We start from the raw sequence: 56,144 nt of genomic DNA on the forward strand, positions 1-56,144 counted from the left end.
GACCGGCGGCGCGGGCTGGATGGCGCTCCCGTTGAGCAGCGTGTCGAGCACGATGGCGTGGATGTACACGCCGGGCAGCGGCCCGAGCGTACCCGAGAGCGGCGTGGCGAAGCGGTCGTAGAGCCCCGAGGCCGTGACGCCGACGATGGCCACGCGCCCGCGCAACTGCTCGGGCGGCACGCGGCCATCGAGCACGTCGGCGAACGAGACCTTGTGGAACGCCTGGGAATTTGCGCCGAACGGAATCAGGAAACGCGCCTCGCTGCCCGGCGCCGCCGCATGCAGCACATCATCGCGCTGCGCGGTGGCGGGCATGCCGTGCGCGAGCTTCACCGCGCCGCTGCGCACCGCCCGCCAGACCGGCACCATCAGTTGCGGCCAGCGCTGCTGCGCGTCGCCTTCGAACAGCGCGACGCTGCGCACGATGCCGTCGCTATCGACTTCGAGGTTGATATGGCCCATGCCGGCGACCGCCTGCGCGAGCGGCGCGACCGGACGCACGGCCTCGCGGCGACCGGTGTCGTCGGCGGGGGTGAGCAGGATGGGGAGGAACGCCGGGCGCGCGCGCAGCGCCTGCGCAAAGTGCGCGTCGTCGGGGGACGATTCGGTGAACAGCACGTCGTAGACGACGGCCGCCGCACCCGCTTTCGCGAGTTGATCGACGAGCCGCGCATGCAGCTCGCGCGGCCACGGCCAGCGCCCGAGCGCCGCGACGCTCGCATTATCGATCTCCACGAGCACGATGTCGGGCGACACCGGCAACGCACGCGCGGAGAGCAGGCGGTCATAGACGAGATGGTCGGCGCCGCTCGTGAGCCGCCAGAGCACGCAGAGCACGACCACGACCACGCCCGCGCAGCCCACGCCGGCCCATTCGAACAGGAAGCGTCGCCCGACGGAGCGGCCAAGGCGCGCGGGCGGCCTCACGCTCTTGCGGGGCTCCACCTCGTCCGGCCGAGTCACCAGTCGAGCCTGAATGACTGGACCGGGCTGGCCTTCTGGTAGTAGCGGCCGTTGTCGAACTGCTCGGCGATCACCGTCCAGTAGTAGACGCCCTTCGGCAGATCGCGCACGACCGCATCGCCCGTCGTGATGTCGGTACGGTCGATGAGCGGCGCGCGCAGATCGGACGTCGTGCCGAGCACGAAGCGAAAGCGCGTGTTTTGCGCGTTGCGGTCGATGAACCAGCGGAACGCGAAGTCGCGCGAGCCTTCAATGGGACCGGCGCTCGTGCCGAGCGCAACGCGCCGGCGCTCGAACGCATACGACGCTGGCATGCCTTCGAGACCGCTGGCGTCGATGGCGGAGAGGCGTACGAAGTAGGTGCCGTCTTCGAGATTGGCAAACGACACGCGCGGGTCGGCGCTGCGCTTGTCGCGAATCATGTCGAGCAGGCCCGCGTCGCGGCCGATCTGCACGCGCCAGGCGCTCGCACCCGCCGAGGGCGCGATTTCGAAGACGACGGCTTCGTCGTCCTGCACTTTGGACGGCTGCAGCAGCTCGGGCGCGTCGAGCAGCGTGACGGGCGCGCCCGCCGGCCGGCCCGTCAGCGTGAGGTTGCCGTGGTGCGCGGCGACGAGTTGCTCGGAGGCGCTGAGCGGGGTGCCCGGTGACGGCGGCCGCGCGAGCGCGCTGCGGCCGTTGCGGGCCACCGAGGCGGCGTCCACGCCCACTGCGCCGTCCAGCACCTCGACCGCCGTCGCACCCTTGTCGCCGTCGTAGCTCACGCGAAACTGCGTGCCGCGCACGCCGGCCACCACGGAAGGCGAGCGGATCTGGAAGCGATCGTCCTTCTTCGTGGCATGCGTGACCTCGTTGCTCACCTCGCCGTGATGGAGATCGACGATGCGGTCGGTCGCGCCCGTGAGCGCCGTTTGACGCAGCGTGGCGAGGTCGAGCGAGGTATCGGGCGGCAGGGCGATATGCGAGCCATCGGCCAGTTCGAGGGTGGCGAAACCGTTGTGGCCGGTCTGCACCCGGTCGCCTTCGACAAGGCTCGCGCCGACGGAGAGCGGCAAAAGCGGACCGGTGCGGAACGCATGCTGCACGGGACCGTTCGCGGCGATCACCTTCGCGCTCAGGCCATCCTGGCGCAGCAGCGCGACCGGCACGCGCAGCGTCGTACCCGGCCGAAGGTGGCGCGGCTCGCTCACATGATTGAGGCTCGCGAGCTTCTTCCAGTCGGCGCGATTGCGCAGGTAACGCGTGGCGATGTCGTAGAGCGAGTCGCCGGGGCGCGCGACGTAGGGGGTCATCTCGGGCGGCTGGGCCGGAGCGTTCTCGCGCGCCTCGGCGCCGCGGGGAAGTGCAACGAACGCAAGCGCGAAAGCAAGGAACGGCGCCGCGGTGGCGCGCACCGCACGCGCGCCCCTCACGCGCTGTCCCCCTCGATACGCTCGAGCCGGTAGCCGTAGCCGTAAATCGGCGTGAGGCGATAGCCGTTTTCGGGACGCAGGCCGAGCTTCGAGCGCAGCATGGAAACGTGCGTGTCCATCGTGCGCGAAGGAATGTCGTCGGACTGCTTCCAGATCACGTCGAGAATGTGCGCGCGAGACAGAGGACGGCTCAGGTGCTGAAACAGCAGCAGCGCGAGTTCGAACTCCTTCTGCGTGAGCGCGACGTTGCGGCCGCTCACCGAAGCCTGGCGCGACTTCAGGTCGAACTCGTACTCGCCGAAGGTTTCCTTGAACGCGGGCGTGTGCAGTTGATAGGCGCGGCGCAACAGCGAATTGACGCGGGCGATCAGCACCGGCGCCGAGACGGGCTTGACGACATAGTCGTCGGCGCCGGCGTTGAGCATTTGCGCGATGTCGGCCTCGCGGCTGCGGCTCGTCATGAAGAGCACCGGCAGGCGCGTGGAGAGGCTCTGCCGCACCCAGTGCAGCACCTCGTCGCCCGCCATGTCGGGTACGTTCCAGTCGAGCACGAGCATATCGAACGTCTGCCGCCGAAGCTGTCTGACGAGTTCGCTACCCTTGGCGAACGCGTGGCAGACGTGGCCCGCAGCGCTCAAGGCCTGGCAGACGAACTCTGTCTGCGCTGCATCGTCATCCAGTACTGCAACTCTCATAGCACCCCGCAACCAGGTTTGTTCTTCATCGTCCTGCGATGGACTGCTTCCCTGCCGCACCGCGCTGCCACCAGGACCATTGCCTGGCGGGCGCTGGCGCGCGCTTCGGCGCCGGATCGTGGGCCACCCGCCCGGGCCCCGGCTCCGGGCCTGGCGGCACGCGGGACCCGCCGCGCACCAAAGCCCGCTACTCTCGCCGCGTCTCGAAAAAAATGCGAGCGCGAGGCCACGCTCGACTTCGGTGAACAGATCGCTCTCATGTTAATCACTCATGGTAGTCGAATTTGCCGTCGTTCGAACCGGGCCTGGCCGCCTCGCCCGCAGCCGACGGCGATTGCGCGAGCAGCGCGGTCAGGTGGGAGCGCACGTGCTCCCATGCCGCGTGTGCATGGTCCGGCTGCAAGGCCGCGCGCGACTGCGCCATCACGAACACGCGCAGTACCGTGGACGAACACTGTGTCAGACGCTCGGCCGCGCCGAAACGCGAAAGGTGCAGCGCTTCGCTGAGCCACGGGAGTTCGGCCGCGCAGGAGTCCGCGTAGGCTTCCATCGCGGCGCGCGCATGCTGGTCGCGCGCGAGGTCGAGCTCGATGCGGTCGAACTCGCGACCACCGTCGGGGCCGTCCGCGCGCGAGCCCGGTGGAAAACGCTTACGGCCGGATCGGAAAAACATGTAGCCCCCGTGAAGACAAGCAGGCAGAGCAACAGAAGTGAAGCGGCCAGGCGTTTTTTCGCGGACGCAACAACGTCGAGCCGCTCGCAATGCGCGAAGCGGCAAAAAGAATGCGTTCTCAAATGCGGAAAAAAATGTGGCGACGGCCGCGTGCTACGCACTGCGTGGTCTCCGGATTCCGCCCCCGGAGTCGGACCGCCAGCGCAGTCATCGTCGTACGCGGCGCGAGCCCCGCTGCCAGCGTCACCGCCCGACGCTGTCAGCGGGCCGCAGCCGCCTCCCTGCACGACGAGGCACGTGCCGCCATCGCCACGTCCACCTCAAAGCACTGGTTTTCCCAGCGTTATCCGGCGAACTCGGGTTCGCTCTGACTTCCTCTTGCTGACTGCGTCGCCAGGTCCCGAGCGAGCCAGCCCCCGTAGCAGAAATCCGTTGCCAGCGGCGCATGCGCGAAGCTCGCGTGGCGCTGGCGGCGTGCGGCCGTGATTGCACTTGCCGCGACGACGTATTCTCACCTGGGTGCCGTGAATTTACTGTCAGGGATTGTTAAATCTGTCAGAGCCGATGAAAAGCGGTGAACAGCCGGGCAGATGGCATGGCTTGGGGGATGGCTCCAGCGAGCCCGCGTAACGCAGCGCATGCCCGTCACGCGCCCGGATTGATTCGCAATCCTAACTCTCAGCCGGAAGACGGCAGCGGCGGGATTCCCGCCATGGAGATATCCCGCCGCCGCAGCGAAGCAAGTCAGTATGCGTTAGTGCTCGGATTGCCGGTCATTGCCCCGTTCGCCACCCTGGGGAGCATGCCCGCCCTGACCACCACCCTGAGGCGGCGCAGCCGGCCGCCCCTGCGGCTGTTGAGGTGCGGGCGGGCGCATGCCGGCCTGCGGCTGTTGAGGTGCGGGCCCAGGCGCGCGCATGCCGCCCTGCGGCTGGGGCTCCGGCGGACGCGCATAGCCCTGCGCGGGCGCGCCGGCGGGCGGCCGGCCGCCGAACTGCTGCTGCTCGGGCGGATGCCCCGCCTCGTGGGGACGCATGGTGCCCGGTTGCTCCCCGTTGCCGGGCGGCCGTTGCGTCCCGGGCGGCGGTGCGCCACGCATCGGCTCATCGGGTCGCGAGGGACGCTCGCCACCGCCAGGCGCAATGGCGGACGGCCGGCCCGGCGCACCATGCCACGCCGGCGCTGCCGGCGGGCGGCCGCGTTCGGGCGGCGGCACGTGCTCCCAGCGATGCTGTTCGCCATACCACGGCCGGTCGCGATAGAAGCTGCCCCAGTAAGCGCCCAGCGAGAACGCCACGATCGGCAGGCCGATCTGCGCGCCATAGTCGGTGAGCGGCACGTAGCTGCCCTGATACGGATAACTGAGATACCCGCCGTAGACCCAGCCGCGCAGACCGGGCACGGTGACGTCACACCACGAATAGTCGCCCACGCAGCCCATCACGGTGACGGGCTGGCCGGGTCCCAGTTCGGCTACGACGGGATAGTCGCCTGAAGGCCCTGCGTACAGATCCACCGGTTCGCTCGTGTAGGCCGCGGATTGCGCGCTGGCGGCGGACGACGCGAGCACGAGACCGGTTGCGAGGCACGCGCCGGCGAGCGCAGGTACGACCGCGCGCAGGCGCGTGTTGAAGCGCTTGGACATCGTTTCTCCCTGTTCCAGCCAGTTTGTTTGCCGCTGCGCAATTGCCGTGCCCGGCCCGTCGTGACGACGATTCGAGGTTATTCGTTTTCTTCGAAGTAATGCCCGAACTTGACCTGCTTGGTGCGGATATAACGCTCGTTTTCCTCGCGCATCGGGATCGCGAGCGCCACGCGTTCGATCACCGGGAGGCCGTGCTGCCTGAGCGTGTCGAACTTCTTCGGATTGTTGCTCATGAGCTTCACCGACGACACTTTCAGCAGGCGCAGGATCGCTGCCGCCGAATCGTATTCGCGCGCGTCGTCGGGCAGGCCGAGATCGAGGTTCGCCTCGACGGTGTCGCGGCCCTGCTGCTGGAGCTGGTACGCGCGGATCTTGTTCGACAGGCCGATGCCCCGGCCTTCGTGGCCACGCAGATAGAGCAGCACGCCACGGCCTTCGGCCGCGATGTAGCGCAGCGCGAGGTCGAGCTGCTCGCCGCAGTCGCAACGGTAGGAACCGAACACGTCGCCGGTCAGGCACTCGGAGTGGAGCCGCGTCAGCGTAGGCTCGCCGCTGCCCACGTCGCCCATGACGAGCGCGAGATGCTCGGCACCGCCGTCCTTCACCCGGTAGACATAGGACTCGAACGTGCCGTAGCGGGTCGGCAGCGTGGCGGTCGCGTCGAGCACGACGCATTCGTTGGCGTTGTCGCCGTCCGCACAGGACGACTCAGGAAGCGTAGGCATGATTCTCGAGCAAAAACTGGCAAAACCGGCAAGGGGCCGGGTTGAGGTTCGGAACCGGAGTTTACCGCCATTTGCTCCACCCCGCCGCCCAGCCCAGTAGGGGAGGCTCGGCCCGCGCCGCATGCCCTCGGCATAAATGGTGCGACCCCCGCGCATACCCCGAGGACGCACGGCACGCCAGCCGCCTATACTGAAATGGCTTTCCAATGGCTTGACGGGCGATACACCCGGCTTGCCGCACCGCGCAATGACTGGACAACCAGAAGGACGAAGAGGGTCGCCCTATGACAAGCGTTGCACAGGTACTCAAATCGAAACCGGAACAGGTGGTGTACACGATCGAAGCCTCCGATTCCGTCTACAACGCAATCCGCCTGATGGCCGATAAGCAGATCGGCGCGCTGCTCGTGACCGACGGTCCATCGATCGCCGGCATCGTCACGGAGCGTGACTACGCGCGCAAGATCGTGCTGATGGACCGATCTTCGAAAACGACCGCCGTGCGCGACATCATGAGCACGCACGTGCGCTTCGTCCAGCCGGAGCAGACCACCTACGACTGCATGGCGCTCATGACCGAGCGGCGCATGCGCCATCTGCCCGTCATGGACGGCGGCAAGCTCGTGGGGATGGTGTCGATCGGCGACCTGGTGAAGGAAATCATCGCCGAGCAGAAGTTCACGATCGAGCAGCTCGAGCACTACATCACCGGCGGGACTGGCGCCTGACGTAACGCGCCCGCCCCACCAGCCCACCAGACGTGAAAAAGCGCCCAATCCCGACGGGGTTGGGCGAAGCCACCTTTCGGCGGCGGAGGTTCCACGCATGAAAAATCGCGCGATGGTTTGCGCGGGCGGCGTGCGACAAAGGCGGAACGGTGTCCGCCTTCGCCAGTATGGGTTTAGAGCTTTGCTGGGTGGGGCGCTGTCGGGTCAACTTACGCATGCGTCCGTGCCTGCTCGCAGCGCCCTGGCACCGGTTTGCGCTGGAACGGCCAGCCTTGGCCGATCGATGTCGCCCGGTCGCCCGCTTAGTTGCCGAAGTACACCGACTGCGACGGGCGCACCGTGGCCGGCTGGCCCGACTGCGTCGAACCGGAGGTCGACGGGCCATAGCCGCTCGTTTCGGCTGCCGGCGCTTGTTGCGCCAACCCTTCCTGCTGGCTCACGCGGGCTTCGGCGGCCTGGATGTCGCTCGGGTACGTCGCGTCATTGGCGGTAGCCGGGTTGTAGCCGGCCTTCTCGAGCTGGATCAATTCGGACTTCACTTCGGCGCGTGTGACCGGACCGTTGCCTTGCACCTGGGCAAACGAAAGGGCCGGAGCAGCCACGAGGGCGGCGACGAATGCGGCTTGAATCAGGGTACGGGATTTCATGTTCATTACCTCCATCACTTGTTTTATGCCGACGGCGGTGTCTGCTTGCATCGCCGAACCAGTGATTTCAGTGTATTGAGACAGTGGCCCAGGGGAAACCCTAATTTTGGGAAAATACACTTTCAATCGCGGCAACAATGCCGCGCGCATTCGATATCGGCCGAACGCCTTGCGGCGCGGCGCTTTCCGCGGATTTCGCCGGAGCGCTCGAGCCAGTCACAGCGGCGCGACGCTGCCGTCCAGCAGCTTGCGTGGGCCGCTCACGAACCGGCTGCCCCGTTCGTAGAAACGCAGCGGCCGGTCCATCTCGCGCGAGAGCCCGATGCGTGTCGTCACGCCCACGGGCCGCTCGGGTTCGTCCACGCGGCCGATCCAGAGTCCGTGCCCGCGGCACAGGTCCACGCCGTCGAAGGCCGCCGCAATGCCGAACGCCTGCGAGAGCCGCCCCGGCCCGCGCGCGAGATCCCGCAGCGGGACGCCGGGGCGCAGCGCCTCCATAGCGCCAACGCCTTCGAGCGGCTCCAGCGCGCGAAACAGGATGCCCGCGCCCACGTCCACGGCTTCGCTCGACATGTTGAACATCCAGGCGCTGCCGTAGGTCAGCCGCACGTGGGCATGACCGCGCTCGAGGAACATCGCGGCGTTATAGGGCCGGCGTCCGATGTAGGCGTAGCTCGCGGAGTCGCCCACGGGATACGCTTCGACTTCGACGAGCCGCCCCACCATGCGCCCGCGCGCCAGGTCGCGCACGAGATATTTGCCGACCATGAAACGCGCCAGCTCGGCGGTGTCGAGTGGCAGGTCGTGGCGGTGCAGTGGCAGGATCGTCATCGAAGCGTTCTCGGGGTGGTCGGCGTGGGCATCGCGGTTTCGCGGACCGGCAGAGTGTAGCGCTGGCCGCGCTCATCCACCGCCCATCCACGGCTTAGCCACGCGCAGCCGGCCATTGCGCTACCATCGTCCGCATATCCGCGCGAACGGTTCGCGCTACCCAAGGAGCCGTACGATGAACGAACAAAGCGCGATTCAATTCCTCACGACCGTGCGCAAGCCCCTGCTCACGCTGCACAAGGCGATTCTCGACCACGAGCGCAAGGACTACGAACGCGAGTTCGGACCGGTCACGCCGGCGGCCTTCCTGCAGGTGCTCATCAACGGCTCGGGCTTTCGCTGGCTCATGCCGCTCTCGACGGTGATCGCCAACGTCGACGAAACGCTCGACGCCAAGGATGCGAGCCCCGACGATCGCATCGGTGCGGCGCAAGGCGTGGCCGCACTCTTCTCCGGCGAGGAATCGGCGGAGTTCTACGAGCGCTATCAGGCGTTGCTGCAGGCGAGCCCCGAGATCCTGCACTTGCACGGGACCGTGGCGCCGCTCCTCAACGCCCTGAAGAACTAAGCGTTTCTGGCGCGCGGCGCCTTGCGAGGCGCCGCGGCCACCGTGGCCTCGGCTGCTGCGCCGCCGCGCTTGCCCTTCGCGGCGGAAAGGCGTCGCCACAACGTCGTCTTGCTGATGCCGAGCATCTCGCACGCGCGGTCGCGATCGCCGTTGCAGGCGTCGAGCGCGGCGCGGATTTCATCGGCTTCGGTATTGAGGCTGCGCTCACGCAAGGTGAGCGCACCCTCGCCTGCTGTCGCCGCGGCGCCACTCGCAGCACGGCGCGACTCGAACACCTCCGGCGCGATGGAGCGCAGCACGTCGGGCGCCAGCACGTCCTCTTCCGAATCGGCCAGTTCCACCACCATCCGCTCGACCACGTTCTGCAACTCGCGCACGTTGCCGGGCCATGCGTGCCGCGCGAGCGCGCCGCTCACCCGTGCGAGCGTGCGCGACGCGTCTTCGGGCGTGCGGATGCGCACGGCCACGCGCGGCTCGCGGCGCGAGGCCTGGAACAGCAGTTCCGACGCCAGCAGCGCGATGTCGGCGCCGCGCTCGCGCAACGGCGGAATGGCGAGATTGAGAATGTTCAGGCGATAGAAGAGATCCGCGCGAAACTCGCCCGCTTCGATCTGCTCGGTGAGCGCGCGGTGCGTGGCGGCGACCACGCGCACGTCCACGCGCGTGGGCTCGGTGGCGCCGAGGCGCACCACCTCGCGCTCCTGCAGCACGCGCAGCAGGCGGCTTTGCAACGGCAATGGCATCTCGCCGATTTCATCGAGAAAGAGCGTGCCGCGGTGTGCGGCCTCGATGAGCCCCACCTTGCCGCCGCGCCGCGCACCCGTGAACGCGCCCTCCTCGTAGCCGAACAGCTCGCTCTCCAGTAGCGCCTCGGGAAACGCGCCGCAATTCATCGCGACGAACGGAAAGTCGCGCCGCGGGCTCTCGCGATGAATGCCCTGAGCGATCATCTCCTTGCCGGTGCCGCTTTCGCCGCGGATCAGCACCGTGGCGTCCGACTTCGCATAGCGCCGCGCGAGCTGGCGCACGCGCTCGATGCCGGGCGTCGCGCCGCTCAGGTCGTCCAGCCGGTAGCGCGCGACGAACTGCTGCGTGCGCTGACGCGAGCGCAGCGTGCGGTCGAGCCGCTCCACCGCACGCGACTCCTGAAAAGTGAGCACGGCGCCTGTCGTCACGCCGTTGTCGACGAGCGGCCCGCGATGCACGACATAGCTCACACCGCGCACGGTCTCGAGCGATTCGCCATCGGCTTCGGGCAGCGCGAACGCGATGTCGGGCGCGAGCGCCGCGAGCGACTGGCCCGCGGCCGCCGCCGGATCGATGCCGAGCACGGCCGCGAGGCGCTGGTTGATCGCCTCCACGCGGCCGCGCGCGTCGAGCGCGACCACGCCGTCGCGCAGGTGTTGCAGCACGCTGTCGAGGCGCTGCCGGCGCTGCGTTTCGCGCCAGGTGGCTTGCACGAGATCCAGCGCGTTGTCGAACGCCGCGCGCACCGAGGGCCGCGAGTAGACGAAAAACGGCACGAGCCCGAGCCGGGCCGCGAGATCGTTGACGAGGCCCGGCCCCACGACCGCGCCCACGCCGCGGTCGCGCAGGTCGAGCACGCAGGCCTCGGCGTCCTGAACCGTGCGGTACTGGCCGAACACCACGTCGATGCCATAGGCGCTGGCAAAGCGCCGTACTTCCACAGGCGTCTCACCGTAGGTGACGAGCGCGACGAGATCGGCCTCGCGCCGCGCGCGGGCTAGCGCCTGCATCACGTCGAAGCCGGTGGGCTGCACGAGCACTACGGGCAGGTCGATACGCGCTTTCAGATAGGTGCCGTTCGAGCCCGCCGCCACCACCACATCGGGCCGCTGGTTCGGCCCCGCGGCGGCGAGTTCGGCCACCGCTTCCTCGAAGCCGCGCGGCACCACGCGCAGGTCCGCGAGCTCGTCGTATTCGCGGGCGATGTCGCGAAACAGGTCGCGCAGGCGGCTGATACCCATGGCCCAGACACGCGGGCGGATGGCGGAGGAAGCGGGAGCGGGAAAGCGGTTCATGATGTCCAACGATACGGTCGTGACGCCGGGGACGGTGCAGCCGATAGCCGACCGTCAGCCAGATTTCGCATTATCGCGCGCCGATTTCATTTTTGAAATTGTGATTTCACCATGGAAATCGGGGCCCGCCACCGGCACACGCGATTCCGGCGCAAAATCAACGCGTTAGCCTCTTGGCGCGGAGCTGGCACGCTAACTGCAGTATGAGGCGGCGATTCAATTGGAGACATCCCGCATGAACAACAAAACCCCCGCCAGCGCCGGCGCGAAATTCCGCGCAGCCGTGGCCGCCGAACAACCGCTGCAAGTCGTCGGCGCCATCACCGCGTATGCGGCCAAGCTCGCGCAGGCGACCGGCTTCAAGGCCGTTTATCTTTCGGGCGGCGGCGTGGCCGCCAACTCGCTCGGCGTGCCGGACCTCGGCATCAGCACAATGGACGACGTGCTGATCGACGCCCGCCGCATCACCGACGCCGTCGACATTCCGCTGATGGTCGACATCGACACCGGCTGGGGTGGCGCATTCAATATCGCGCGCACGATCAAGTCGTTCATCAAGGCAGGCGTGGCCGCCGTGCACCTGGAAGACCAGGTGGGTCAGAAGCGCTGCGGCCATCGCCCGAACAAGGAAGTCGTGGGAACCGACGAGATGGTGGACCGCGTGAAGGCCGCCGTGGACGCGCGCACCGACGACGGCTTCGTCATCATGGCCCGCACCGACGCGGCCGCCGTGGAAGGCATCGACGCCGCGATCGAGCGCGCCATGGCTTACGTGGAAGCGGGCGCGGACATGATCTTCCCCGAAGCGATGAAGACGCTCGACGACTACCGCCGTTTCCGCGCCGCCGTGAAGGTGCCGATTCTCGCCAACCTCACGGAGTTCGGCTCGACGCCGTTCTTCACGACCGAAGAACTGAAGAGCGCGAACGTGGATATCGCGCTCTACTGCTGCGGCGCGTATCGTGCGATGAACGCCGCCGCGCTGAACTTCTACGAGACCGTCAAGCGCGACGGCACGCAAAAGGCCGCCGTCTCGACGATGCAGTCGCGCGAAGACCTCTACCGCTACCTCGGCTATCACGCATACGAAGACAAGCTCGACGCGCTCTTTGCCGCGAAGAAGTAAATCCGCCCACCATATAGTTCACAGATACCTGGAGAGAGGAAGACACCATGAGCGAAGCAGAAAACACCACGCAAGCCGCTGGCGGTTTCAAGCCGAAGAAGTCCGTTGCGCTGTCTGGCGTCGCGGCGGGCAACACGGCGCTGTGCACCGTGGGCCGCACCGGCAACGACCTGCACTACCGCGGCTATGACATTCTCGACCTCGCCACCGCGTGCGAATTCGAAGAAGTCGCGTACCTGCTCGTGCACGGCAAGCTGCCGAACACGTCCGAACTGGCCGGCTACAAGGCGAAGCTCAAGGCGCTGCGCGGCCTGCCCGCCAACGTAAAGACGGCCCTCGAAGCCGTGCCCGCCTCGGCGCATCCGATGGACGTGATGCGCACCGGCGTCTCAATTCTGGGCACCGTGCTGCCCGAGAAAGACGACCACAACCTGCCGGGCGCGCGCGATATCGCCGACCGCCTGATGGCTTCGCTCGGCTCGATGCTGCTGTACTGGTATCACTTTTCGCACAACGGCAAGCGCATCGAAGTCGAAACCGACGACGACTCGATCGGCGGCCACTTCCTGCACCTGCTGCACGGCCGCGCGCCGTCGAAGTCGTGGGTCGACGCGATGCACGTGTCGCTCAACCTGTACGCCGAGCACGAGTTCAACGCCTCGACGTTCACGGGCCGCGTGATCGCGGGCACGGGCTCGGACATCTACTCGGCCATCACGGGCGCGATCGGCGCGCTGCGCGGTCCGAAGCACGGCGGCGCGAATGAAGTCGCGTTCGAGATCCAGTCGCGCTACGAAAACGCCGACGACGCAGAAGCCGATATCCGCGCACGCGTGGAGAAAAAGGAAGTCGTGATCGGCTTCGGCCACCCGGTGTACACGATCTCGGACCCGCGCAACAAGGTCATCAAGGAAATCGCGAAGAAGCTCTCGAAGGAGCAGTCGAACATGAAGCTGTTCGACATCGCCGAGCGCCTCGAATCGACGATGTGGGAAGTCAAGAAGATGTTCCCGAACCTCGACTGGTTCAGCGCCGTGTCGTATCACATGATGGGCGTGCCGACCGCCATGTTCACGCCGATCTTCGTGATCGCGCGCACGGCCGGCTGGAGCGCGCACATCATCGAGCAGCGCATCGACAACAAGATCATCCGCCCGAGCGCGAATTACACGGGGCCGGAGAATCTGAAGTTCACGCCGATCAGCAAGCGCTAATCGCCGGAGGCGATGCGTCGTAGCGTGACGACGTCGCCTTCGATCCTGCGCATCGCCGCTTACAATCCATTTGGTCCCCAAGCCGTGAATACCGCCTACCGCAAGTCCCTCCCGGGCACCCGGCTCGATTACTTCGACGCGCGCGAAGCCGTCGAGGCCATCCAGCCCGGCGCCTACGCCACGCTGCCGTACACCTCGCGCGTGCTCGCCGAAAACCTCGTGCGCCGCTGCGACCCGGCCACGCTCACCGCCTCGCTTACGCAGCTCATCGAGCGCAGGCGCGACCTCGACTTTCCGTGGTTCCCGGCGCGCGTGGTCTGCCACGACATCCTCGGGCAAACCGCACTCGTCGATCTCGCCGGCCTGCGCGACGCCATTGCCGACCAGGGCGGCGACCCCGCCAAGGTGAATCCGGTCGTACCGGTGCAACTGATCGTCGACCACTCGCTCGCCGTGGAATGCGGCGGCTTCGATCCGGACGCGTTCAACAAGAACCGCGCGATCGAAGACCGCCGCAACGAAGACCGCTTCGACTTCATCAACTGGACGAAGAAGGCGTTCAAGAACGTCGACGTGATTCCTCCGGGCAACGGCATCATGCACCAGATCAATCTGGAGAAGATGTCGCCCGTGATCCAGGCGCGTGACGGCGTGGCGTTCCCCGACACCTGCGTCGGCACCGACAGTCACACGCCGCACGTCGATGCGCTCGGCGTGATCGCCATCGGCGTGGGCGGCCTCGAAGCCGAGAACGTCATGCTCGGCCGCGCCTCGTGGATGCGCCTGCCCGATATCGTCGGCGTGGAGCTGACCGGCAAGCGCCAGCCCGGCATTACCGCCACCGACATCGTGCTCGCCCTCACCGAGTTCCTGCGCAAGGAAAAGGTCGTGGGCGCCTATCTGGAGTTCCGTGGAGCAGGCGCATCGAGCCTCACGCTCGGCGACCGCGCCACGATCTCCAACATGGCGCCCGAGTATGGCGCCACGGCCGCGATGTTCTTCATCGACGACCAGACGCTCGAGTATCTGCGTCTCACGGGCCGCGACGAAGAGCAGGTCAAGCTCGTCGAAACCTACGCGAAGACCGCGGGCCTGTGGGCCGATACGCTCGCTAACGCGCAATACGAACGCACGCTGACGTTCGATCTTTCGAGCGTGGTGCGCAACATGGCCGGCCCGTCGAATCCGCACAAGCGTCTGCCCACATCCGCTCTCGCCGAGCGCGGCATTGCAGGCAAGTGGGAAGAAACGCCGGGCCAGATGCCCGACGGCGCGGTCATCATCGCCGCCATCACGAGCTGCACGAACACGAGCAACCCGCGCAACGTGATCGCCGCCGCGCTGCTCGCGCGCAACGCGAACGAGCGCGGCCTTACGCGCAAGCCGTGGGTAAAGAGTTCGCTGGCGCCGGGATCGAAGGCCGTCGAGCTTTACCTCGAGGAAGCCAACCTGCTGCCCGATCTGGAAAAGCTCGGCTTCGGCATCGTCGCGTTTGCATGCACCACGTGTAACGGCATGTCGGGCGCGCTCGATCCGAAGATCCAGCAGGAGATCATCGACCGCGACCTGTATGCGACCGCCGTGCTCTCGGGCAACCGCAACTTCGACGGCCGCATTCACCCGTATGCGAAGCAGGCGTTCCTCGCCTCGCCGCCGCTCGTCGTCGCGTACGCGATTGCGGGCACGATCCGCTTCGACATCGAACAGGACTCGCTCGGCACGGACAAGGACGGCAAGCCCGTGTACCTCAAGGACCTCTGGCCGAGCGACGAAGAGATCGACGCCATCGTCGCGAAGAGCGTGAAGCCCGAGCAGTTCCGCAAGGTGTACGAACCGATGTTCGCGGCCACCGCGGTAACAGGTGAAACGACCGACCCGCTCTACGACTGGCGCGCGCAAAGCACCTACATCCGCCGCCCGCCGTACTGGGAAGGCGCGCTGGCAGGCGAGCGCACGCTCAAGGGCCTGCGCCCGCTTGCCGTGCTCGGCGACAACATCACGACCGACCACCTCTCGCCCTCCAACGCGATCCTGCTGGACAGCGCAGCGGGCGAGTACCTCGCGAAAATGGGCCTGCCCGAAGAGGATTTCAACTCGTACGCGACGCACCGCGGCGACCACCTCACGGCGCAGCGCGCAACTTTCGCGAACCCCACGCTCATCAACGAGATGGCCGTGGTGGACGGCACCGTGAAGAAGGGCTCGCTCGCGCGCGTCGAGCCGGAAGGCAAGGTCACGCGCATGTGGGAAGCCATCGAAACCTACATGGAACGCAAGCAGCCGCTCATCATCATCGCGGGTGCGGACTACGGCCAGGGTTCGTCGCGCGACTGGGCGGCCAAGGGCGTGCGTCTCGCGGGCGTGGAAGCGATCGTAGCGGAAGGCTTCGAGCGCATTCACCGCACGAACCTGATCGGCATGGGCGTGCTGCCTCTCGAGTTCAAGGCGGGCACGAACCGTACGACGCTCGGCATCGACGGCACGGAAACGTACGACGTGATCGGCGAGCGCACGCCGCGCGCCGACCTCACACTCGTGATTCAGCGCAGGAACGGCGAGCGCGTGGAAGTGCCGGTCACCTGCCGACTCGATACGGCCGAGGAAGTGTCGATCTACGAAGCCGGCGGCGTGCTGCAGCGTTTCGCGCAGGACTTCCTCGAATCGTCACAGGCAGCGGCATAAACGGGAAACGGGCGGCGCAGCGCTCACACGCGCGCCGCCCTTCGTTTCAGGACAACACATGGCACACGTACCCCAGATCAAGATTCCCGCCACCTATATCCGCGGCGGCACCAGCAAAGGCGTGTTCTTTCGCCTCCAGGATCTGCCCGCTTCGGCGCAGCAGCCGGGCGTTGCGCGCGACAAGCTGCTCATGCGCGTGATCGGCAGCCCCGACCCGTACGGCAAGCAGATCGACGGCATGGGCGGCGCGACGTCGAGCACGAGCAAGACCGTGATTCTGGCGAAGAGCAGCAAGCCCGACCACGACGTCGACTACCTGTTCGGCCAGGTCGCCATCGACAAGGCCTTTGTCGACTGGAGCGGCAACTGCGGCAATCTCTCCGCCGCCGTAGGCCCGTTCGCGATCAGCGGCGGCCTCGTCGACCCGAGCCGCGTGCCCGACAACGGCGTGGCGACCGTGCGCATCTGGCAGGCCAACATCGGCAAGACCATCATCGCGCACGTGCCGATGACGAACGGCCACGTGCAGGAGACGGGCGATTTCGAACTGGATGGCGTGACCTTTCCCGCCGCCGAAGTGCAGCTCGAATTCCTCGACCCGGCCGCCGAGGAAGAGGGCGCGGGCGGCGCGATGTTCCCCACCGGCAATCTCGTTGACGACCTTGAAGTGCCTGGGGTGGGCACGCTCAAGGCCACGATGATCAACGCGGGCATCCCGACGATCTTCGTGAACGCCGAGGCCATCGGCTACACGGGCACGGAATTGCAGGACGCGATCAACAGCGACGCGCAGGCGCTCGAAAAGTTCGAGACGATCCGCGCGCACGGCGCGCTGCGCATGGGGCTCATCAAGCAACTCGACGAGATCGCCACGCGCCAGCACACGCCGAAAATCGCCTTCGTGGCGAAGCCCACGGGCCATACGGCGTCGAGCGGCAAGCGCGTGGAAGCCGGCGATGTGGACCTGCTGGTGCGCGCCATGTCGATGGGCAAGCTCCACCACGCCATGATGGGCACCGCGGCCGTGGCGATCGGCACCGCGGCGGCCATTCCCGGCACGCTCGTGAATCTCGCGGCGGGGGGCGGCGAACGCAGCGCGGTGCGCTTCGGGCATCCGTCGGGCACGCTGCGCGTAGGCGCCGAGGCGCGTCAGGAAAACGGCGAATGGACGGTCACGAAGGCCATCATGAGCCGCAGCGCGCGCGTGCTGATGGAAGGCTGGGTGCGGGTGCCGGGCGACGCGTTTTAAGCAGCGGTTTTAGGAAGTACGCGGTTTGCGATGATGAAATAAACCGCCCTGACGTTGTGATGCGTCAGGGCGGTTTTGTTGTTCTCGCCGCACAGGTGGGACGCTCAGCCCTGCGGAGAAGAAGGCAAATAGGGCATCGGGTCCACTGGCTTCCCATCGCGGCGCACCTCGAACAACACCGCCACGCGGTCGTTGTTCTCGCTACCCATCTCGGCGATCTGCTGGCCCTGATGCACCGTGTCACCGGTCTTCACGAGCAGACGGCGATTGTGCGAGTAAGCCGTGAGGAAGTCCTTGTTGTGCTGGACGATGATCAGGCTGCCGTATTCGTTCAGGCCCGTGCCCGCATACATGACCTTGCCGTCGGCGGCGGCGAGCACGGGGTCGCCGGCCTTGCCCGCGATCTCGATGCCGCGCGTCGTGCCCGGCGCGAACGGTTCGACCACACGGCCATGCGCCGGCCACACGAGTGCGACGCTGTTCGAATGGCGTGCCACTTCGGCCGCAACCTGGCGGTTTCCCGCTGCGTTCGGGCTGGCATTCGCCGTCGCTCCGCCTGCTTGCGGCGCGGCCACCTGGACGGTGATCGTCTGCTTTGAAACCAGCTTGATCGACTGGCCTGCGCGCAGGTGAGCGTTCGGCTTCAGGTGATTCCAGGTGGCCAGATCCTTGACCGACACACTGTGCTTTTGCGCGATGCGCTGAAGCGTGTCACCGCGGCGCACGCGCACGTAGGTCGTTTTGGTGACGACGCGCGTGACGGGCGCACTCGTCGCTTGTTGTGCGCTGCTGGCGTCGGCGCTCGCTGCGTCGGAGGCCGGGGTCGCCGCTGCCGCCGTGTCAGGCTGCGGTTGCTGCTGCGGCTGCTGCTGATTCATGTTGGCGCAGCCCCCCAACAGGGCCGCCAATCCCAACGCGGCCCAAAACCCTTTGAGGCCGCGCTGACCGATACGATCGTCTTCAAACATAACCCTTTCTCCTGCGGTGCCTGCAGCCGTGCGATGCAGCGAATGGCTGCCCCGGACGGTCTGCCGCGTATGCCGCGCTCCCGTCCCTCATGGCGTGCCGGCTCGCCTGCGCCGGGCTGCGTCGATCTGCGCCCAAGTCGACGACATCTCGAACCATAAACATTCAACGCACGCGATCGCCCCATTAACGAACGAGCGTGCCATCTCAAATTCGATCCGGCATTGTAAAGCGCAACTCCACGAAATCAGCCAGGGAGAACACTTTGAAACAAATGTTAATTAGCCGAATTCTTGCTCAGCAGCGCATTGGCAAAGGGCCAGAGTAAATCGCCCAAACCCGCGTCAGGGCGGCGTTTGGCGCACCCGCATGATTGTGCCCCATCCCCTGCCTTATCGGCACACGTCCCAGAAACTTGAACGGCGCACTGGCCACGCCCACTGAAAGCTATTTGAAATTACGCTAACATCGGCGGTGTCAACGTAAACCCGCATTCGGCGGGAACCCTCGCGTATTCTTCAGGTCTTTTCCTGCGTTTGTCGTGCGGCCGCCCTGGTGGCCACTTCACGTTTCCCGGCGCAAGGCGCGGCGCGAACGTCGCCCGAATTCCTGATTTCCCGATTTTTTAGCCAGGTACTTCCAGCATCTGCCCGCCCGGCCCGTTTTGCATCATCGGCTGCTTCATGCGCCTCATTCCGGCCCGGCCTGCTGCCCCAACATGCCAAAGTCATCCAACCGTCTAGTCGAACTCGATTTCTTCCGCGGCCTCGTTCTGCTCATCATCGTCGTCGATCACATCGGCGGCAGCATCGTCTCGCGCGTCACGCTCCACGCCTACGCGCTGTGCGACGCGGCCGAGGTCTTCGTCTTCCTCGGCGGCTTCGCCACGGCCACCGCGTGGGCCACGCTGTGCGCACGCCGCACCGAGGCCGCGGCGCGGCAACGCTTCATCAAGCGCGCGTTCGAGATCTACCGCGCGTTCGTCGTGACGGCGCTGTTGATGCTGCTCGTCACGGCGATTCTCGTGGCGTGCAACGTGGATGCGCCCAACCTCGCCACCACCGATCTCGACGATCTCACGCTCGCGCCTGCCGCCGCTTTGCGCGACATCGTGCTGTTGCGCCGCCAGCCGTATCTGGCCGGCGTGCTGCCGATGTATGCCTGGTTCGCCCTCGCCGCCCCGCTCGCATTGCCGCTTGCGCGCACGCGGCCGTGGCTGCTGCTGGCCATGAGCCTCGTGCTCTGGGGCGTCGCGCCGCACCTGGCACCGTGGCTGCCGCACGTCGAGGACGTGCAATGGGACTTCAACCCGTTCGGCTGGCAGCTGATGTTCGTGCTCGGCGTGATCGCGCAGGCGCAACCCGTGTTCCAGCGCGTGACTGCCCATCGTCTCGGCACGCTCGTGACCCTCGCCGCACTCGCCGTCGTGGCGGGTGCCGCGATCTATCGCCTGCAACTCGGCAACGTCGCGCTCGACGGCGACTTCAAGCGCAACCTCGCATGGTTTCGCGTGCTCAACTTCCTCGGCATCGCGTGGCTCACGGCGCATGTCATCCGCTTCGGCTGGGCGAAGCGCGTGGCGCATGCGCTGCCCTGGGTGGGCCTCGTCGGTCGCAAGGGGATGCTCTCGTTCGTGGCCGGCGCCGTCATTTCGCTCACGGTCGACTCGGTGCTCTACTGGTACACCGACGGCTATCTGAACGTGCCGCTCGGCCTCTGCGCAGACGCCGTCGCGATCACCGCGCTGCTGCTCGTCGCGCGTGCGTCCGACCCGCTCAAGCGGCTGCTGCCCTCGCGCGCAAAAGCTTCCGCCTGAAACGACGCGGCGCACAGGCCATGCACTGCGCGCCGGCGAACCGATCATCACGGCTTCCGGCACGCATGAGCGGCTGCTAGCATGATGACCCCGCGCCGCCCGCGCGCCACCGCTCTCGATGTCCCTGCCATGCGCAGACTCCTTCGCACCGCGCTGCTCCCGCTCGCTCTCTCCTGCGCGGCGTTCGCCACGCCCGCGGCGCCGGCCGCGGCGAGCACCGTCGTGGTCCGCACGTTCCACGCCGAGGCGCTCAACCGCGACTGGCCATACGTGGTGTACCTGCCGAACGGCTATCGCGCCGACCAGCACCGCTACCCGGTGCTCTATCTCCTGCACGGCAACAACGGCGAGCCGATGGACTGGGTCACGCAAGGCCAGCTCCAGACCACCGCCGACACGCTGATCGCCCGTCACGAGATCCCGCCCGTGGTGATCGTGATGCCGCAGGGCGGCACCGACTGGTACGTCGACCGAAAGGAGAGGATGGAGACGGCGTTCTTCCAGGATCTGCTGCCCGAGATCGAGGCGCACTTCGCGGTGGACGACGCGCGCGACGGCCGCGCGATCGGCGGTGTCTCGATGGGCGGGTTCGGCGCGCTGCGCTACACGCTGGAGCACCCCGACATGTTCTGCGGCGCGTTGCTGCTGTCCCCGGCGGTCTACGCGGGCGACCCGCCGCCCAGTTCGGCGGCGCGTCACGTGGGCGTGTTCGGCGATCATCAGTTCGATGCGCAGATCTGGCGCACGCTCAACTATCCGGCGCTCTGGAAGCCGTACTTCGCGCAGCCCCGGCGCGTGCCGTTCTTCATCGCGGCCGGCGACGACGACCTCGTGATCCAGGCCGAGTCGTCGCTGCTCTACACGCGGCTGCGCGAGGCCGGCAATACGGCGGCGCTGCGCATCGTGGACGGCGGCCACGTGTGGCCTGTGTGGCGCGAGCTGCTGCCCGCCGCGCTCAAGTACACGCTCGCCTGCTTCCGTTGAGCGAGGCACGAGGCGCGCCTCGCCCTGACCTGAGCGTCACTCCGCCCAGTTCACCCAAAGCACCATCAGCACGGTCATGAGCGCCGGGCCGATGAAGATGCCGATCAGCCCGAAGGTCGTCGCCCCGCCCAGAATGCCGAACAGCACGAGCAGAAAAGGCAAACGCGTGGAATTGCCGATCAGCACGGGCCGCACGAAATGCTCGGCGACGAACACCACCACGAATCCCCATATCGCGAGCGCCGCCGCCGCGATCAGCGAGCCCTGGATGACGAGCCACAGCGCCGCGCCGCCGAACACGATCGGTGCGCAAAACGGCAGCATAGCCGCGATGGCGGTGACCGTGCCCAGCAGCGCTGCATGCGGCACGCCGGTCGCGATATAGGCGGCGGTCAGCAGCACGCCCTCGCCCAGCCCCACGACCACGAGCCCCGTGACCGTGGCGCGCACGGCGGCGGCCATGCGCTGCAGGAGTTGCGCGCCGTCGGCGCCGAAGGCGCGGCGCGCACCGCGCATCACCGTTGCCGAAAGACGCGGGCCGGCCCGGAAGATCACGAACAGCGTGACGAGCATGAAGCCGAACGTCATCGTGGCGTGGGCGGCGCGCGCACCGAAGTGGCGGCCGAACGAGGTGATGGTGTCGCCGTGCAGGCTCTTCATCGCCGGCGAAGCCTTGAGCGGCTGGGCGAGATTGGCCTGCCACCAGTCGCTCACCTGACGGCTGCCGACCGGTAAATGTGAAACGAAGTCGGGCACCGGCACGCCGTTCTCCTGGGCGTCGCGCAGCCACAGGTAAAGCTCGTGGGCCTCACCGCCCGCCTGAATGGCAGTGACGGCGATCGGCAGCAGCACGAGCAGGCCGATCGCGGCAGTGAGCAGCGTGGCGATCAGCGTCTTGCGGCCCTTGAACGGGGCGCGTCGCTCGATCGCCTGATAGGTCGGCCACAGCACGATGGCAAAAACGCTCGCCCAAGCCACGGCGGGCACGAACTCGCGCACGATCCACAGCGCCAGCAACACGAGCGTGGCGTACAGCACCGCGGAGGCGGCGCGCTGGATTTTTTGCTCGTTTGCGGAGTTCGGAGCAGGCGGACGATGAATCATGTAACCTCTTGAAAATTCAAAAACAGCTGGCCGGTTTCGTGGCTGCGCAGGTGCGGTGCCACCCGCCAGCGCGGTGCAGAAAATCGATCCAGCCGGGCTGGTCTTCCCTCAGATCCCAATCCGCCCCAGTCGTTCCGTCCCTATCCTGGAACGCCCTCCAGGCGCCCGTTTTCCGGCCCCTCGATGTCGCGCCACGCACAACAGTGCGTTGCACAAATTCGAGATGTCGACCCCAAATCCGCGCAAACCCCCATTCCTTCGTGAATCGCAACGTGTCGCAGGGCGATTGTTGCTGATAATGGAATGGTGTTTCAACGGCGACAGAATGGCACTTGTCAGCGCGCAGGACTACATTCGCGGCACCACACTTACGGAGCCGACAATGAAGAAAAAAGCGTGCCTCTCGCTTGACGGAGCCAACGGTGAGCGTATCGAAATACTCGAGCAGACGGATACGGCGCTGGTGATCCGCTGGGTCGAACCCGGTCGCTGCCATTATGGCGAACAGCGCTGGCGCCGCCGCTCGGCGCATTCGTCGGGCACCTGCGCGGTGTCGCGCCGCAAGATCCGCCGGGGCGACGCCGTCTTCAAGCCGGCCGAACGTCCCGCGCCGCTCAACGCCTCCGTCATGATCGCCGCCGAAGTGTTCGGCGCCCTCATCGGCGCGGAACTGCCGAAGTAAGCGCGGCGACGTCTGCCGCGGCCTCAGCGAGGCGCGAGCGAAATGGCCCGCGCGGCATGGCGCGGCGCGAAGCCCGCCGAGGCGGCGCTCAACGCTGCCACGCGCGCGAGCACATCGGCGTCGAACGGCGCCGCGCGCGGGCCCGAGCGGTCCACGTGCAGGAGCAACTGCTCGCTCGCCGAGACCGGCGAGGCGAGCGCATCGTCAAGATCGCCCGCGAACATCTCCAGATACAGGCGCACGCGTTTCGCGTCGTGCTCGATCACCCGGACGTCGATGCGCACCTGCGCGCCCTCCTTGATCTCGTGGAGATAGTTCAGGTGCGCCTCCAGCGTGTACATCGACCGCCCGCGCGCCTCGCGCGCCGCCGCGTCGAGCCCGATGGCATCGAGCAGCGCGTCGGTCGCGTAGCTGTAGATCAGCATGTAGAACGCATCGCGCAAGTGGCCGTTGTAATCGACCCATTCCGCGCGCACCGTGTCGCGGTAGACCACGGGCGCCGTTTCGTTCGTCATCCAGTCTCCTCTCCCGTCTCCATATTTGGTGCCCGCGTGCAGGCGGGAGCAGTGTAACCGCAGACACGCCTCGTCCGCCGCGACACCGGCATGCTCCGGCGCCGCCGCATGCGCGCTCGCGCCACCGTGCACGCCGCGCGCCGCTGGGGTAAGGTTGAACGGTCGCGGCCCAGCCGCCGCCCTTCGAACGCCCTTCAACTGCCGCTCCCGCGCGGCGCTACGCGAGGTCCGGTCATGGCAGAAAACACGCCCCCGCTTCCATTTCCCCCGCAGCAGTTCTCACTCGACGTGATGCTCGAGAAGTACGCCAAAGGCGACGAGCAGACCGCCGACGACATCTACCGCCGCGTGGCGCGCGGCGTCGCGCAGGTCGAGCCGCCTGCGCTGCGCGCCGAGGTCGAGGCGCGTTTCGTCGACAACCTGCGCAATGGCGCGCTGGGTGCGGGGCGGATCATGAGCGCGGCGGGCGCCGGCATCGAAGCCACGCTGATCAACTGCTTCGTGCAGCCGGTCGGCGACAGCATCCAGGGCGTGGATGACGAAGGCCGCCCCGGCATCTACGTCGCCCTGCTGCAGGCCGCCGAAACCATGCGGCGCGGCGGCGGCGTGGGCTACAACTTCTCGGCGATCCGGCCGCACGGCGCACACGTGAAGTCGACGGGGTCGAGCGCATCGGGCCCGTGCAGCTACATCGACGTGTTCGACGCCTCGTGCCGCACCGTGGAAAGCGCGGGCGCACGGCGCGGCGCGCAGATGGCCGTGCTCGACTGCGATCACCCCGACCTGCCCGAATTCATCGAGGCCAAGCATTCGAAGGGGCGCTGGAACAACTTCAACGTGTCGGTCGCGGTGACCGACGAATTCATGCGCGCGGTGGAAAACGACGCGCCCTGGCAGCTCGTGCATCGCGCCGAGCCCTCGCCCGCGTTGCGCGCCTCGGGCGACCTGCGGCGCCGCGACGACGGCCTGTGGGTCTACGCCGAAACGCGCGCCCGCGCGCTATGGGACGCGATCATGCGTTCGACCTACGACGTGGCCGAGCCGGGCGTGGTGTTCATCTCGCGCATGAACGAGGACAACAATCTGCGCGCGCTCGAATCCATCCGCGCGACCAATCCGTGCGGCGAGCAGCCGCTACCCGCGTACGGTTGCTGCAACCTCGGACCGCTCGACCTGACCCGCTTCGTGATCGACCCGTTCGCCCAAATGCGCGGCGGCAAGGCAGATTTCGACTGGAATCAACTCGCCGAGCGCACGGGCACCCAGGTGCGCTTTCTCGACGACGTGCTCGACGCCACGCTCTGGCCGCTGCCCGAGCAGCAGGCGGAGGCGGCGGCCAAGCGGCGTATCGGCGTGGGCTTCACGGGGCTCGGCGACACGCTCGTGATGCTCGGCATCCGCTACAACTCGCCCGAAGGCTGCGAATTCGGCGCGCGCGTGGGGCGCACGATGCGCGACGCGGCCTATCGCGCCTCCGTCGAGCTTGCGCGCGAGCGCGGCGCGTTTGCGCTCTTCGACGCGAAGTCCTACCTCGAAGAAGGCACCTTCGCCTCGCGCCTGCCCGACGACCTCAAGGCCGAGATCCGCGCGCATGGCATCCGCAACAGCCATCTGTTGTCCATCGCGCCCACCGGCACGGTGAGCCTCGCGTTCGCCGACAACGTCTCGAACGGCATCGAGCCCGCGTTCTCGTGGACCTACCAGCGCACGCGCCGCATGGCCGACGGCAGCCGCGAAACGTTCAACGTCGAAGACCACGCGTGGCGTGTGTTCCGCGAACTGGGCGGCGACGTGAGCGCGCTGCCCGCGTACTTCGTGAGCGCGCTGGAAATGAGCGCACAGGAACACGTGGCGATGATGGCGGCCGTGCAGCCGTACGTCGACACGTCGATCTCGAAGACCGTCAACGTCCCCGCCGACTATCCGTTCGAAGATTTCGAAAATCTCTATCTCGACGCATGGCGGCGCGGCCTCAAGGGACTCGCGACCTACCGCCCGAACGAGACGCTCGGCGCGGTGCTGCAAACGCTGCCTCCCGAAGCGGCGGCAACGGCCGACGACGCGCTCGGCGACGCCCTGCTCGACCCGCTGCGCGTGGCGATCGACCACCGGCCCAAGGGCGAGCTGCCCGCCGTGATCGAGAAGATCGAATACATCACGCAGACGGGCAAGGTGTCGCTCTACGTGGCGGTGTCGTTTCTCGAAGTGACGGGCCAGGTGGGCGGCGAAGCCGTGACCATCGAGCGGCCCATCGAATTCTTCATCCCCGTGGGCCAGCGCGACGAGCAGCAGCAATGGATCACGGCGACCATGCGTTCGCTCTCGCTCGCGGCGCGAGGCGGCTTCGTCGCGCGCAATCTGCAGGATTTGCGCAAGGTGTCGTGGGATCGCGGCCAGGTGCGGTATGGCGAGACGCAGCGTCTGGACGGCCGGCGCATTCCGCTGTGGCACGACTCCGAGGTCGCGGCCATCGCCTACGCAATCCAGCAGATCCTGCATCGGCGCGGCTTTCTCGATGCCGAGGGACGGCAAGTGCCATCACGGCTGCTCGCGCAGCGGCGTGACGGTGCGTTGGCCGCGCAGTTCACCGGCAACGCGCGGGCCGGCGCGGAGCACCCCGGCGACCAGGTGCTGGACGGCGATAACGCGCTGCCCGCCGATACCCAGCATGCCTTTGCTCACGCGATGCTCGGCCGCAAGTGCGGATCGTGCGGGGCGAATGCGGTGATCCGCAAAGACGGGTGCGACTTCTGCACGGCGTGCGGCGAGATCGGGACCTGCGGTTGAGGGCTGGTGCTCAAGTCCGGGGCGGCGTGGTGGCCGCTGGCGCTGTTCTACAGCGCGCCTGCGGCCATTTCCCTCGTGTGTATCGCGGTGCTGCAGCGCAAGCAGTCGTCGGCCACGCAAGGCGATGTGGCGATCGCGTTCAGGACTAACGCTCTGCTACACGGCCGCCGTAATCGCCGCTATCAGCCCGTTCAGCGCAACGCGCCACGCTTCGCTGTTCGGGCCTTCGGTCAGCAGTGCGCCCACCACCTCCCGATGCAACGCGTCGCGTCGCGCGCCGGCGGGCAGAATATCGCCGAAGCCCGTCAGCGACTGCGCGAGCGGCGTGCTGCCGCCCTCGCCCTCTTCGCGCGCCAAGGCGCGCAAGAGGTCTTGCGCCGCTTCGGGCACCGCCGCGATCATGAGCATGCGCTCTTCCCAGATCACGAAGCGGGCGAGCCGCGCCAGGAGGCCTTCCGTTCCAGCGCCGCTTTCGACGTTCGCGGTCGCGGCGAAGGCCGGCGTCGTGTCGAGCCATTCGATGAGACGTGCGCCTTCCATCGGTTTCGCGATGCCATAGCCCTGCGCGCCGTCCACGCCGAGAATGGCGAGCGCGCGAAGGAGGTCGAGCGTATCGATGCCTTCGGCAAGCACGCGCCTGCCCAGCGAATGGCCGAGGCGCGTCAACTGATAGATCACGCGCAGCGTACTGAGCGCGTCGCCGCCGCTCACCTTCACCATCTCGCGGTCGAGCTTGATCCAGTCGAAGGGCAATTCTCGCAGTCGCGTGAGGCCACTATGCCCCGCGCCAAGATCGTCCTGCGCGAGCAGCACGCCCAGCTCGCGGAACTTCGCGAGAATGGCGCGCTGTCCCTGGCTCAGCGACAGTGCTTCGTTCTCCAGAACTTCCAGCGTGAGCCGCTCAGCCGGGCAACGGTGCGCGGCCAGCGCGGTGCGGGCGGCCTCGAAATAGCGGATGTCGTTGAGCGCCGCCGGCGGCAGGTTGATCGAGACGTCGAGATCGCGGCCCTGGGCGTACCAGCGTGCGCGGTCGGCGAGCGCCTGCTCGATGCCGCGTGCGAAGAGTGCGAGCAGATCGTCGGAAGAGAGTGCCGAGAGAAACACGTCGGGCACGAGCAGGCGCTCGCCGTCGCGCAGACGCGCCAGCGCTTCGACCTTGGTCGCCTTGCCCGTGGCGAGGCTGAGCAGCGGCTGATAGTGCATTTCCAGCGCGCCGGTACGCACGAGCGCCGCCCAATGCTGGCGCACGCTCACCGGCACCGCGGCGCTCAGGCCGTCGTTGCCGGCGATGCGCGTCGCGGCGCAGCCGAGCAGCGTTTGCAGTAAATCGACGAAGGCCACCTGATCGGGCCCGACGAAGCCGCCCGGAAACGCGCTATACAGACTCAACACGGCGAGCGGCGGCTGCCCGGGCGCGGCCAGCGGAATCGACACCGAAGAGCGCACGCCCTCGCGCGCCGCGAGATCGCGCCACGGCGCGACGAGCGGATCCGTCTGATAGTTGATGACGCGCTCGGGCTTGCCGCTGCGCCACGCACGCCCAATGGCGCCCTGCCCTTGCGGATGATCGGCGCGCACGCTGATTTCCCGATCGTGCGCGGCAAGCACGTTGAGCATGCCGCCTTGCGTCTTGCCGCCCGCGCCGGCCTCGAAGTGAAAAATACCCGCTTCGTCAGGACGTCCGATGGTGCAGGCGCTCACTTCGTCATGCTCCGCCAGCGCGGCAATGACCTGGTCGATGAAATTCGTGTAGCTGCCCGCCTCCCAGACAAGACGCGTGATGCGCAACAGCGCCTCCTGCTGCGAGTCCTGGACGGCCTGATACGCCTTGAGCTGCCACGCGAGGTCGGCGGTCAGACGGCGCGCGTAGAGCGAAAGTTGTTGCGTGCTCACCGTGCGGCCGACGTCCGCGTAGATCAGTTCCTGAAGAATGCCGCGGCTGCGCACGAGTTCTTCCTTGTCGAGCCCGACAATGGCATGAATGCGGCCGATGCGCTGCGCCATGTCCTCATGCTCGCGCGAGGTCGGCCCGAGACTGGCGAGGGCAAGCAGATTCTGGATCTGCCGCGCCTTGAGGTGCGCGAGTTCCGCACCCGAAAGCATTTCGAGGATGCGGCGGGATTTGGGCAAGCGACCCAGCTCCTCGTAGAAGCGGTTGACCACGTGGGCCGCGTGCTCGTGTAGCGCGCCAATCAGCGTTTTCATTTTTGAGCCTTCGATATCACCGCCCTGGCGTCACGGCCCGGATCTGCAAATCGGGCAGGGTGTCGCGCCACGTTCTTGGCCGTAGTGGTCATTAGCGGCCGCTCGAACAGCGATTGTGGCTCGCACAGAAGGAATGATACGTCATGCGCCGCAGGCGTCCGCGCACGATGGCATACACAAGGCGGCGCAAGCGGGCGCTAAAAGCGCCCAACGTCAGCCCTCAAAGCGGCGTGAGCAACGCCTCGCCCGCGAAGTGCCGCGCCGCGTTTTCGGCGAAATGTCGCACCGTGGCGGTGCGCACGTCGGGCGACGCGCCGGCCACGTGCGGCGTGAGCACGATGTTGTCTAACCCGATGAGCGCAGCGGGCGGCTGCGGCTCGCCCTCGTAGACGTCGAGCCCCGCGCCGCCCAGCGCCCCCGCCTTCAGCGCGAGGGCGAGCGCGGCCGTATCGACCACGCTGCCGCGCGACACGTTGACGAGAAAACCCTGCGGCCCTAGCGCATCGATCACGGCGCGATCGATCAGATGCTTCGTTTGCGCGCCGCCCGGCGTCGCGATCACGAGAAAGTCACTCCATTGCGCGAGCGCCATCACGCTCTCGAAGTAGCGCGCCTGAGCGCCCTCGCGCGGCTTGCGGTTGTGATAGCCGAGTTCCATGCCGAAGCCCGCCGCGCGCTTCGCAACCTTCTCGCCGATATGACCGTAGCCGACAATGCCGAGCCGCCGCCCCGTTACCGTGGGACGCATGGGCAGCGCGTCGCGCCAGACGCCGGTGCGGCACGCGGCGTCGAACTGCGGCACGGCGCGCACGGCCGCGAGCAGCAGCGCGAGCGCGTGGTCGGCCACGCAGTCGGCATTGACGCCCGCGCCGTTGCACAGCGCGATGCCACGCTCGCGTGCACGGTCGAGCGCGATATTTTCGTAGCCCGCGCCAAGCGCGGCCGCCAGTTCGAGCGCGGGCATGCGGTCGATTTCGTCGGCGGTGAGGCCCGTCGTGCCGTTGGTGAGCACCACGTGCACGTCCTTGCCACGTTCCGCGACCGCTTTGGCGCGCGCATCGGCATCGGGCGCGTAGATCACGTCGAACTGTTCGCCAAACCCGGCGAGGTCTTCAGCGGGAAGCAGTATCAGGACCAGCAGGCATGGCTTCATCGTCGTGTCACCCTTCCGTCAATGTTTCGATATGCGAATCGAATACCGCACGCCCGCGCGTGGACTTCACACGGCCGACACATAACGCGGCGGCAACACCTCGACGCGCGGCGCGGCCGCGGCGGCTGCGGCGTCGCGCGCGCGGCGCATCTGATCGGCCGGGCTCATGCCGAAGAGGCGCTTGAATTCGCGGCTGAACTGCGACGCGCTTTCATAGCCCACGCGCGTGGCCGCCGCGCTCACGGTCAGACCGTCGTGCGTGATCAGGAGCCGCGCATGATGCAGGCGCGTGGTCTTCACGTACTGCATGGGCGACGTCGAGGTGACGGCCTTGAAGTGCGCATGAAAGACGGCAAGGCTCATGCCCGCCTCGGAGGCGAGCGTTTCGACGTCGAGGTCGCCGCGGTAGTCGGTGTGAATGCGCCGCAGCGCCTTCGCGATCCGCCCGAAGTGATGCTGATGCGTGAGCGCCGCGCGAATTGCGTCGCCCTGCTCGCCCATCAGCACGCGGTAGCAGATTTCGCGCACGATCGAGGGGCCGAGAATGCGTGCCTCGTATGGCTGCGCGAGCGCTTCGAGCAGGCGCAGCACGGCGTTCGAGAGCGTGGCGTCGAGCGGCGTGGCGTAGATGCCCGAAGGTTCGGACACGGCGCGGCGCGGATCGTCGAGCGCCATGAGCAGTTCAGCGACGGTCGTGAGATCGACGCGGATCGAGATGGCCAGAATCGGCTTCTCGGGGCTCGCCTCGGTCTCGCACTCGAACGGCATCGGCACGGAGAGGACCAGATATTGCTGGGCGTCGTAAATGAACACCTGGTCGCCGAGAAAGCCGCGCTTGCGCCCCTGGCAGACGATGAAAATGCTCGGTTCGTACATGACCGGCTGGCGCGGATGGCTTTCGCTGCCGCGGTAGAGCCGCACGCCTTCGACCGCCGTGGCGTGCACGCCGTCGCGCTGCGTGATTTGCATGAGCAGGTCGACCGTGCGCGCCTGCGTGGCGGCCGCCGGCGCGATGGCCGCCGCGGCGAGGGTTTTGACGTAGCCCATATCGGTTGTGCCCCAAAAGATGAAGTCAGGCAGAGAAACAGGCTTGCCAATCTATCACCGAACCTGTGGATGTGCTGCGCGCCAGGAGAATCAGGCAAGTCTTCGATAGCTTCAGGTATTCCCTGGGTGGGTGCCGATCCTTACGATGGGAACCCTGCCGCAACACCCATGCACTAGAGGAGAGCCAACCCATGTACCCAACCTACGGATACGCCGCCCGCGACGCCGCCTCGCCGCTCGCCCCGTTCGAATTCCAGCGCCGTGACATGCGCGAACTCGACGTCCGTATCGACGTGCTGTTCTGCGGCGTGTGCCACTCCGACCTGCACCAGGCGCGCGACGAATGGCGCAACACGATTTACCCGGTCGTGCCCGGCCACGAGATCGTCGGCCGCGTGGCCGAAGTCGGCAAGGGTGTCACGAAGTACAAGGTGGGCGAACTCGTCGGCGTGGGCTGTCTCGTCGACTCCTGCCGCACCTGCCCGAGCTGCGCCGAAGGCCTCGAACAGTATTGCGAGAACGGCTGGGTCGGCACCTATAACGGCGCCGACCGCGTGAGCGGCGACATCACCTACGGCGGCTACTCCACGCAGCTGGTGGTGGACGAAGCGTTCGTGCTGCGCGTACCCGAGAACCTCGATGCCGCCGCGGCCGCGCCGCTCCTGTGCGCGGGCATCACCACGTATTCGCCGCTGCGCACGTGGGGCGCCGGCCCCGGCAAGAAGGTCGGCATCGTGGGTCTCGGCGGCCTCGGCCACATGGGCGTGAAGCTCGCGCATGCCATGGGCGCGCACGTGGTGCTGTTCACCACGTCGCCGTCGAAGATCGAAGACGGCAAGCGCCTGGGCGCGGACGAAGTGGTGATCTCGAAGGACCCGGAGCAGATGCAGGCGCACGCCAACAGCTTCGACCTGATCGTGAACACCGTGGCCGCGCAGCACGACCTCAACCCGTTCATCGAGCTGCTGCGCCGTGACGGCACGATGACGCTGGTGGGCGCGCCCGAACACGATCACCCGTCGCCACAAGTGTTCAACCTGATCCTGAAGCGCCGCCGTCTGGCGGGCTCGCTGATCGGCGGCATTGCAGAAACCCAGGAAATGCTGGACTTCTGCGGCAAGCATGGCATTACGTCGGATATCGAAATGATCAAGATGCAGGACATCAACAACGCCTATGAGCGCATGCTCAAGAGCGATGTGAAGTACCGCTTCGTGATCGACCTCGATTCGCTGCGCAAGTAACGCGCACGCAGCGCGGCAAACAAGCGCCGCGCACCCAGACGTAACACCCTGCCCCGCCGGGCCATCCGTTCCGGATGGCCCGCCAGCCCTTCCCCTTCGAGGCCTCCTTTTTTGGCCTCCCGTAGTCGAGCCGGCGTCACATGCGCCGCCATCCAATCGTCATGGCTGTTTAACCGCTGAGCGTCGCTTTCCGCGAGACGCCGGCACCGCGAAGCGCTTTCATCGCTACGCGGCTCACCCTTTTTTTGCACCAGCGCGGATTTCGTTCAAGCCTCAAGCCCATTGCAGGAGCTCGCCCGTGATCGACCGCATCCAGGCGATGCGCACGTTCGTGCGCATCGTTGACACCAATAGTTTCACCAAAGCCGCGCAGTCACTCGATATGCCGCGCGCCAGTGCCACCACGCTGATGCAAAACCTCGAATCGCTGCTCGGCACGCAATTGCTCGTGCGCACAACGCGGCGCCTTTCGCTAACGCCCGAAGGCGCCGCGTACTACGAGCGCGCCTCGCAGATCCTCGCCGACATCGACGATGCCGAAGCGAGCGTGCGCCAGTCGCCCGGCGCGATCGGCGGGCGCTTGCGCGTGGAAATGCCGGGGCTCATCGCCAATGCGATCGTGCTGCCCGCGCTCGACGCCTTCCACGCGCGCTATCCGCAGATCGACCTCGTGATCGGCGTGAGCCTGCGCAACGTCGACCTCGTCGGCGAAGGCGTGGATTGCAGCATCCAGCTCGGCGAGTTGCCCGATTCGGGACTCGCGGCGCGGCGCCTCGGCGTGCTGGAGCACGTGACCTGCGCGAGCCCCGCGTACCTCGAGCGGCACGGCGCGCCGCAAACGCTCGACGATCTCGCGCAGCATCCGGTCGTCAACTTCCTCTCGCCGCTCACGGGCCGCCCGTTCGAGTTCGACTTCGAGGTGGAGGGCAGTCCGACCAAGGTGAAGGTGGATGGCTTCGTACATGTCTCCGACGAGTTCGCCTACCTCACGTGCGGTTTGCAGGGCTATGGGCTGATCCAGCCGCCGCTGCTCGCTGCGCAGCCGTACCTGGACAGCGGTGCGTTGGTCGAGGTGCTGCCGCAGTGGAAGCCGCTGCCCACGCCGGTATCGGTGGCGTTCGTGAAGTCGCGACAGCTGTCGCCGCGTGTGCGCGTGTTCGTTGACTGGCTCGCGGAGCTGTTCGAGGATGCTGGCGCGGTGAATCGCGATCTCTCGCGGGTGCGGCAGTTGCTGGAGGGGCTGCAGTTGGCGCCGGTCTGAGCGTTTGCGGCTTTTGCTTTGGCCTTTAGCTTTGGCCTTTCCTTGTGTTCGCGTCGGTATGCAAGTGTTGCCCCTGTGCGGGGCGGCACCTACTTTCTTTGCGGCGGCAAAGAAAGTAGGCAAAGAAAGCCGCTCAAACCGCCAGCGCCTGCCACAGTTCACATCTCGACGTAAATGGTGAATGGCTCCGGAGCGTCTGTCACCTCGCACCTTCAGAGTTAGTGACAAGGCGCTCATTCATCCCGCTGCTCGCTTCGCGCGCTGCGGTGGGGTCTGCATGGGAAACCTGGGGGGATTGCCAAGGTTCGCGAGAACGCACGCGCACCAATAGTTTTCGGTTATGCCATTCGGCGCGCGCAGCGCCGCCGGAAGGATGAGCGCCTTGTCACTACCTTTGAAGGTGCGAGGTGACAGACGCTCCGGAGCCATTCACCATTTACGTCGAGATGTGAACTGTGGCAGGCGCTAGCGGTTTGAGCGGCTTTCTTTGCCTACTTTCTTTGCCGCCGCAAAGAAAGTAGGTGCCGCCCCGCACAGGGGCAACGCCTGCATACCGACGCGAAAACAAGAAAAGGCCAAAGCAGCCAGGAACCACAAAAAAAAACCACGCGCGATCAGCACGGCCGCCTAAGCGCCATACCCCGCCGGGCATGAAACCGCGCAACCGTCTCATAGGGCAGCCAGGCGTCAGCCTGATACGGCGCGATGCCCGAAGGATTGTGAAACCACACACCGCCGTCGCCACGTCCGTGCAGCAGGATCAGATGCCCGCCCCGGCCGGGGTCCATCCGCTCGGGATAGCGGATCTCGGGGCTCACGGAAACGATGGCGAGCGTTTCGGCATCAACGCGCCCTGCACTCGCCGCAATGTCCTCGTCGATCATTACCTCCACGTGCACGCCGAACGCGGCTTCCACCCATCCGGCGAACGGGCGGTAGATCAAGCCATCCACGCCGCCATCTTCGCGCACGCGATATACACCGTGCCGCAACGCCTCTTCGAGCATCTGCGCGCGCGGCGCATGCGCGACGCCCCAATAGTCGAGCGCCGATTCGAGGCAGGTCAGACCGCACAAGCGCTTGGCCCAGAAGCGATAGGCGTCGGCCTCGGTGAAGCCGCTCGCCCGCCAGCGCGGGTCCTCGCACGGGTCGGCGCCACGCTCGACGATAGGCGCCACCCAGTCGGCGCTGCCCCACTGGCTGTAATACGGCACGCCTTCATGCCGCCATGTCCCGCCGTTGCGCACGTCGTCCAATCGATACCCCTCGCCCCAGTAAGGTTGATTCGCCGCGCGCGAGCGCACGGCGTTCAAAATCGTGCATCTTCGCAGTCGCGCGCCGTCCCCGCAATGCCGCGAATATCGCAAGCCATGTGTAAACGAAGCCGAATATACGCTTACATTCCCGTATTCGGCGCCGCATTACATTTCGCTAAAATAACGCCGTCGCCTGGCATTTTATGCGTTTAGAATATCGTGCTCCCGTGCGCAGGCCGCAGGAGGTCCGGTCAAACCGGCCCCGCGGCGCCACGGCATGATCAATCAGAAACTGAATCCACGAATCCCCCTTCAAGCAGTATGTCGAACGTTGCATACACAACCGACTCGGCCTCGGTGGCGGAGCGCGTACGCGAGCTGATGAGCCGTCACGGCATCGGCAAGCGTCAGCAAACGACCGAGCTGTGCCGGATTCTTGACCTGAGCTTTTCACAGGGGCACCGCAAGCTGCGCGGCAACAGCCCGTGGACGCTCGCGCAGATCAAGAAAGTGGCCGAAGCGTTCGGCGAACCCGCGGGCCAGCTGTTCGGGGCGCAGCTGCTCGACCCCGGCATGGTCGGGGCCAGCGCTCAAGAAGCGATCCTCTGCGTGAGCGCCGCCGAACTGCCCTGCACCGCCTGGATCGGCGCACCGGTCGAGGCGGGCAGCCGCCCCGACTTCGTCGCCTACGAAAAGCAGGGCCAGTGGCGCGTGGTGCGCCCGGACGGCGCGCTCTACCAGAACGCGCGCGAAGTCCACAAGATCGAGATCTACCCGCGCCGCGCCGAGTCCGACAAGCCGCTCATCGCCGTCGTGGACGACGACCGCTCCTCCGCCGACAACCTGCGCGACTACCTCGAGCACAGCGGCTACACGGCGCTCGCGCTCTACGGCCTCGCGGCATTCAACGAAGCGCTCGAAAACAACGTGTTCGACGGCGTGGTGATCGACTGGCTGTTCGGCAGCCAGACCGCCGCGGAGGCGATCCGCAGCGTGCGCGCCTCCGAGAACCCCGATGCGCCCATCTTCGTGCTCACCGGCGAACTGCTGACCGGCAAGGCCAGCGAATCGGAGATCAGCCAGGTCGTACGCCACTACAACGTGGCCTGCTACGAAAAGCCGGCGCGCATGGCGATTCTCGTCGCCGATCTTTCGAAGCGGCTCAACCGCGGCTAACGCCGCGTTTTGCTCGCTCAACCCGCTCCCGCGCCTTTCACACCGCCGCGCGCGGCGCGCTCAGCGCGCGCTGCAACGCCGCACGCAGCACCTCGTAATGCACCGGCTTCGTGAGCCGGTCGAAAAACGGCGCGCCCTCGCCGCCCGGCGTCTTGCCCGCAGTGTCCGGAAGCGCCGCCAGCCCCGCCACGTCGGCGCTCACCGCGATCACGCGCGGCTGCGCGAGCACATCCTGCGCGGTCTCGAGCCCCGCCACGAAGTCGTAGCCGTCGCGGCCCGGCATGTGCAGGTCGAGCAGCACCACGTCGCACACCTCGTGCGCGAGCAGCGCGAGCGCGCTGTCGGCGTCGCTGGCCGCGAGCGCGCGGTAGCCCATGTGCGCGACCATCTCGCAGAGCGAATCGCGCACGAGCGGGTTGTCGTCGACGACGAGCACCTGCGGCAGCGCCCGCGCGGGCAGCGCCGCTTCGGCCACGGCCGCGGGCGCCGGCGGCTCGACCGGCGTGACGGGAATGCGCACGGTGAAGGTCGTGCCTTTGCCCACGCGGCTTTGCGTCTCGATCGTGCCGCCGAACAGCTCGACGAGGCCGCGCACGATCGCGAGCCCCATCCCCGCGCCTTCATAGCGCCGCGAGCGCGACGTGTCGAGCTGCGTGAACTCCTTGAAGATGAGCGGAATCTGGTCCGGCGCCACGCCGGGCCCCGTGTCGCCGACGACGATCACGAGCGTGTCGCCGCCAGCCGGCTTCGGCGCGCCCTCTGCGTCCTGTGATGACCGCGGAACCCGCGCGGGCGCCTGCAGCCAGAATTCGAGCCGCACCTTGCCGCGCTCCGTGTAGCGGATCGCGTTCGTGACGAGGTTGCCGGCGATCTGGCGAATCCGATGCGGGTCGGCCACCACGCGCCGCTGCGGGCCCACCCACGCATGCTCGAACACGAGCCCGCGCGAGCGCGCCGCCTGCTCGTTCTCATCGACGATCGACTGCAGCAGTTCGCGCGGCTCGAACTCTTCCTGGCGCAATTCGAGCTTGCCCGCGCCGAGACGCGCGTAGTCGGTGAGGTCCTTCATCTGCGCTTCGAGCTGGCGCGCGGCGGTTTCGAGGCGCTGGATCACCTTGCGGTCGGCTTCCGAATGCGAGTTGAAGCCGAGCAGCTCGATCGACGAGACGATCGCGTGCAGCGGCGTGCGCAGTTCGTGGCTGATCATGCCGAGGAAGGCGTCCTTCGCCATGCTCGCCTCGCGCGCGGCGCGGCTCGCCTGGTGCTCGGCTTCGAGCGCCGCGCGCTGCTGGTGCAAGAGGCGCGTGCGCCGGTAGCCGTTCATCACGAGCAGCACGCCCGCCGCCGCCGAAAGCACGAGCAGCACGAGCCCCGAAGCGAACAGTTCGCGGCGCTTGGCGATGAAATCGTGCCGGATCGCCTCGCGCTCGGTCACGTCGGCGAAACGCCGGTTCAGCGCGAGGTCGGTCACCTGGGTCCAGTGCAGGTCGAGCGCCATGAGCATCGGCACCGCGCGTTCGGGGTTGTCCGCGAGCGTGGCGATTTCGGCCTCGAATGGCGAGATCGTCGCGGCCAGAATGGCGAGATCGGCGTCCTGGCGGCGCTTCAGGCCCGGCGTCGAGTCGAGCGAGAGCGTCGAGCCCTTCATCACGTTGAGCTTCGACTGCAGCACCTCGTAGCGCAGCCGCACCTTGTCGAGATCGCGGTCGATGCCGTCCGCGAACATCAGCAGCTGGCTCTCGAAGCGTGCGTAGGCGATCTGGAGCTGCGCGGCGTCCCAGTACAGGCCGTCGTAATTGCCCGTGATGCGCTGCACGACCTGCGGATTGAGCAGGTTCGCGTAGAGCAGATAGCCGACCGCCACCACGGGCGGCGCGAGCGCCGCCATCCAGATGATCGCCTGCAGCAGGCGTCGCAAGGGACGTTGTATCACCCGCTACTCACCGCTTGATCGTCATCGACTTGATCTGCCACGCGAACTTCGAGTCACCGGCCGCGCCGTCGAGCTCGAGCGGATGCTGGTCGCGTGGATAGATCAGGAACAACGGGCCGAAATTGCTCACTTTGAGGCGCTGGCCGTTCATCTCATAGGCGACCACCACGCCATAGCGCGCGGCGTCGGCCACGGGCACGACACAGGTGTAGTCGTCGAGCGTATGGATCTCGATCTCGCTGCCGTAGGCGCCCACGGCCTCGAGCACGTCCGAAAGCAGCGGGCCCGTGAAGGTCGAGCGCGGCGTCCAGGTCGTGGCCGTCGTGATCGAATGCGCGGGCAGCGCGAGCAGCTGCGCCTCGCTGAAGTGATACGCCGTGTGGGACGCGTTGTTGGTCACGCGCACCTCGCCATCGACGTCGAGCGAGAGCGCACCCGTAGAACCCGCCGCCTGCGCGGAAGGTGCAAAAAACGGCGCCGCACCCGCGAGCGCCACCACGGCGGCCCAGCGCCGCCAGCCTGGCCATCCCTTCCCATGCCACATCTTGCCCGAGCCCTTTCGCGCGATGATTCGCGTCGTTTTCGTGTGTCTTTGCGCCGCGCTACGCGACATTTTGCGGTAATGCGCCGCTTTTTCCTGCTGCGTTTCCCTCGTTTTCCTGCTACCTCCACCCACCATGCCAGCAGGCGCTGGTGAGCATAGGCATAATATCGTCAAACATTGTGCTGACAATAGCCGTCTTTTTCTCGTACACCGCTATCGGAAAAGCGCATTGCGCAGTTGCCGCGCAGTTGCCGCGCGCTTGCCGATTACGCGCTTCGACACCCAATTCAACCCATGGATAAACCTGTCGTTCCGCTCACCTACGAACAGCTCGATCACTGGGTCGAGTCGCTGCAGCCGGCGCTGATCGCGGAGGAATTCGACCTCGTGGTCGGTATCCTGCGCGGCGGCGCGCCGCTTGCGCTGATGGTTTCGCACGCAACGGGTGCGGCTGTCGCATTCCTGCGCTATGACCGCGCCACGCGCGAAGTGCGCTGGGACTCCACGCTGCCGCTACCCGAACCGGGCTCGAAAGTGCTGCTCTGCGAGGACATCGCGGGGCGCGGCCATACGCTCGTGGACTGCATCGCGTTCCTGAGCGAGCACGGGCTCGTCGTGCGCACGCTCACCGGCGCCTACGACGACCTCAGCCGTCTGCGCCCCGATTATTCGATCGACGCGAGCGGCTATTTCGCGCTGTTCCCGTGGGAGCGCCAGGCCTACACCGACCGTTATCGCGCCGACTGGATCCGCGATGGCGACGGCGACGGCACGCGCATGGCCGACGACCACGAGTACGCGGTCTACGCCATCGATCTCGATGGCGTCCTGCTCCCCGACCTCCCGATTGCGCGCTACGACGAAGACCTCGTCGCCGCGCTCGCCGAGCGCGACGAGCTGGTGCCGTTCGAGCGCCTGCCCGGCATCGACATGAAACGCACGCGCGCGATCATCACGGGGCGTCCGGAGATCGACCGCGAGCGCACGCTCGCCTGGCTCGAACGCCACGGTTTCGGGCACCTCGAACTGATCATGCGCACGCCGGACGAACACGACGACACGGCCGCGGCCGTGGCTGCGCACAAGGCCGCGGCGGCCATCCGCAGCGGCGTCACGCACTTCATCGAGAGCGATCCGGTGCAGGCCATCCTGATCGCCCAGACCGCGCCGCTCCTGCGCGTGATCTGGTGGAACGCCCAGGCGCGCACGGGCACGCTGATCGGCGCCTCGGCCTGGAGCTGAGCGAGCCGGCGTTCATACGCCGCCGCGCCGGCTCTCGATGAACCGCGCGGCGCGCGGCGACGCCACCACGATGAGCTTCATGGCCGCACGCGTCGCGCCGACGAAGAGTTTGCGCGCGGCGCGCTCGTCGAATGACTCGAAGTCCACCTCGGTCAGGATCACGCACGGCGCGGACTGGCCCTTGAAGCGGTAGATCGAATCGAGCAGCACATCGCCCTCGCGGTACTGCGGATTGCCGAACAGGTCGTATTGGCCGGTGAAGCTGCGCAGCCGATGCGGGCCGAGCTGATCGAGCGTCGCGAACAGCGAATGCTCGCGTCCGCGCCAGGAAAGCACGACGATGTCCTGCTTGCGAAAGCCCAGCGAAAGCGCCTGCGTAATCGCGCGTTTCGTGACCAGAACCACCCCAGGTTCCGCGCCCGGTCCGGCTTCATGCTCGTCCCAGCTCGCCACCGTCACCTCGGAGCCGTCGAACGGACTCCCCGCGGCGAGCTGCGCGATGGCGGGCACGGTCGGTCCGGCCACGTCGCGCAGGAATGCGAGGATGTCGCGCGGGCTGCGGTAGTTCGTGGTCTCGCGCAGCACGGTCCAGCCCGCCAGCGCGAGCGGCTCGCGCACGTAGAGGTTCTGCAGCGGATCTTCGAGCCACCACCATGCAGCGTCCGGCCGCAGCAGACGCCCGAGTGCGCCGACCCACGGCTCGTGGAAATCCTGCCCTTCGTCGACGATCAGCACGTCGAACTGCCAGCGTTCGGCAATCGGCATCTCGCCGAAGCGCTGCACGAGGTCGTCGAACGCGCCGGCGCTCGCGAAGTCGGGCACGTGGCCGCCGTCGCGCGCGACCCAGTCGCACAGCTGGTGATAGGTCGCCACCTTTGCCCCGGGCGGCGCGAGCTGCGCGATGTGATCTGCAAGCGGCCGGTTGAAGCACACGTAGAGCGTGCGCGCGCCGCGCGCCACCGCGTCCTTCATGACCTGCACGGCCAGTTGCGTCTTGCCCGAGCCCGCCGTGCCGATCACGCGCAGCCGGAACGGGGCGAATTCGAGGCGCCGCGCCCACGTGGCGAGGCCGCCCGCGAGCCGCGTGACGAGCGTGCCGGCCGCGCCGAGCAGCGCGCTGGTGTCGGGCGTCAGCGAAAGTTCGTCGGCGAGAAAGTGATGGATCCTGGCGGCGCACGGCAGGCGCGGCTCGTCGGCGGGCATGGCTTCGAGCACGATGGCGGCGAGCTGCGCCTTGCGCGTGGCGTCGACGATGCGCGCCGGGTTCACGCCCGCGATGGCCGGCTCCCGCACCACGTGGTCGGGGCAATAGAACAGCTCTTCGAGCACGTAGGTGCCCGCGCCGAACGACGCCGTAAAGCGCCGGTGCAGCCCCTCGACCGTGCGTGCCAGCGCGATCGCCACGTTGCGCTCGGTTTGCATGTACGCCTTGACGAGCCCGCCTGGCGTTTCGCGCAAAAAACCGGTTTTCTGCTCGACGATCATCACGCGCCCAGCCGGGCTGACGATCACGAAATCGGCCTCGCCGAAGACCGAAAAGCCTTCTGAAAGCCGCGTCCAGTGCACGCCGTGATAGACGGTGTAGCCGTTCGGCAAACCGCGGGCGAGCGCGGCGAGCGTTTCGCGCTCGCGCGCGGCGGCGCCGGTGGCTTCGAGATGCTGCCAGTCGTCGGGGACAATGCGGGCCATGGGCGGGTCTCGGGCGGATGTTGAGGTTCGTGGCGGCCGCGCGGGCAAGCGAGAGAGCGGTGCCGCACGAAGCAGGTACGGCGGCGGAACTCCCGGCGCCGCGCAGCGCCTATTCTACGAAATGCCTGGCTGCGCAAATAAACCGCGCGAGAATCGTGTATCGTGGCGGCCTGCGCCAGGCTTGACCCTTTTTCCTCTTGCAAGGAGTACGCGCCAGATGATCACGATCTGGGGACGCGCCAATTCGGTGAATGTCCAGAAAGTCCTGTGGTGTTGCGATGAACTCGTGCTGCCGTTCCAGCGCATCGACGCGGGCGGCTCGTTCGGCCATCTCAACGAGCCTTCCTATCTCGCCATGAATCCGAACGGCAAGGTCCCGACGATCACCGACGGCACCTTCGTGCTGTGGGAGTCGAACGCGATCCTGCGCTATCTGGCGATGGAGTACGGCCCTTCGAGCCTGCTCTACCCGACCGACCCGAAGGTGCGCGCCTCGATCGAGCGCTGGCTCGACTGGTCGATCGGCACGCTCGCGCCCATCGAGCGCCCTGTGTTCCTCGCGCTCGTACGCACGCCGCCCGAAAAGCGCGACACGGCGAAGCTCGCGGCCGACTTCGATCAGCTGACCCCGCTTTGGCGGCTGCTCGACCACCATCTGCAAGGCCGCTTCTTCATGGAAAACGAGCGCTTCTCGCTCGCCGACATCGTACTCGGCGCGTACGCGCGGCGCTGGTTCGGACTCGAAGGCGTGGAGCGCGAGCCGCTGCCGAATGTCGAACGCTGGTATCAGCGCATCGCGCAGCGTCAGGGCTTCCGCAAGTACATCGATCTGCCGCTCACCTGAGCCGTCGCTCCATGGCGGCGCGGGCGGGCCGGCGGCGCGCCCCGTATAATCGCAAGCATGAAGACAGCAAAACCGTCCCCGGACGCCCCGGCCCTGCATAGCGACACCGAGGCGCACGACCACGCGCACGGCCATGCCCACTCGCACGACGGTGTCAAGGGCGCTTCGGTCGAGTCCGCGCTCGCAATGGCCGAGGCCTATTGCCGCGAGCGCGGCGAGAAGCTCACGCCGATCCGCCGCAAGGTGCTGGAGTTGCTGCTGGCTTCGGGACGCGCGACCAAGGCGTATTCGCTGCTCGACGAAATGCGCCAGATCCATCCGGGTTCGGCGCCGCCGACTGTTTACCGGGCGCTCGACTTCCTGCTGTCGGCGGGGCTCATCCACCGCATCGAATCGATCAACGCGTTCGCCGTGTGCCACGACCTCACGCAGTGTCAGCACGGCATTCTCGTGGTGTGCCAGCAGTGCGGCAACGTCACCGAACTGCACGAGCCCAAGCTGCGCCAGGCGTTGGTTGCGCAGATCGAGGCCGCGGGCTACCGGCTCGCCGGCGACGGTATCGAGCTCAAGGGTCTCTGCGCGCAATGCCAGGAGAGTCAGGCCAATTCGGCCGACAAGGCTGCACAGCCGGGCGCCGCTGCGGCGCCGGAAGCCGCCGCGCACTCCTCGTCCGTTAGCTAACCGATCTTGCCCGCCGTTGAGCGCGGGCAACAGCTCAGCCGCGCCGCATCTCGCGGCGCTTCAGTCCATCCGCACCCGCACCTTTGCCGCCGCGCTACGCGCGCGGCGTCATAGCGACTGGCGCGCGTCGATCGCGTCGCTCAGCAGCGTCACCAGTTCGTCCGGCCGGGCCGGCTTGGTCATGAAGTGCTGGAAGCCTTCGCCGATGCTGCGCAAACGCCAGCTTTCGTCGGTGTGGCCCGTGAGCGCGACCGCGACGGTCGGAGCATGGTCGCCGCGGATTTCGTAATCGCGCAGACGCTGGATCAGGTAGAAGCCGTCCATCGCCGGCAGGTCGAGATCGCAGACCACGGCGTCGGGGTGCAGGCTCAGGGCCGCTTCGACGCCGGTTTCGGCGTCTTCGACCGCCACGACATGCGCACCCTCCGCCTCGAGTAGCGAAGTCAGTGACGCCCGGCTGTGCGGGTCGTCTTCGACGAGGACGATGGTCGTCCGGTCGAGCTTGTGTACTGCGTTCATTGTGTTTGCTTACATGCCTTTCTGTCTGTCAGGCCGAGTGCCGCAAGGCTACGGGCCCGGAGTCACGCCGGGCGCACGGCAACGCGGGCCGTCCTGATAGAGCAATCTTAATGCCGTCCGGTTCCTGCGTGCCGCGCGTGCGCCCATCCGCGCCGCGCACGATAGCCGCATCACAAGACAGCCCGATGACGGCCGCGCTCACGCTTTGCCGCCCTGTTTTTTGTCCTGCTTTGGATCCTGTCGCGCAGCGGTAAGGCCCTTGGCCTTGCCGGTTTGTGCATAGGCTTCGAGTGCACGCTGGCGCGCCAGTTCGTGCTCGACGACAGGTTCCGGATAAGTTTTGCCGAGTCGCACGCCCGCTGCTTCGAGCTGCTGCGCGCTGGCCTTCCACGGCTGGTGCACGAGCGCATCGGGCAGGCCCGCCAGCTCCGGCACCCAGCGCCGCACGTAGGCGCCGCGCGGGTCGAACTTCTGGCCCTGCAGCACCGGATTGAAGATGCGGAAATAGGGCGCGGCATCCACGCCCGAGCCCGCCACCCACTGCCAGTTGGCCGGGTTGCTGGCCGGGTCGGCGTCGACGAGCGTGTCCCAGAACCACGACTCGCCCGCGCGCCAGTCGATCAGCAGATGTTTGCTCATGAACGATGCCACGACCATGCGCACGCGGTTGTGCATCCAGCCTGTGTGCCAGAGTTCGCGCATGCCGGCATCGACGAGCGGATAGCCGGTCAGCCCCCGCTGCCACGCTTTCAGGCCAGTGGCGTCCTTGCGCCACGGCATGGCGTCGAATGCGGGACGCAGGTTGCGCGTCGCCAGATCGGCGTAGTGAAACCGCTGGTAATGGCAGAACTCCCGCCAGCCCAACTCGCTCGCGAACTTTTCGGCGCTCGCAGCGCGGCGCGCCGATCCACGTCCGTGCGCGTGCTGCGCCGCCTTGAGCGCCGCCCAGACCTGGCGCGGCGAAATCGCGCCGACGGCGAGATACGGGGAGAGGCGGCTCGTGGCCGCGTCGCCGGGTTCGTCGCGCTCGCCGGCGTAGGCGTCGAGGTCGGTGGCGAGGAACGCGCGCAGGCGCTCCAGCGCGGCTTCCTCTCCCGCAGGCCAGGCCGCGCGCATGCCGCCCGACCAGTCGGGCGCGCGAGGCGCCAGGCCGAGCGCGTCGAGTTTCGATGCACGTTGGGTAAGACGTGCTGGCAGCGATTGAAAAATCATCCGTTCGGGCTCGCCTTCCGGCGGCGGCGGATCGCCCATGCGCAGGCAGGCGCGCCAGTAGGCGCTGAAGACCTGGAACGGCTCGCCGGACTGATTGAGCACCGTCCATGGCTCGTTGAGGAGCTGGGCGCCGAAGCTTTCCGCACTGACGCCGCGCTCGCGCAGCGAGGATTTGAGGGCGCGATCGACCTCGCGTTGCGCCGCGCCGTAGCGGCGGTTCCAGTACACGGCTTGCGCGCCGGTGTCGGTGACGAGGGCGTCCAGCGTCGCCGCTTCGTCGCCCTGCAAGAGCAGCAGGCGGCCGCCGCGCACAGACAGCGCCGCTTCGAGCGCGCGCAGCGACTCATGGCGCCACCAGCGCGCCGCCCCGCCCTCCGGGCGCTCACCCGAGGCATGCGGATCGTGGATCCAGACGCAGATCAGCGGCAGGCCGCTCGCCGCGGCCTGCGCGAGCGCGGGCTGGTCGGCGAGCCGGAGATCGTCGCGAAACCAGACGATGGCGGGGGCACGATGCGCAGAAGCGCGGGAAGCAGCAGCAGAAGAAGACAGACCGGACCTCGACCGGGAAACATTCGCGCGGCACCGCGCACGGGGCGTGCCGCAAAGGTCCCGGAGCGTACCACGGCGCGCGCTGGCGGCTAATCCGTATCAATGCCCGTATCGGTGCGTGCGTCGATGCGCCCTGGCCCCACGCCCTGGGTGATGAGCGCGACCGCATGGCGCGCGACCGCCTCGACGCCCACGTGCGGCTGCTGCGCGTCGCCGCGCCATATCTGGCTGGTGGCGAGCGGCAAGAGCGTCAGGCCCATCAGCGACTGGAACAGCAGCGCAGGCTCCAGCGCCGCGTTGAGCCGGCCCTCGCGCTGCCAGCGCGCAATGGCCGTGTGGGCCGTTTCCTGGTGCTCGCGGCCGAGGCGCTCGAGCATGCGCTGGCGCAGCACGCCGCCCTCGCTGATGACGTCGCGCACCCACAGCGGCGGAAACCACGGATTGCGCTGCCCCAGCGCCACGAAGCGCTGCACGAGCGCAGTGAGCGCCGCCACGGGATCGTCGGGATGCTCCGCGAAGATGTCGCCAAGCGACTCGCGCAGCGGCACGAAACGCTCGTCGATCAGCACGTCGATCAGTTGATCGCGCGTCTTGAAGTAGTAGTGGACCATCGCCGGCGTCACGCCCGCCTCGCGGGCGATGGCAGCGAGCGAGGTGTCGAGGATGCCCTGGCGTGCGAACAGCGCGAGTGCGGCTTCGATCAGACGCGCGCGCTGTTCCGCCCCGCCCACGCCGCCACTCGGCCGGCCGGGACGGCGCGCGGCGGCCCGGCCTGGCGTGCCGCCTGCGCTGTCGAAGGAAGGTTCTGGCGCGTTCATAGGTGTCCTGCCCGGTAACAAAATGAATTTTGACCAACTGGAATAATTGTCCTAATATTAACCTCCGAATTAATTAATTTCAAGATTGACGGACACGATGAAACCCAGCACGAAACACCCTGTGCCCGCTACGGCGGGGGTCGGCGCTCACGCGAATGCAGCGGTGCTGGCGTCGGGCCAGGCTGCCGATACCGGCGGCCATCCACCGATCCGGCTGCTGTTTCCGGCGCTCCTGCTCGTGATGCTGCTGGCCGCGCTCGACCAGACCATCGTCTCGACGGCGCTGCCCACCATCGTCGGCGAGCTGGGCGGGCTCGACCGGCTCTCGTGGGTCGTCACGGCCTACCTGCTCACCTCGACGATCGTCGTGCCGCTCTACGGCAAGTTCGGCGACCTGTTCGGGCGCAAGATCGTGCTGCAGGCCGCCATCGTGATCTTCCTGATCGGTTCGGCACTTTGCGGCGTGGCGCAGAACATGGAGCAGCTGATCGTGCTGCGCGCCTTGCAGGGCATTGGCGGCGGGGGCCTGATGGTCGTGACGATGGCCGCGATCGGCGACGTCATCCCGCCCGCGCAGCGCGGCAAGTATCAGGGCATGTTCGGCGGTGTATTCGGCATCGCGACGGTAATCGGGCCGCTGCTCGGCGGCTTTCTCGTCGAGCATCTGTCGTGGCGCTGGATTTTCTACATCAACCTGCCGCTCGGCGCGATCGCGCTCGTGGTGATCGGCGCGGTGTTCAAGCCGCGCGCCGCGCACGTGAAGCACGTGATCGACTACATGGGCGCGGGCTGGCTCGCCGCCGCCCTCACCTGCCTGATCCTCTTCACGAGCGAGGGCGGCTCGCTGCTGCCGTGGACGTCGCCTACGCTCTGGCTCACGCTGCTGCTCGGCATCGTCGCTGTCGCGGGCTTCATCCACGAGGAAAAGCACGCCGCCGAGCCCATCCTGCCGCTCGAACTCTTCCGCCAGCGCACCTTCGTGCTCGCGAGCCTGATCGGCTTCATCGTGGGCGTGTCGCTGTTCGGCTCGGTTACGTTCCTGCCGCTCTATCTGCAGGTGGTGAAGGGCTCGACGCCCTCGCAGGCCGGCATGCAGATGCTGCCGATGATGGGCGGCGTGCTCGTGATGTCGATCATCACGGGCCGCATCATCAGCAAGATCGGCAAGTACCGCATATTCCCGATCGTGGGCACGGCGCTCGTGGCCGTGGCGATGATGCTGCTCGCGCGCCTGCAGATCGACACGCCGATTCACCTCATGTATGTCTATATGGGCCTGCTCGGCTGCGGCCTCGGCATGGTGATGCAGGTGCTGATCCTCGCCGTGCAGAATGCCGTGGAATTTCGCCATATGGGCGTGGCCACATCGGGCGCGACGCTGTTCCGCTCGATCGGTGGCTCGGTCGGCGTGGCCGCGTTCGGCGCCGTGTTCTCCCACGGGCTGCACGCGCGGCTCGAAAAGGTGCTCACGGCCGACGTGGAACTGCCGCAGCCGCTCACGCCCGACGTGATCCACCATCTGCCGCCCGCGCTGCACGCGCAGTATCTCGATGCATTCGCCGGGGCGTTGCACACGGTTTATCTCTCGGCTGCGGTCGTGGTGGTGTTCTCGTTCGCGCTGTCGTGGCTGCTGCGTGACGTGCCGCTGCGCAAGCAGCATTGAGCGCGCTTCGCCTGCTTTTCCCCTCCAGCCAGCGGCTCCCCGCTGGCTTTCTTGTGCCTCGCGAGCCCGCATCACGCCGGCCTGATGGGGCCTGCCCGGACCCCGTTCGCGACATCATTACATTTTCCACACATTTAATTACAGTTAGCTAAAATCGCGGGCATCGCGCGCCGGGACCCGGCGGCGCGCGATGCAACTCTTGCGACGGCCGCATGACGGCCGTTCGCCATAAAACACACAAACCAGGAGAAGACCCGCCCATGGACGTCCAGACCGACCCAACCACGCTATCCGCGCAAGACACGAGGCGACGCGTATTCGCCATCGTCGGCGCCTCGTCGGGCAATCTCGTCGAGTGGTTCGACTTCTATATCTACTCGTTCTGCGCGCTGTATTTCGCGCCCGCGTTCTTCCCGAGCGGCAACACCACCACGCAGCTGCTCAACACCGCCGGCGTGTTCGCCGCGGGCTTCCTCATGCGCCCGATCGGCGGCTGGCTGTTCGGCCGCATCGCCGACCGCCACGGCCGCCGCAGCGCGATGATGATCTCGGTGCTCATGATGTGCGGCGGCTCGCTCGTGATCGCCATGCTGCCCACCTACGCGCAGATCGGCGCGTTCGCCCCGTTCCTGCTCCTCGTCGCACGGCTCTTCCAGGGGCTTTCGGTGGGCGGCGAGTACGGCACGAGCGCGACCTACATGAGCGAGGTCGCGCTCAAGGGCCGACGCGGCTTCTTCGCGTCGTTCCAGTACGTCACGCTGATCGGCGGCCAACTCTGCGCGCTGCTCGTGCTCGTGATCCTGCAGCAGACGCTTTCCACCGAAGAACTGAAGGCCTGGGGCTGGCGCGTTCCGTTCGTGGTCGGCGCATTCGCCGCGCTGATCTCGCTCTATCTGCGCAAATCGCTCGACGAAACCTCGACGAGCGAGTCGCGCCACAAACGCGACGCAGGCACGATTCGCGGCGTCTGGCAACACAAGGGCGCGTTCTTGACCGTGGTGGGCTTCACCGCAGGCGGCTCGCTGATCTTCTACACGTTCACGACCTACATGCAGAAGTACCTCGTGAACACGGCCGGCATGCACGCGAAAACCGCGAGCAACGTGATGACCTGCGCGCTCTTCGTCTACATGCTGATGCAGCCGGTGTTCGGTGCGCTGTCCGACAAGATCGGCCGCCGCACGTCGATGATCCTGTTCGGCGCTCTCGCGGTGATCGGCACAGTGCCGCTCATGCATGCGCTCAAAGACGTGGCGAGCCCCGTGGCCGCGTTCGCACTGATCACGGTGGCGCTCGCGATCGTCAGCTTCTACACGTCGATCAGCGGCCTCATCAAGGCGGAGATGTTCCCGCCCGAAGTGCGCGCGATGGGCGTGGGCCTCTCGTACGCGGTAGCAAATGCGCTGTTCGGCGGCTCGGCCGAATACGTCGCGCTGTGGTTCAAGTCGGCAGGCAGCGAGTCCACGTTCTACTGGTACGTGACCGCGCTGTGCGCGATTTCGCTGATCGTCTCGTGGCGCATGCGCGATCCGTCGAAGGAAGGCTATCTGCGTCACGAACCGTGATGCTCGGGCGCAGCCGCTTCATGCCGGCTGCGCCACCCGCTCCATCGCACGCTGCAATGTTTCGTAGACCTTCGGACGATTGCACTGCGAAACATTGAAACGCAGAAAATCGCTCGCGCTGCGCGACACGCTGAACACGTTGCCCGGCGCGAGCACCACGCCTTCCACCAGCGCCTCGCGCGCGATCTGCGCCGCGTCGAGTCCGTCCGGCAACTGCGCCCATACGAATAGGCCCGCCTGCGGCCGCGTCCATGCGCTCAGGCCCAGCGCCGAAAGCCGCTGCAGCGTTTCGCCCATGGCGTCGGCGAGCTTCGCGCGCAAGCCGTCCAGATGCCGCCGATACGTGCCGTCCACGAGCAGGCGGTGCACGAGTTCCGCCACCATCTCCCCATTGCCGAACGAGACCGCGAGCTTGAGATCCACGAGCGGCTCGATCCAGTCGGCGCGCGCCGCGATGAAACCGCAGCGCGCCGCCGCCGACATCGTCTTCGAGAAGCTGCCGATCGTCACGACGCGCGCGAGCCCGTCGAAGGCCGCGAGGCGCGGCGCGGGCTCGATTTCGAAGTCGGCGAAGATGTCGTCCTCGACGATCAGAAGGTCGTGCTCCTCCGCGAGCTTGAGCAGGCGATGCGCGACCGCGGGCGCGAGCGTCGCGCCGGTGGGGTTGTGGACCGCCGAGTTCGTCACGTAAAGGCGCGGGCGCGATTCGGCCAGCGTGCGCTCGAACGCGGCGAGATCCGGGCCCGTCGGCGTGTACGGCACCCCGACCACGCGCACGCGATGCGCGCGCAGCAGCGCCTGGAAATTGAAGTAGCACGGGTCGTCCACGAGCACGGTATCGCCCGGCTCCAGCAGAAAGCGGCACAGCAGATCGAGCGCCTGGGTGCCGCCATCGGTCAGCACGATCTGCTCGGGCGCGGCCTCCACGCCGTGCTGGCCGAGCCGCCATGCCAGCTGCTGGCGCAGCGCCGGCAGGCCGAGCGGCGACGCGTAATCGGTGAGCGGCGCGCGCGGGTCGCGTGCAAGGGCGCGCAGCGCGCGCCGCACGGCGTCCTGCGGCAGCCACGAGGCGGGCAACCAGCCGCAGCCGGGACGCAGCGCGTCAGCCTCGGTCTGCAGCGACTGGCGCGTGAGCCAGAGCGGATCGATCTCGCGGTCGAGCTGCGGCCCGAGCGCGGCGAGCGCGAGCGGCGGCGCGTGCCCGGCCACGAAAAATCCGGCGCCGCGCCGCGCGACGAGCACGCCTTCGGCGACGAGGCGCTCGTAGGCCTCCACCACCGTCGAATTCGACACGCCAAGCTGCCCGCTCATCGCCCGGATGGACGGCACGCGCGCGCCCGCAGCCAGCGAGCGCGCGGCAATGCGCTCGCGCAGCGCCTGCATCACCTGCTCGACGCGCGTCATGGGCAGGGCTTGCGTCCTCGCTCTGTCTTTCATCTGTACTGCTCCGTGTTCAATACAGTTTGAACAAATTGTACTGATCTGTAGCTTACCTTCGCACGGCGCGGCGCGCATCATCAGCGGATCGATCATTGAAGCTTCTTCTTGCCAAAGCCCATGCGCAAAACGCTCGATTCCACCACCGACGGCTGGCTCTGCGGCCTCGCAGGCGTCCTCATCTTCAGCGGATCGCTGCCCGCCACGCGGCTCGCCGTGCTCGGCTTCGCCCCCGTGTTCCTCACCAGCGTGCGTGCGACCATCGCGGGCATGATCAGCGTGCTGCTGCTTCTTGCGCTGCGCGCCGCACGGCCCGCGCGCGCCGAGGTCTGGCCGCTCGTCATCGTCGCGCTCGGCGTGGTGGTGGGCTTTCCGCTCCTCACCGCGCTCGCGCTCCAGCACGTGAGTTCGGCGCACGCCATCGTGTTCGTCGGCTTGCTGCCGCTCGCCACGGCCGTGTTCGGCGTGTTGCGTGCGGGCGAGCGTCCGCAGCCGGCCTTCTGGATCTTTTCCGCGGCGGGCAGCGCCGCCGTGGTGGCGTTCGCGCTGCGTCATGGCATCGACGCCTCGCCGCTCGGCGACGCGCTCATGCTCGGCGCGATCATCGTGTGCGGGCTCGGCTATGCGGAAGGCGCGCGGCTCTCGCGGCGCCTGGGCGGCTGGCAGGTGATCTGCTGGGCGCTCGTGATCTCGCTGCCCGTGATGGCGCCGCTCGCGTGGTGGCTGCGGCCCGCGTCGTTCGCAGCGGTGGGCGCGGCCTCGTGGTGGGGGCTCGCCTATGTGTCGCTCTTCAGCATGCTGATCGGCTTCGTGTTCTGGTATCGCGGGCTCGCGCTCGGCGGCATTGCAGGCGTCGGGCAGTTGCAGTTGCTGCAGCCGTTCTTCGGCTTCGTGCTCGCGGCGCTGCTGCTGCACGAAGCCGTGCCGCCCGCGATGATCGCCGTCACCGCCGTGGTGATCGCGTGCGTGGCCGGCGCACGGCGCTTCGGGCGCGCAGGCGGCGCTTCCGCTGTCGCGAATCGCGCGGGCACGCAGCGCGTCTAGACCGGGCTTTTTTGGCACGCTTCAAAAGCGCGCCTGCGCGAGGCATAGTGAGGAACGCAAACCTCCTTCTCATTTGCCTTCGCGCTCGCTCCAACCGATGAACCCACACCCCGACGCGCTCGTGCGCGACGCCACTGCCGACGACTTTCCCGCCATCGCCGCGATCTACGCACACCACGTGCTGCACGGCACGGCGTCGTTCGAGGAGACGCCGCCCACGCTCGACGAACTCCTGCGTCGCCACGCCGCCGTGCGCGAACATGGCCTGCCCTGGCTCGTCGCCGAGATCGACGGCCAGGTGGCGGGCTACTGCTACGCCACGCCCTACCGGCCGCGTCCGGCGTACCGCTTCACGGTCGAAGATTCGATCTATATCGACGAGGCGTTTCGCGGCCGCGGACTCGGCCACACGCTGCTCAACGCGCTGATCGAGCGCTGCGAGGCGGGCCCGTGGCGGCAGATGATCGCCGTGGTCGCAGACCCGCGCGGCGGCTCGCTCAAATTGCACGAGCGCCTGGGCTTCTCGCTGACCGGCACGCTGCGCGGTGTCGGCTTCAAGCACGGCGAGTGGCGCGACACCGCGCTCATGCAGCGCACGCTCGGGCCGGGCGCGGACACACCGCCCAAGGGCTGACGCCCGGCGCTCAAACGCATGGCGGCACGCCACACGCGCGCCGCCAGCGAAACGCCGCTCGTACAATACGTCCTTTCGCAACGGAGCCGGACCCACGGCTCCGCAGACAAGGACTGATTCGCCATGCAACCCCTCCTCGAACACCTGCACCCGTCCAACTGGGGCTTCCTGTGGGACGCGCTCTCCGCGCTCGCGCTGCGCTTGTGCGCGGCCTTCGCGATCCTCTGGTTCGGTTGGTGGCTCTCCCGGCGCGTGGGCAACTGGATCAAGCGGCGCGGCGGCGGCATCGATCCCACGCTGCGCCCCATCGTGCGCGACACCGCCGTGTGGGGCGTGCGCCTCGTTGCCGTGATCGGCGCGCTTTCGCAAATCGGCATCCAGACCGCCAGCATCGTCGCAGTGCTCGGCGCGGCCGGTCTCGCCATCGGTCTCGCGCTGCAAGGCACGCTGCAGAACATCGCGGCCGGCATCATGCTGTTGCTGCTGCGGCCCTTCAAGGTGGGCGACTATATCGATGGCAGCGCCGGCGCCAGCGTCGCGGGCACCGTCGAGGAAGTGAACCTCTTCACCACGCGCCTCACGAAACCGGACGGCATCTGCGAATACGTGCCGAACAGCGCGCTGTGGAGCAATTCGATCCGCAACTACAGCCGCAATCCCACGCGCCGGCTCGACCTCGAAGTGGAAGTGTCGGTGCGCGACGACGTGAACCGCGCCATCGACGCATTGCGCACGCTCGCCGCCGCCGACCCGCGCGTGCTGGCCTCGCCCGCGCCGCAAGTGATGGTGACGCGTTTCGACGACAGCACCGCCGTGCTCAACGTGCGCGTGTGGTCGAACATCGACACCTTCTGGGAGATGCGCTGGGAGCTGTCGCGCAAGGTCCGCCAGGTGCTCAATGACGCGCACTGCTCGCTGCCCCTGCGCACCCGCGAGCTGCACATCGTGCAGACGCAACCGGCGCAGCCCGAGCAACCGACACAGCCGACGCAACACGCGCAGCAATGAGCGCGTACGCGCGCCGCCCGCGCGGCTACCTCAGAGGGCTCGTGCCGCACGGCTACCTGGCCGTGCTGCTGGTGATCGACGGCCTGCTGCTGGTGCGCCCGGTCGCGCAGAAAGCGCTCGAACACGCGCGCGGCAACTGGTTCGACGACTGGATCACGCTCATCAACGCGTTCGGCGTGCTCGCGCTGCCCCAGGCGCTCGTCGCGACCGGCCTCACGATGATGTCGTTCGGCATCGCGCTGCGGGCGCGCGTGGCTTGGGTGCTTTCACTGGTGCTGCTCGCCGGCGCGGCCAGCATCTGTCTGTGGGGCGACTATCGCAGCCACGCGCTCGCCGGCTTCTCGCTCGCGCTTGCCTGCGCGCTGATCTACTACTGGCGCCATTTCGATCGCGCGAGCGTCGCCGCGGGCTCGCTGTTCGCATTCCTGAGCATTGGCTCATTGATCGTCTACGCGGTGTTCGGCTCGCTGTATCTCGGCGACGATTTCGACCCGCCTATCCGCAACCTCGTCACGGCGTTCTACTTCTCGATCGTGTCGATGTCCACGGTCGGCTACGGCGATATCGTGCCGCGCTCGGACACCGCGCGGCTCTTTACGGCTTCGATCATCGTGCTCGGCATCACCGTGTTCGCGACGTCGATCAGCGCTGTGATCGGGCCTGTGATCGGCGGCCATTTGAAACGCATCGTGAAGGGAGGCATTTCCAACGTGACCCGCAAGAACCACTATTTGATCGTCGGTGCGTCGCCGCTCGCACATAGCGTGTACGCAGGGCTCCTCAAGCGCGGCTACGCGGCGACCGTGATCGTCGCGCCCAATATTCCGCACAACTATCCACCGGAGGCCGATCTCATCGTCGGCGATGCGAGCGACACCGCCACGCTGCACAACGCGGGCGCGGAAACCGCGCTCGCCGCGCTCGCGCTGCGCTCGGACGACGCCGAGAATGCCTTCGTGATTCTCGCCATCAAGGAGATCGCGCCGAAGGTGCGCACCGTGGCGCTCGTCAACGACAGCCGCAACCTGCAGCGGCTGCGCCTGTTGCAGCCGGATATGGTGTTTTCGCCGCAACTGCTCGCGGGCGAACTGCTCGCTCGCACGCTGAACAACGATACCATCGACAACACGCTGGTCGAACAACTGCTGTTCGGCAAGAGTCCAGGCGGCGCGGTGTAAGCGTGGTGTCGCCGCGTGCTATCGGTCCGGCGGCGGCAGACGCCGGAACAGCGTCGGATAGTCGATCACGAGCCCATCTTCATCCACGCGCAGGTTCGCCGTGAAGTCGCGAAAGATGCCTTCGTAGCGATACTCGCGGTCGCGCTCGATGCACACATAGGCCTGCTCGACAGGCTTGGGCTCCAGTTCGGGCGCGGCGATGTACACCACACGGATCGGCTGGCGCTCGCCGCGCGCGAGGCCCAGACGCCGGATCGGCAGCGTGTTCGTGTACGGCGTCGCGGCGATGTCGATGTCGATGCAGCCGTCGAGCGCTTCCAGTGCGCGCCCCTCGCCGTCGGTCCAGTGGCCCTTGCCGTCGCTGTGGAGCACGAGCGAGCCGCCGCCCATCACGCGAAACGCCGCCCAGCGCACGCGCCACTGCGCGTCGCACTCGATGGCGTAACACAGGCCATAGGACTTGCCGTAGCGCTCGCCGATGACCACGCTTTCCGCGCGGATCGTGTCGCCTTTTTCGCCAAACTTCGGGCCGCAATGCGCATCGAACGCCAGATGCTCGATACCCTCGCCCGTCTCGGATGCCCAACGCACTTCACGCATCGTTCGCCTCCCGTGCAGACTGTCTCTGGATAATCACGACAACCGCCTTGCGCGTATCGTAACCCGTCAACAAATAGCGACTATCAACCCACGCGCATGCGCGAGGCGGTCCGCATCCCCTATGCTCGCACTCTGGCCGGCCCTGTGCCTCTCAGCGGGGCCGCACCGGCCCGTACCCGCCCGCCACGCCTTCGCCATGTCCGCCCGATTTTGCGCCGCTTCCGGCGCCACTGCCCGTACCGCCGATACCGCCGCCGTCGGTGCCCTTTTGCGCAGCCTCGGCCAGATCGTGCTGCAGGCGCATGCGGGAACGGGCGCGTGCCTGCTCGCAGCGCTCGCGCTCACCGACTGGCGGCTGGCTTTCGCCGCCCTGCTCGGCGCCGCGGCGGCCAACGTCTGCGCGGTCGTGGCGGGCCATCCAGACGCGGCGATCCGCGACGGCCTCGCAGGCTACAACGGCGCGCTCGCCGCGCTCGCGGCGTTCACCTTCGTCTGCGATGCGGGCACGGCGGCCGCGCTTGCCCTCATCGCGGGCGGTGCGAGCGCGTGGATCGCCGGGCCATTGGACCGCCACCTCGCGCGCGCTCCGCTCGGGCTGTATTCCGTCCCCTGCCTCATCGCGACCTGGATCTGGCTGCCGCTGCACCCGGGCAGCGCTCCCGTCGCCAGCGCAATCGCCGCAGCCCCGCTGGCCCCGCACGGCACACCGCTCGCCGCGGCAGCACACGCCGCCGCCGGCGTGTTGAGCGGCCTCGCGCAGACCACCTTTGCCTCGGGCGCGGCGGCGGGCCTGTGCGTGCTCGCGGGCCTCTCCTGGTCGTCGCGGCGCGCGGCCGCCTATGCGCTCGGCGGCGCGGCGCTCGCGAGCACGCTCGAACTCGCGTGCGGCGCGAGCCCGGACGCCTTCGGCGCGGGCCTCGCCGGCTTCAACGGCGCGCTTGCCGCGCTCGCGGTCTGCGCGCTCGGCACACGCGCCGCGATCTATGCGACCATGCTCGCCGCAGCCCTGCATCTGGCCGCCGTGCGCTGCGGACTGCCAGCGCTGACCGCGCCGTTCGTGCTGGCAAGCTGGAGTGTGCACGCGGCAGTGCGACGCCTGCGCCCTGCGCCATCGACGCCGCCTGAAGAACCCATCGTCCGCTGAAGGAATCGCCATGTCTTTCGCCCATCGTCCGACGAGCACCTGCGCCGAGGCCGCGCCGCGCTCCACCGCCGAGCAGCAACTGCGCGTCGATCTCGCCGCCGCTTACCGCCTCATCGCACTCAACGGCTGGGACGACCTGATCTACACGCATGTTTCCGCCGCCATACCGGGCGAGGCGGGCCGCTTTCTCATCAATCCGTTCGGCCTCGCCTTACGAAGTGCGCGCCTCGAACCTCGTGAAGATCGACACCGACGGCCGTATCGTCGGCGCAAGCGAGCACCCCGTGAACGCCACCGGCTTCGCGCTGCACGCGGCCGTGCATCTTGCGCGGCCCGACGCCGTGTGCGTGATGCATCTGCACAATACCGCGGGCATTGCCGTATCGATCCAGCGCGACGGCCTCCTGCCCGCCTCGCAGCACGCGCTGCGTTTTTACGGCCAGC

Annotated in this window: 48 protein-coding genes and 1 pseudogene (2 of these 49 cut by a window edge); 25 read left to right on the forward strand and 24 right to left on the reverse strand. The window is 67.3% G+C overall.

From position 1 onward, the window contains the following. The 6 genes from AB3X99_RS31405 to ribA all read right to left on the reverse strand — a co-directional run. A protein-coding gene (locus tag AB3X99_RS31405) for a CHASE2 domain-containing protein (protein WP_368619125.1) crosses the window boundary here: on the reverse strand, positions 1–963 show its beginning. 1,476 nt of this gene lie to the left of the window's left edge; 963 of the gene's 2,439 nt are visible here — the first part of the coding sequence; its start codon is at positions 961–963; its stop codon lies off the left edge, out of view. Beyond that, entirely contained in the window at positions 960–2,375 is a 1,416-nt protein-coding gene (locus AB3X99_RS31410; protein WP_368619126.1) for a FecR domain-containing protein, read from the reverse strand. Before AB3X99_RS31410 ends, AB3X99_RS31405 begins: the two co-directional genes overlap by 4 nt. After that, the gene (locus AB3X99_RS31415) at positions 2,372–3,070 is read right to left on the reverse strand and encodes a response regulator transcription factor (RefSeq protein ID WP_368602851.1); all 699 of its coding nucleotides are present in this window, start codon (positions 3,068–3,070) and stop codon (positions 2,372–2,374) included. Before AB3X99_RS31415 ends, AB3X99_RS31410 begins: the two co-directional genes overlap by 4 nt. A 265-nt stretch (positions 3,071–3,335) precedes the next feature. Then, the gene (locus tag AB3X99_RS31420) at positions 3,336–3,743 is read right to left on the reverse strand and encodes a hypothetical protein (RefSeq protein WP_368619127.1); all 408 of its coding nucleotides are present in this window, start codon (positions 3,741–3,743) and stop codon (positions 3,336–3,338) included. Between the two features lie 754 nt (positions 3,744–4,497). Next, positions 4,498–5,388 (reverse strand): SH3 domain-containing protein, encoded by an 891-nt coding sequence (locus AB3X99_RS31425; RefSeq protein WP_368619128.1) that lies wholly within the window; start codon positions 5,386–5,388, stop codon positions 4,498–4,500. 77 nt (positions 5,389–5,465) lie between these two features. Further along, positions 5,466–6,113 (reverse strand): GTP cyclohydrolase II, encoded by a 648-nt coding sequence (gene ribA, locus AB3X99_RS31430; RefSeq protein ID WP_035513597.1) that lies wholly within the window; start codon positions 6,111–6,113, stop codon positions 5,466–5,468. A 284-nt stretch (positions 6,114–6,397) separates the two neighbouring features. Between ribA and AB3X99_RS31435 the strand changes: the two genes are divergently transcribed. Further along, positions 6,398–6,841, forward strand: a complete 444-nt coding sequence (locus AB3X99_RS31435) for a CBS domain-containing protein (RefSeq protein ID WP_069266211.1) — start codon at positions 6,398–6,400, stop codon at positions 6,839–6,841. Positions 6,842–7,143: 302 nt separating this feature from the next. Here the strand turns inward: AB3X99_RS31435 and AB3X99_RS31440 are convergent, their stop codons facing one another. Together AB3X99_RS31440 and AB3X99_RS31445 are read right to left on the reverse strand one after the other, a co-directional pair. Then, positions 7,144–7,488 carry a DUF4148 domain-containing protein gene (locus tag AB3X99_RS31440; RefSeq protein ID WP_069266352.1) on the reverse strand — a complete coding sequence of 115 codons (345 nt, stop codon included), beginning with the start codon at positions 7,486–7,488 and terminating at the stop codon, positions 7,144–7,146. Between the two features lie 216 nt (positions 7,489–7,704). Further along, positions 7,705–8,319 carry a DNA-3-methyladenine glycosylase gene (locus AB3X99_RS31445; RefSeq protein ID WP_368619129.1) on the reverse strand — a complete coding sequence of 205 codons (615 nt, stop codon included), beginning with the start codon at positions 8,317–8,319 and terminating at the stop codon, positions 7,705–7,707. Positions 8,320–8,494: 175 nt separating this feature from the next. On the opposite strand from AB3X99_RS31445, the gene AB3X99_RS31450 reads away from it, so the two are divergent. Continuing rightward, positions 8,495–8,887 carry a hypothetical protein gene (locus AB3X99_RS31450; protein ID WP_069266209.1) on the forward strand — a complete coding sequence of 131 codons (393 nt, stop codon included), beginning with the start codon at positions 8,495–8,497 and terminating at the stop codon, positions 8,885–8,887. On the opposite strand, the gene prpR is transcribed toward AB3X99_RS31450, so the two are convergent. Then, positions 8,884–10,929, reverse strand: a complete 2,046-nt coding sequence (gene prpR, locus AB3X99_RS31455; protein ID WP_368619130.1) for a propionate catabolism operon regulatory protein PrpR — start codon at positions 10,927–10,929, stop codon at positions 8,884–8,886. The genes AB3X99_RS31450 and prpR overlap by 4 nt on opposite strands. Between prpR and AB3X99_RS31460 the strand changes: the two genes are divergently transcribed. The 5 genes from AB3X99_RS31460 (at position 10,928) to prpF (ending at position 17,200) form a co-directional block, all read left to right on the forward strand. After that, a complete protein-coding gene (locus AB3X99_RS31460) occupies positions 10,928–11,098 on the forward strand; it encodes a hypothetical protein (protein ID WP_368619131.1) in 171 nt (56 codons plus the stop codon). The genes prpR and AB3X99_RS31460 overlap by 2 nt on opposite strands. A gap of 66 nt (positions 11,099–11,164) precedes the next feature. Further along, entirely contained in the window at positions 11,165–12,055 is an 891-nt protein-coding gene (gene prpB, locus AB3X99_RS31465) for a methylisocitrate lyase (protein ID WP_368619132.1), read from the forward strand. A 47-nt stretch (positions 12,056–12,102) separates the two neighbouring features. After that, entirely contained in the window at positions 12,103–13,269 is a 1,167-nt protein-coding gene (prpC, locus tag AB3X99_RS31470) for a 2-methylcitrate synthase (RefSeq protein WP_069266207.1), read from the forward strand. A gap of 84 nt (positions 13,270–13,353) precedes the next feature. Next, positions 13,354–15,951 (forward strand): Fe/S-dependent 2-methylisocitrate dehydratase AcnD, encoded by a 2,598-nt coding sequence (acnD, locus tag AB3X99_RS31475; RefSeq protein ID WP_342946657.1) that lies wholly within the window; start codon positions 13,354–13,356, stop codon positions 15,949–15,951. Positions 15,952–16,009: 58 nt separating this feature from the next. Beyond that, positions 16,010–17,200 (forward strand): 2-methylaconitate cis-trans isomerase PrpF, encoded by a 1,191-nt coding sequence (prpF, locus tag AB3X99_RS31480; RefSeq protein ID WP_342946602.1) that lies wholly within the window; start codon positions 16,010–16,012, stop codon positions 17,198–17,200. A 104-nt stretch (positions 17,201–17,304) separates the two neighbouring features. On the opposite strand, the gene AB3X99_RS31485 is transcribed toward prpF, so the two are convergent. Continuing rightward, positions 17,305–18,168 carry a peptidoglycan DD-metalloendopeptidase family protein gene (locus AB3X99_RS31485; RefSeq protein WP_069266205.1) on the reverse strand — a complete coding sequence of 288 codons (864 nt, stop codon included), beginning with the start codon at positions 18,166–18,168 and terminating at the stop codon, positions 17,305–17,307. A gap of 716 nt (positions 18,169–18,884) precedes the next feature. On the opposite strand from AB3X99_RS31485, the gene AB3X99_RS31490 reads away from it, so the two are divergent. Beyond that, positions 18,885–19,982, forward strand: coding sequence for an OpgC domain-containing protein (locus AB3X99_RS31490; RefSeq protein ID WP_069266204.1), 1,098 nt, complete (start codon positions 18,885–18,887; stop codon positions 19,980–19,982). A 129-nt stretch (positions 19,983–20,111) separates the two neighbouring features. Continuing rightward, positions 20,112–20,966, forward strand: a complete 855-nt coding sequence (locus tag AB3X99_RS31495; RefSeq protein WP_342946604.1) for an alpha/beta hydrolase-fold protein — start codon at positions 20,112–20,114, stop codon at positions 20,964–20,966. Between the two features lie 36 nt (positions 20,967–21,002). Here the strand turns inward: AB3X99_RS31495 and AB3X99_RS31500 are convergent, their stop codons facing one another. Continuing rightward, positions 21,003–22,070: an AI-2E family transporter gene (locus AB3X99_RS31500; protein WP_069266203.1), complete on the reverse strand. Its 1,068-nt coding sequence runs from the start codon at positions 22,068–22,070 to the stop codon at positions 21,003–21,005. Between the two features lie 382 nt (positions 22,071–22,452). Here AB3X99_RS31500 and AB3X99_RS31505 point away from each other — a divergent pair, with 382 nt between their 5' ends. After that, positions 22,453–22,752 carry a DUF3331 domain-containing protein gene (locus AB3X99_RS31505; protein WP_069266348.1) on the forward strand — a complete coding sequence of 100 codons (300 nt, stop codon included), beginning with the start codon at positions 22,453–22,455 and terminating at the stop codon, positions 22,750–22,752. Between the two features lie 23 nt (positions 22,753–22,775). Here the strand turns inward: AB3X99_RS31505 and AB3X99_RS31510 are convergent, their stop codons facing one another. Beyond that, positions 22,776–23,267 carry a thioesterase family protein gene (locus tag AB3X99_RS31510; protein WP_069266202.1) on the reverse strand — a complete coding sequence of 164 codons (492 nt, stop codon included), beginning with the start codon at positions 23,265–23,267 and terminating at the stop codon, positions 22,776–22,778. 234 nt (positions 23,268–23,501) lie between these two features. On the opposite strand from AB3X99_RS31510, the gene AB3X99_RS31515 reads away from it, so the two are divergent. Beyond that, positions 23,502–26,054 carry an adenosylcobalamin-dependent ribonucleoside-diphosphate reductase gene (locus AB3X99_RS31515; RefSeq protein ID WP_368619133.1) on the forward strand — a complete coding sequence of 851 codons (2,553 nt, stop codon included), beginning with the start codon at positions 23,502–23,504 and terminating at the stop codon, positions 26,052–26,054. A 156-nt stretch (positions 26,055–26,210) separates the two neighbouring features. Here AB3X99_RS31515 and AB3X99_RS31520 read toward each other — a convergent pair whose 3' ends face one another. From AB3X99_RS31520 to AB3X99_RS31530, 3 genes are all read right to left on the reverse strand, one after another. Then, positions 26,211–28,259 carry an EAL domain-containing protein gene (locus tag AB3X99_RS31520; protein ID WP_368619134.1) on the reverse strand — a complete coding sequence of 683 codons (2,049 nt, stop codon included), beginning with the start codon at positions 28,257–28,259 and terminating at the stop codon, positions 26,211–26,213. A 220-nt stretch (positions 28,260–28,479) separates the two neighbouring features. Then, on the reverse strand, positions 28,480–29,412 hold the full coding sequence (locus AB3X99_RS31525; protein WP_368619135.1) for an NAD(P)-dependent oxidoreductase: 933 nt from the start codon (positions 29,410–29,412) through the stop codon (positions 28,480–28,482). A gap of 66 nt (positions 29,413–29,478) precedes the next feature. Next, a complete protein-coding gene (locus tag AB3X99_RS31530; RefSeq protein WP_368619136.1) occupies positions 29,479–30,459 on the reverse strand; it encodes an AraC family transcriptional regulator N-terminal domain-containing protein in 981 nt (326 codons plus the stop codon). Positions 30,460–30,650: 191 nt separating this feature from the next. Here AB3X99_RS31530 and AB3X99_RS31535 point away from each other — a divergent pair, with 191 nt between their 5' ends. Then, positions 30,651–31,703 carry an NAD(P)-dependent alcohol dehydrogenase gene (locus AB3X99_RS31535; protein ID WP_069266197.1) on the forward strand — a complete coding sequence of 351 codons (1,053 nt, stop codon included), beginning with the start codon at positions 30,651–30,653 and terminating at the stop codon, positions 31,701–31,703. A 298-nt stretch (positions 31,704–32,001) separates the two neighbouring features. Then, positions 32,002–32,964 carry a LysR family transcriptional regulator gene (locus AB3X99_RS31540; protein ID WP_342946608.1) on the forward strand — a complete coding sequence of 321 codons (963 nt, stop codon included), beginning with the start codon at positions 32,002–32,004 and terminating at the stop codon, positions 32,962–32,964. A gap of 614 nt (positions 32,965–33,578) precedes the next feature. Here AB3X99_RS31540 and AB3X99_RS31545 read toward each other — a convergent pair. After that, positions 33,579–34,220: a C39 family peptidase gene (locus tag AB3X99_RS31545; protein WP_368619137.1), complete on the reverse strand. Its 642-nt coding sequence runs from the start codon at positions 34,218–34,220 to the stop codon at positions 33,579–33,581. 321 nt (positions 34,221–34,541) lie between these two features. Here AB3X99_RS31545 and AB3X99_RS31550 point away from each other — a divergent pair, with 321 nt between their 5' ends. Next, positions 34,542–35,396: a helix-turn-helix domain-containing protein gene (locus AB3X99_RS31550; RefSeq protein WP_069268748.1), complete on the forward strand. Its 855-nt coding sequence runs from the start codon at positions 34,542–34,544 to the stop codon at positions 35,394–35,396. Between the two features lie 37 nt (positions 35,397–35,433). Here the strand turns inward: AB3X99_RS31550 and AB3X99_RS31555 are convergent, their stop codons facing one another. Together AB3X99_RS31555 and AB3X99_RS31560 are read right to left on the reverse strand one after the other, a co-directional pair. After that, positions 35,434–37,284: a hybrid sensor histidine kinase/response regulator gene (locus AB3X99_RS31555; RefSeq protein ID WP_368619162.1), complete on the reverse strand. Its 1,851-nt coding sequence runs from the start codon at positions 37,282–37,284 to the stop codon at positions 35,434–35,436. 52 nt (positions 37,285–37,336) lie between these two features. Next, entirely contained in the window at positions 37,337–37,873 is a 537-nt protein-coding gene (locus AB3X99_RS31560; protein ID WP_368619138.1) for a molybdopterin-dependent oxidoreductase, read from the reverse strand. Between the two features lie 294 nt (positions 37,874–38,167). Here AB3X99_RS31560 and AB3X99_RS31565 point away from each other — a divergent pair, with 294 nt between their 5' ends. Next, positions 38,168–39,115, forward strand: coding sequence for a phosphoribosyltransferase (locus AB3X99_RS31565; RefSeq protein WP_342950261.1), 948 nt, complete (start codon positions 38,168–38,170; stop codon positions 39,113–39,115). Between the two features lie 12 nt (positions 39,116–39,127). On the opposite strand, the gene AB3X99_RS31570 is transcribed toward AB3X99_RS31565, so the two are convergent. Continuing rightward, positions 39,128–40,804, reverse strand: a complete 1,677-nt coding sequence (locus AB3X99_RS31570; protein ID WP_368619139.1) for an ATP-binding domain-containing protein — start codon at positions 40,802–40,804, stop codon at positions 39,128–39,130. Positions 40,805–41,021: 217 nt separating this feature from the next. Here AB3X99_RS31570 and AB3X99_RS31575 point away from each other — a divergent pair, with 217 nt between their 5' ends. After that, positions 41,022–41,648, forward strand: coding sequence for a glutathione S-transferase family protein (locus tag AB3X99_RS31575; protein WP_069268745.1), 627 nt, complete (start codon positions 41,022–41,024; stop codon positions 41,646–41,648). Positions 41,649–41,705: 57 nt separating this feature from the next. Next, entirely contained in the window at positions 41,706–42,329 is a 624-nt protein-coding gene (locus AB3X99_RS31580) for a Fur family transcriptional regulator (RefSeq protein WP_368619140.1), read from the forward strand. Positions 42,330–42,437: 108 nt separating this feature from the next. Here the strand turns inward: AB3X99_RS31580 and AB3X99_RS31585 are convergent, their stop codons facing one another. From AB3X99_RS31585 to AB3X99_RS31595, 3 genes are all read right to left on the reverse strand, one after another. Next, positions 42,438–42,848 (reverse strand): response regulator, encoded by a 411-nt coding sequence (locus tag AB3X99_RS31585; protein ID WP_069268743.1) that lies wholly within the window; start codon positions 42,846–42,848, stop codon positions 42,438–42,440. Positions 42,849–43,046: 198 nt separating this feature from the next. Next, positions 43,047–44,609 carry a deoxyribodipyrimidine photo-lyase gene (locus AB3X99_RS31590; protein ID WP_368619163.1) on the reverse strand — a complete coding sequence of 521 codons (1,563 nt, stop codon included), beginning with the start codon at positions 44,607–44,609 and terminating at the stop codon, positions 43,047–43,049. Positions 44,610–44,698: 89 nt separating this feature from the next. Next, the gene (locus AB3X99_RS31595; RefSeq protein ID WP_342950258.1) at positions 44,699–45,427 is read right to left on the reverse strand and encodes a TetR/AcrR family transcriptional regulator; all 729 of its coding nucleotides are present in this window, start codon (positions 45,425–45,427) and stop codon (positions 44,699–44,701) included. A 97-nt stretch (positions 45,428–45,524) separates the two neighbouring features. On the opposite strand from AB3X99_RS31595, the gene AB3X99_RS31600 reads away from it, so the two are divergent. Together AB3X99_RS31600 and AB3X99_RS31605 are read left to right on the forward strand one after the other, a co-directional pair. Further along, positions 45,525–47,090, forward strand: a complete 1,566-nt coding sequence (locus AB3X99_RS31600; protein ID WP_368619141.1) for an MDR family MFS transporter — start codon at positions 45,525–45,527, stop codon at positions 47,088–47,090. A gap of 260 nt (positions 47,091–47,350) precedes the next feature. After that, positions 47,351–48,655, forward strand: a complete 1,305-nt coding sequence (locus tag AB3X99_RS31605; RefSeq protein WP_342950256.1) for an MFS family transporter — start codon at positions 47,351–47,353, stop codon at positions 48,653–48,655. 18 nt (positions 48,656–48,673) lie between these two features. Here the strand turns inward: AB3X99_RS31605 and AB3X99_RS31610 are convergent, their stop codons facing one another. Beyond that, positions 48,674–50,092 (reverse strand): PLP-dependent aminotransferase family protein, encoded by a 1,419-nt coding sequence (locus AB3X99_RS31610; RefSeq protein ID WP_342950255.1) that lies wholly within the window; start codon positions 50,090–50,092, stop codon positions 48,674–48,676. A gap of 120 nt (positions 50,093–50,212) precedes the next feature. On the opposite strand from AB3X99_RS31610, the gene AB3X99_RS31615 reads away from it, so the two are divergent. The 4 genes from AB3X99_RS31615 to kch all read left to right on the forward strand — a co-directional run bounded on the left by AB3X99_RS31615 (position 50,213) and on the right by kch (position 53,956). Next, positions 50,213–51,136, forward strand: a complete 924-nt coding sequence (locus tag AB3X99_RS31615; RefSeq protein ID WP_069268737.1) for a DMT family transporter — start codon at positions 50,213–50,215, stop codon at positions 51,134–51,136. Positions 51,137–51,233: 97 nt separating this feature from the next. Beyond that, positions 51,234–51,770 (forward strand): N-acetyltransferase family protein, encoded by a 537-nt coding sequence (locus AB3X99_RS31620; RefSeq protein WP_368619142.1) that lies wholly within the window; start codon positions 51,234–51,236, stop codon positions 51,768–51,770. A 123-nt stretch (positions 51,771–51,893) separates the two neighbouring features. Next, positions 51,894–52,778 carry a mechanosensitive ion channel family protein gene (locus tag AB3X99_RS31625; RefSeq protein ID WP_069268735.1) on the forward strand — a complete coding sequence of 295 codons (885 nt, stop codon included), beginning with the start codon at positions 51,894–51,896 and terminating at the stop codon, positions 52,776–52,778. After that, positions 52,775–53,956 carry a voltage-gated potassium channel protein gene (gene kch, locus AB3X99_RS31630; protein WP_368619143.1) on the forward strand — a complete coding sequence of 394 codons (1,182 nt, stop codon included), beginning with the start codon at positions 52,775–52,777 and terminating at the stop codon, positions 53,954–53,956. Before AB3X99_RS31625 ends, kch begins: the two co-directional genes overlap by 4 nt. 18 nt (positions 53,957–53,974) lie before the next feature. On the opposite strand, the gene AB3X99_RS31635 is transcribed toward kch, so the two are convergent. After that, entirely contained in the window at positions 53,975–54,556 is a 582-nt protein-coding gene (locus tag AB3X99_RS31635; protein WP_342950252.1) for a putative glycolipid-binding domain-containing protein, read from the reverse strand. A gap of 196 nt (positions 54,557–54,752) precedes the next feature. Here AB3X99_RS31635 and AB3X99_RS31640 point away from each other — a divergent pair, with 196 nt between their 5' ends. Beyond that, the gene (locus tag AB3X99_RS31640; protein ID WP_368619144.1) at positions 54,753–55,700 is read left to right on the forward strand and encodes an urea transporter; all 948 of its coding nucleotides are present in this window, start codon (positions 54,753–54,755) and stop codon (positions 55,698–55,700) included. Positions 55,701–55,710: 10 nt separating this feature from the next. Next, positions 55,711–56,144: pseudogene (locus AB3X99_RS31645) on the forward strand (class II aldolase/adducin family protein); it runs 341 nt beyond the window's last position.

Source organism: Paraburkholderia sp. BR10882, assembly GCF_040948855.1.
In the GTDB taxonomy this organism is placed as follows: Bacteria; Pseudomonadota; Gammaproteobacteria; order Burkholderiales; family Burkholderiaceae; genus Paraburkholderia; species Paraburkholderia nodosa_A.

What these genes read in the sequence shown, in the direction of transcription:
- AB3X99_RS31605 (WP_342950256.1), top strand. Translation starts at nt 47,351, where the DNA reads ATGGACGTCCAGACCGACCCAACCACGCTATCCGCGCAAGACACGAGG.
- AB3X99_RS31510 (WP_069266202.1), bottom strand. Translation starts at nt 23,267, where the DNA reads ATGACGAACGAAACGGCGCCCGTGGTCTACCGCGACACGGTGCGCGCG.
- kch (WP_368619143.1), top strand. Translation starts at nt 52,775, where the DNA reads ATGAGCGCGTACGCGCGCCGCCCGCGCGGCTACCTCAGAGGGCTCGTG.
- AB3X99_RS31485 (WP_069266205.1), bottom strand. Translation starts at nt 18,168, where the DNA reads ATGTTTGAAGACGATCGTATCGGTCAGCGCGGCCTCAAAGGGTTTTGG.
- AB3X99_RS31550 (WP_069268748.1), top strand. Translation starts at nt 34,542, where the DNA reads ATGTCGAACGTTGCATACACAACCGACTCGGCCTCGGTGGCGGAGCGC.
- ribA (WP_035513597.1), bottom strand. Translation starts at nt 6,113, where the DNA reads ATGCCTACGCTTCCTGAGTCGTCCTGTGCGGACGGCGACAACGCCAAC.
- AB3X99_RS31600 (WP_368619141.1), top strand. Translation starts at nt 45,525, where the DNA reads ATGAAACCCAGCACGAAACACCCTGTGCCCGCTACGGCGGGGGTCGGC.
- AB3X99_RS31490 (WP_069266204.1), top strand. Translation starts at nt 18,885, where the DNA reads ATGCCAAAGTCATCCAACCGTCTAGTCGAACTCGATTTCTTCCGCGGC.
- AB3X99_RS31530 (WP_368619136.1), bottom strand. Translation starts at nt 30,459, where the DNA reads ATGGGCTACGTCAAAACCCTCGCCGCGGCGGCCATCGCGCCGGCGGCC.
- AB3X99_RS31585 (WP_069268743.1), bottom strand. Translation starts at nt 42,848, where the DNA reads ATGAACGCAGTACACAAGCTCGACCGGACGACCATCGTCCTCGTCGAA.
- AB3X99_RS31625 (WP_069268735.1), top strand. Translation starts at nt 51,894, where the DNA reads ATGCAACCCCTCCTCGAACACCTGCACCCGTCCAACTGGGGCTTCCTG.
- AB3X99_RS31445 (WP_368619129.1), bottom strand. Translation starts at nt 8,319, where the DNA reads ATGACGATCCTGCCACTGCACCGCCACGACCTGCCACTCGACACCGCC.
- AB3X99_RS31505 (WP_069266348.1), top strand. Translation starts at nt 22,453, where the DNA reads ATGAAGAAAAAAGCGTGCCTCTCGCTTGACGGAGCCAACGGTGAGCGT.
- AB3X99_RS31460 (WP_368619131.1), top strand. Translation starts at nt 10,928, where the DNA reads ATGATGTCCAACGATACGGTCGTGACGCCGGGGACGGTGCAGCCGATA.
- prpF (WP_342946602.1), top strand. Translation starts at nt 16,010, where the DNA reads ATGGCACACGTACCCCAGATCAAGATTCCCGCCACCTATATCCGCGGC.
- AB3X99_RS31610 (WP_342950255.1), bottom strand. Translation starts at nt 50,092, where the DNA reads ATGAAAGACAGAGCGAGGACGCAAGCCCTGCCCATGACGCGCGTCGAG.
- AB3X99_RS31570 (WP_368619139.1), bottom strand. Translation starts at nt 40,804, where the DNA reads ATGGCCCGCATTGTCCCCGACGACTGGCAGCATCTCGAAGCCACCGGC.
- AB3X99_RS31425 (WP_368619128.1), bottom strand. Translation starts at nt 5,388, where the DNA reads ATGTCCAAGCGCTTCAACACGCGCCTGCGCGCGGTCGTACCTGCGCTC.
- prpB (WP_368619132.1), top strand. Translation starts at nt 11,165, where the DNA reads ATGAACAACAAAACCCCCGCCAGCGCCGGCGCGAAATTCCGCGCAGCC.
- AB3X99_RS31560 (WP_368619138.1), bottom strand. Translation starts at nt 37,873, where the DNA reads ATGTGGCATGGGAAGGGATGGCCAGGCTGGCGGCGCTGGGCCGCCGTG.
- AB3X99_RS31535 (WP_069266197.1), top strand. Translation starts at nt 30,651, where the DNA reads ATGTACCCAACCTACGGATACGCCGCCCGCGACGCCGCCTCGCCGCTC.
- AB3X99_RS31580 (WP_368619140.1), top strand. Translation starts at nt 41,706, where the DNA reads ATGAAGACAGCAAAACCGTCCCCGGACGCCCCGGCCCTGCATAGCGAC.
- AB3X99_RS31520 (WP_368619134.1), bottom strand. Translation starts at nt 28,259, where the DNA reads ATGAAAACGCTGATTGGCGCGCTACACGAGCACGCGGCCCACGTGGTC.
- AB3X99_RS31515 (WP_368619133.1), top strand. Translation starts at nt 23,502, where the DNA reads ATGGCAGAAAACACGCCCCCGCTTCCATTTCCCCCGCAGCAGTTCTCA.
- AB3X99_RS31575 (WP_069268745.1), top strand. Translation starts at nt 41,022, where the DNA reads ATGATCACGATCTGGGGACGCGCCAATTCGGTGAATGTCCAGAAAGTC.
- AB3X99_RS31500 (WP_069266203.1), bottom strand. Translation starts at nt 22,070, where the DNA reads ATGATTCATCGTCCGCCTGCTCCGAACTCCGCAAACGAGCAAAAAATC.
- AB3X99_RS31415 (WP_368602851.1), bottom strand. Translation starts at nt 3,070, where the DNA reads ATGAGAGTTGCAGTACTGGATGACGATGCAGCGCAGACAGAGTTCGTC.
- AB3X99_RS31555 (WP_368619162.1), bottom strand. Translation starts at nt 37,284, where the DNA reads ATGGCGGCGCTCGCGCCGCCCGTGGTGGCGGTCGGCTATCTGCTCTAC.
- AB3X99_RS31420 (WP_368619127.1), bottom strand. Translation starts at nt 3,743, where the DNA reads ATGTTTTTCCGATCCGGCCGTAAGCGTTTTCCACCGGGCTCGCGCGCG.
- AB3X99_RS31495 (WP_342946604.1), top strand. Translation starts at nt 20,112, where the DNA reads ATGCGCAGACTCCTTCGCACCGCGCTGCTCCCGCTCGCTCTCTCCTGC.
- AB3X99_RS31525 (WP_368619135.1), bottom strand. Translation starts at nt 29,412, where the DNA reads ATGAAGCCATGCCTGCTGGTCCTGATACTGCTTCCCGCTGAAGACCTC.
- AB3X99_RS31565 (WP_342950261.1), top strand. Translation starts at nt 38,168, where the DNA reads ATGGATAAACCTGTCGTTCCGCTCACCTACGAACAGCTCGATCACTGG.
- AB3X99_RS31440 (WP_069266352.1), bottom strand. Translation starts at nt 7,488, where the DNA reads ATGAAATCCCGTACCCTGATTCAAGCCGCATTCGTCGCCGCCCTCGTG.
- AB3X99_RS31640 (WP_368619144.1), top strand. Translation starts at nt 54,753, where the DNA reads ATGTCCGCCCGATTTTGCGCCGCTTCCGGCGCCACTGCCCGTACCGCC.
- AB3X99_RS31595 (WP_342950258.1), bottom strand. Translation starts at nt 45,427, where the DNA reads ATGAACGCGCCAGAACCTTCCTTCGACAGCGCAGGCGGCACGCCAGGC.
- AB3X99_RS31435 (WP_069266211.1), top strand. Translation starts at nt 6,398, where the DNA reads ATGACAAGCGTTGCACAGGTACTCAAATCGAAACCGGAACAGGTGGTG.
- prpC (WP_069266207.1), top strand. Translation starts at nt 12,103, where the DNA reads ATGAGCGAAGCAGAAAACACCACGCAAGCCGCTGGCGGTTTCAAGCCG.
- AB3X99_RS31635 (WP_342950252.1), bottom strand. Translation starts at nt 54,556, where the DNA reads ATGCGTGAAGTGCGTTGGGCATCCGAGACGGGCGAGGGTATCGAGCAT.
- AB3X99_RS31450 (WP_069266209.1), top strand. Translation starts at nt 8,495, where the DNA reads ATGAACGAACAAAGCGCGATTCAATTCCTCACGACCGTGCGCAAGCCC.
- AB3X99_RS31615 (WP_069268737.1), top strand. Translation starts at nt 50,213, where the DNA reads ATGCGCAAAACGCTCGATTCCACCACCGACGGCTGGCTCTGCGGCCTC.
- AB3X99_RS31620 (WP_368619142.1), top strand. Translation starts at nt 51,234, where the DNA reads ATGAACCCACACCCCGACGCGCTCGTGCGCGACGCCACTGCCGACGAC.
- prpR (WP_368619130.1), bottom strand. Translation starts at nt 10,929, where the DNA reads ATGAACCGCTTTCCCGCTCCCGCTTCCTCCGCCATCCGCCCGCGTGTC.